Origin of the sequence: Gilliamella sp. B2717 (assembly GCF_026536675.1) — a bacterium.
GTDB lineage: Bacteria > Pseudomonadota > Gammaproteobacteria > Enterobacterales > Orbaceae > Gilliamella > Gilliamella apicola_I.
Genome location: NZ_JAFNNQ010000002.1, coordinates 120,235 through 176,741, shown reverse-complemented (window position 1 = coordinate 176,741; position 56,507 = coordinate 120,235). Strand labels below are relative to the sequence as shown.

The window sequence follows — 56,507 nt, the reverse complement described above, 5'->3', positions numbered from 1 at the left end:
CTTACTAATCAATATAATCGATTAGATAGAAAGTTATTGGGTGTTTCGCCAGAATATCACATCACGTTTTATGGTCAGACATTATATCAAAAGCAACAGCAACTGATTAATATGATTAAACAAAAATTAGCAATGTCGCAACATCAATTTGTTTTACAAACATCACAACTTAATAACTTAAGTCCGCTGGCAACGTTAGAGCGGGGTTATTCAATTACCACTAACCAACATGATGATGTGATTTGTAATAGTCAACAAGTGAAAGTGGGTGAATGTATCACAACAAAGTTAAAAGAAGGGATTTTAGTCAGTCAAATTACTGAGGTGAAATAAAATAATTAATTATTACGATAAAAATCATATTACTAAACTTCAATTTTATACAATAAAGTATACTGATTATTTTAATCAAATAAAATTGTCATTAAAATAGTAATACAGTATATAATACTGCGTTTAAAATTTTTTTAATAACTAATAACTAATAACTAATAACTAATAACTAATAACTAATAACTAATAACTAATAATATTTAAGTACATAAGAGAATAGACGATTTATGCATCCCCCAATAGGTATTGATTTAGGTACAACAAACAGCTTAATTTGTGTTTGGCAAGATAGTAAACCGACGCTGATTCCCAACGCAATTGGAGAAGTGGTAACACCATCAGCAATAAGTATTGATGAAGATGGATCCATTTTAGTTGGTCGAGCAGCGTTATCACGATTAACAACTCATCCCAATCAAAGTGCATCAGCATTTAAACGTTTTTTAGGATCGAATAAAGTTTTTGAATTAGGCGATAAGAAGTTTACGCCAACAGAACTTTCTGCAATTGTCCTAAAATCTTTAAAAGCTGATGCTGAAGCTTTTCTAAAACAAAACATTCATGATGTGGTGATTTCTGTCCCTGCTTATTTTAATGATGAGCAGCGCAAACAAACCCGTTTTGCAGCTGAACTTGCTGGATTAAACGCGGTACGTTTAATTAATGAACCAACTGCAGCGTCCATGGCATATGGCTTGCATGATGAACAATCCGGTAATACATTAGTTTTTGATTTGGGTGGGGGGACATTTGATGTCACCGTACTTGAATACTCTATGCCAATTATCGAAGTCCATGCTTCGGCGGGCGATAATTATTTAGGTGGAGAAGATTTTACTCATGATATTGTTAAAGCTTGCTTAAGTGAATGGAATATTAAACAGCAAGATGTTTCAGCCGATGATTATGCCAGATTACTTGATTTAGCTGAACAGTTAAAATGCAAGTTAAACGGCGAACAGATGCAACATTTAACTTGGTTCTGGCAGGATAAAGAGTGGCAATTTGAGCTTAACGAAAATCGAGCTAAAATGATTTGGTTGCCATTATTAAATCGCCTTCGAGCACCGATCGAGCAAGCGTTAAGTGATGCTCGGTTGAAGCCGAATCAACTAGAACATATTGTGTTAGTGGGTGGTTCGTCTCAATTGGGCGTTGTGCGTGAATTGGTCACCAAATTATTTGGCAAATTACCTTATCGCCATATTAATCCGACTACTATTGTGGCACAAGGTGCTGCAGTTCAAGCAGCTTGTCGATTGCGTAATAAAGATGTGGAAGAAGTTATTTTGACCGATGTTTGTCCCTACACATTAGGTATTGAAAGTGCGTCGGATAATGTTCATGGTTTATTTTCACCTATTATTGAACGCAATACAATTGTACCGACTTCAAAAGTGAAGACTTTTTATACTAGTCGTCCACAACAAAAATTGATTTCTATAGCCGTTTATCAAGGCGAAAATCCACGTGTTGAAAACAATGTGTTAATTGATGAGTTTGAAGTTCCTTTAACGCCTATGGAAAAAATACAAGGGATTGATATTCGTTTCAGTTATGATTTAAATGGATTATTAGAGGTCGATGTTGTGGTACTTGAAACAGGTAAGCAACACGGCAAGGTAATCGATCATAGCCCGATAGGGTTAACAGAACAACAAAAACAGGAAAGTCATGAACGTTTAAAATCACTGAAAATTCATCCCCGAGATCAAATGCAAAATCGTACATTATTAGCTAGATTGGAACGTGCATGGGCGCAATCACTTGGTGATGAACGTCATTTAATTGGATCTTATCTTGAAGCATTTCTTGATGTATTAAATCGTCAAAATCCAGATGAAATTAATGAGTTTCGTTGTGATATTGAGTCTGAACTTAAAGATCTTGATAGATAATTATTCAAAGTAGTATTTATAAACTTCTCCCCTTTTATTATTGATATAAAAGGGGAAGTTTATACACTAGTTTATCTATTCCTTCACAGGCGGTCCATATCGGTTATTTTTTTTATAACTAGGTTTCCAGAAAGGTAATAATATCAGTAAAAATAGGGTATAAATAATGAAGTAACTTGGTTCACCTAAATAACTATCATTTGCACGTCGTTTTAATGCGAAAATAATATTTATTCCCGAAATCATATAAGCAAATTTTGAAACTTCGTTATATATTGATGAGTCGGACAAATATCTATCAAGAAATAAGGCAGAAAAACCAATAATTAACAGACTATAAAAAATTTGTTTACAAAATCCTTTACGATTTGTTCGTCCATTTAAACGCCAAAATTGCCACCATTTATTTTCAGGTAGAGATAATGCATCAACTTGTTTTTGATTTTCACGATTTCTAGCTAAAAGTAAGGCGGCACATAAGCGTAATATCATATTATTGTCTGAATGATTTTTTAGCCCTTCTAACATCTCGATATCATCTTCTTCAATTAGACCACAGTAGTTGGCTAAACATTCTTTAAGATATATTATTCTAGCCGTTAGATCATTATGTTGATATTTATCTTTATTTACTGAAGATGGAAATAACCACTGTTTTTCGAGCGAATTTGCGATTTTTTGTAAATCATCATTATCACCTGCAATTTTATTTAACGTTTGTTGTAATTTCAGATTTTGTTCAGGTTTATATAACAAAATGGCATTTAATATCATTAAATAATAAGGGTTTTGATTGGCAAATTTGGTTTGCCACAATTGTTCGATTTTATTTTCGATATCTTTTAAATCAATTTTTTCAGGATAGTCTATATCAGATTCGATTGAATCTGGGTAATTGATTAAAATACTATTGATTAACCCACTATTATTATCCATTAAATTATAGAGCTCAGTTTTATTTTGCCAGTTTCCATATTTGAAAATATTAATCACTGGAAGCATTTGATCATCATCGGTTAATTTAAACGTATTATTTTCTTTTCGAAGATATTTTGCTGTTTCGTAGGGTTGATTAATTATAGCCATCGTTAAAATAAATTGACGATACCACTCCCAATAAACGTTTTTATCACACGATGAATCAGGTGGAGTTGGAAACTGGTAATAGTGTTCAGATTCTAAGAAAATAAACCAGTCAAACATCTCTATATTTGCATAACGCGAAAAATTATCAAGATGTTTTTTGGCACGCTCCGGAATGGCATCGAATCTATCCAACCATAAACGACCATAGTATTGTTCGTACCCATTCAAGTTAGGATCAAATTTATCTGGAATGGGCGTATTTTCATCACTATCATACAGCCAAGCTTTAAATTCTTTGACGGGTGGAATTTGTTCAAGCCATGTTAAATGTTGCCGAGCTTGGCGTTGTAAATTTTGTAGAATAAAATGCTCAAAGTCATCTTTACTCTGTTCATCAATAATTTGTTGTAATAAAGTTTGATTACCATGTCGTAACATAATGGCATGACGATATAAGCGATATAAACGATTAGTACCGTCATCAAGTAACAACAGTGCAAGAATTTGACGATAATTCCAACTCACATTTAACGACCATTTGATAAAACTTGCAATTTCAGGGGAATACTCATCAGGATCAATTTGTGCTAGTCGTGCAACCGTTGTTGCTGTTAACTGAGGAACTGCGTAAAGGTAAGTTTCTGATGTTTCTGCAGCAATACAATAAGAGTTATTCAATGCGATAATTAACAATGGAAAATAATCACTAGCATAATGTGAGCACCAGCCCGCTATCCAACTGGCTGCTTTTTCTTGATAATGACCTGAGTTATAAAGATCAAGCCAAGCCTGTAAAGACTCATGTTTTTTATCAAGCATAGTATATTGAATTGCTGCAATATATCTCCATTCGATATTGATATGTTCATCTTGATCATCTTGAGTGATGCATTTCAACGCATAATCTAATAAGGTTTGATTAGGGATTCTTGCAACACAGTGCCAATTAGCTAATTGAAGCATTAAGCTTTTATCGTTGGGTAAATAGATGACAGTATCTTGTGATAAAAAGTCATAAAGATCACTACTTCTACGTTCGTAAAATAACCATTTGGTATAATCGATATAATTTATCGTTGCATCTTGCAGAGCTCTGTTTGTGGTGGGTAACAGGGTATAGTCAAATAAATCTTCACTCTCAATATGATTTAAAAAGATATCATACCTTTCAGATTGATTGGGAGATTGTATTTTCAGTTGTTGGCACCAACGCAAATTATCCGCTAACAGTTTGATACAAGCGTTTGATACATTGCTTGCTTCATAACTTATTTCTAATAGACGCCATTTTACCGAATCAATGATTGCCATTGGGTAATCGTAAAATGAACTAATAAATTTTTGCCATTCATCGGCGTTAAAACACCGTTGTGGATCATTCAAAAGTGCTTGATAAGCAGTACAAATTTCATTTTCTTTGATTTGTTTTTCTGTAAGGGGGTGAGTGACTGCTTGCTCTTGTGATTCTTGTTGTGATTGCCCATCCATTTGTTCGGTTGACTGTGCATACTGTATTGCAAACTCATAAGCTTCACGTAAAGCTTTAAATCCAATCGGGTCTGTTTCGGGATGATAAAAAGGTAACTTGGCTCGATAGGCTTGACGTATTGCGACGGTATCATTCGTTTTTTCTATTTCGAGTAGTTGCCAAATATGTTCATTCATAACCAATCATACTCCGTCAATGATTCTGGTTTTTCAAATTTTTCAATATCAATAAACCATGGTAACCGGTTAAAGGGTGCTTGTTTGTCTTCATATAAATTTGCCATGGATGTGACGTTAGATGGACGGGATAATTCACAGCGTAATTTTTCTAAATCGTCTTTAATCTGTAAATTATTCCAATATTGTAAACCAATAAACCAACTAACAAGGTAGTGTTGCCAAGAATGATAAAAGTATGTTGAACGTAACCCAATTCTATGCAAAATCCACAAACATTCCTCTTCAGTTACATATTTATTCGTCGTGCCAAGTCGTAAAAGATAAGCCATTCGGGCATAATCCCAACTACGAATTCCCGCAGTATTACAGATAGGAAATGTTTGCTCAACAAATGTAAGTATCACTTTATGATAGTCAGTTTGACGTTCATAAAAGCTGAGCCAATCAAATTCAGACAATTGAGAATATTTAGAATAGAATTCAGATAATAATGGTGCATGTCCATCATCAATCATGGTGAAAACGCAATCAAGTAAAGTTTCCCGAGAATCTATTTCCCAACTCTCTTTCAAATCTATAAAATCATCGTTAGGATAAAAAAAAGGTGAGGTATAGCTTGCTCCATATCTTTTATTTAATATTACCATTGGCGCTGACAAACCATATAGCCAATCAATATAATCCTGTTCCATATTAGCCTATAAAATATCAATATATAGTTTAGTGTATAAAGATAACAGATTTTTTAAATAGACGTCAGTCTGTTTTACTGTTTTTCGTTTATTATTTTTAAAAAAATAAACAATAATTATTATGAATAACAGTAAAATTGTTTTGCAAATTACTGTGTGCAAGGCATAATAAAATCAATTTATTTTGTCATAAGTTACACATTACTAAGCCATAAATGAAGGAGTTATAATGAGAAAAATTGCCTTAACGGTAATATTAATGTCTGGCTCATTGATGTTACAAGGCTGTGTTGCTGCGGTAATTGGAGCCGGTGCAACGGCTACAGCCAAAGTTGCTTCAGATCCGCGTACAACCGGGACTCAAGTTGATGATACAACGCTGAATTCACGAATGGGTATGAAATTAAAAGAAAATACATCAGCTTTTATTGGTTCACGTATTTCAACGAGTGCTTATGACGGTAATATTCTTTTAACCGGACAAGCAAATAATGAACAGAGTATGAAAGCCGAAAATCTTGCTCATGAAGTTGAAGGTGTCAAAAAAGTATTTAATCAAATTCGTATCGGTGAGTCTGTTGGTGCAGGAACCATTACCAATGACGCATGGATTACAACCAAAGTTAAATCACAATTAGTCTTAAATTCGGCAACAAAAGCCAGAAATATTAAAGTCGTTACCGAAAATGGCGAAGTCTTTTTAATTGGTATTGTCAAACCTGAAGAGGGTAAAGCTGCTGCAGTTGTTGCCAGTAAAGTAGCTGGTGTTAAAAAAGTTATCACACTTTTTACTTATTTAGATAAGTAAAAAGTGAAATCGATGAAAGGGCGGAAAGATATTTCGCCCTTTTATTATTCTAATTAACTGATTGAATTCGCTCTATTAATTTATCTAATCCTTTTAGGCGAGATTGACTAAGCTCGTCGGTAATTTTAAGTTTACTTAATTCAAACTGAAAATCGATAGCCTGAATTTGCTTCGCTGTTTTATGATTTGCAATGATAAGTAAAATTGCGAGTAACCCTTTAACAATTCGACCCTCACTATCACCTTGAAAAACAAAAGTATCATCAGCTTGTTTTTGAAAAGTAAGCCAAACTCGATTTTCACAACCATTGACTTGGTTATTATCCGTTTTTAAATCGGCTGGAAAATCAGGCAATTGTTTTGATAACGCAATGATTTGCCGATAACGATCTTGCCAGTTTTGTTGCTTCAATAATAATTCCGTTAATGTTTGCTGTGATAGCATAATATAGACCTATTTGTCGTTTACATAATGATAAATATTTAAAGTTAACAAAAGCTGGTGATAATACAATTAATCCAAGATTTGTATTGCATGTTGTAATGCATTTATAAAACGATCGATATCGAGTTTGTTATTATAAGGCATCAAAGAAAGACGAATGACACCTTGGCAACCTAGCTTTTGCATTAATGGTTGAGCACAAAGTTCACCAGTGCGTATTGCAATGTTTTGTTCACTTAATAAGATAGCAATATCATTATGATGAATATTGTGGATATTAAATGTGATGATTGAACTATTATTTACACTGTAAAATTGAATATTGGTTAGTTTACTAAGTTGTGATTTTGCATAATCGGCTAATTGTTCGGTATATATTTGTGCTTGATTAAAATCCCAACGTTTTAGCCATTCAAACGTTGCATTAAAGCCTAGCATTCCGGCGATATTGGGTGTGCCTGCTTCAAATTTATACGGATGTTGCTCAGGTATAAAGTGATCGAAAGAGACACTTTTTAGCATTTTACCTCCACCATGCCAAACGGGCATAGTCTCAAGCAAAATTTGTTTACCATATAATACACCGAGTCCTGTTGGACCATATAATTTATGCGCTGAAAATGCATAAAAATCAATATTAAGTTTATCAACATCAATGGGATGATGAACAATACCTTGAGCACCATCCACCACTAAAATGGCATTATATTGGTGAACGATTTGGCTAATCGCTGCTAAATCCGGACAAGATCCTGTCACATTGGACATTTGTGTAATGGCGACAATTTTTGTGCGTTCGGATAGAAGTGAAGTCAGATCATCAATGACCGATGACCATTTTATTACTTTGGCACCCGTTTGCTCTGCAACAATTAGCCATGGCAATAAATTGCTATGGTGCTCTAATTCACTGACAATAATCTCATCACCAGCTTTTAGCAAAGGTCGAGCGTAGCTTTGCGCAATAAGATTAATGGATTCGGTCGTACCACTTGTCCAAATAATTTCACTGCTGGTTGAAGCGTTAATCCAATCTGCGACATTTTGCCGAGCTTGATTTATTATTTCAGTCACTTGTAAGGCATTAGGGTGCAAACTGCGTTTAACAGTTGCAGTATTGTGTGCATAATATTCCAGTGTCGCATCGATCATCGCTTGGGGCTTGAGTGAGGTTGCGGCTGAATCAAGATACACGTTTTCATTGTTCAGAGCAGGAAATTCTGCTCTAAACTTTTGATGAGAAAACTTTTTACTGGTTAAGTTCAAGTCCTGCAATCCCATTCCAATACCCATTACAGTCTCGTTTATGCTCTATATGTAGCGGATTTAATCCTTCTTCGTTCGCTCTAAACTGTTTCACAATATCCAATGTTTCCAACCCAAGTGGTGAAATACGAACAATATCAACTAATCCTTTCATCTCTTTGAGTTGATTACCTAAATTATAGCAATAACCGCTTTGTGTTTGGATCCCATTTAGAACAAACACTTTTTGTTGTTCTTGTGAAAACACTTCACGCCCAACAGGGTATTTGATACAACATGTTTCGCATTTATCTTTGGGTTTATCTTCTGAACGTGCCGTAAAACAACGAGCTGAATAGGCTAACGGCAGGTAACCGTAACTGAAAACTTCAACGTCAAAATTTCGCTCGATATTGAGACTATCAAATTGATTTAGTACATTTGCTAACCAATCCCGAGAAAGCTCAACGGGCATGCACCAACGTACCATACCTTGTTTTTGTAATAATTTTAATGTGTAAGCGTTATAGCAATTAATCGCAGGGCCGGCAACAAAAGGCAATTTATTTTCTTGAGCGATATTAATTGCAGCTAAATCATTGGCTTCAATTAAAAAATCGCCATTATTAACGAGTAATCTTAATTCATTTAATTCAGATGGAGCTTCAAGCAAAGCCAACGTTGAAAGCACAACTTGTTTACCTGATTTAGCGACTTCTTTAGCTAATTCAAGCCAGTTAGGGACTTTCATTTCACGGCGTTTAGTACAAACTGTTTCGCCCATATAAATAATATCGGCTTCACTTTCTTTTGCCGCATGATAAAAAGTTTCTGTTTCGGTTTTAGGCCAATAATAAAGCACTGGGCCTAATGCATATTTCATAGTTTTGCTCACTATATTGATTTATGTTAGATCATTTATCAAATCATTTAAAATGATATTTTATTAAATAAATTCAACAATATAAATTAAAGTAATGCCACTTTATTTTTAATAAGTGTCTTTTCCAATAATATGAATTTAAAGTCTAAAATACTCATTATTGCCATTTACGGTGATAAGCACCCAATGTCGTTTGTGTTCCTTCCGACACAGAGCCTAATGTATCCATCCAATGTTGTTCAGCTTGAAATGATTGTGGGTTTGCTTTATAACGGTCAATTGCTTGTCGCCATACTTTGGTTACTTGCTCAACATAAGCTGGACTGCGTTGACGTCCTTCAATTTTGACCGATGCAATATTGGCAGCAAATAACTCGGGTAATAGCTCAATGGTATTTAAACTGGTTGGTTCTTCAATTGGATGATAAAGCTGTTCTCCAACAAAATAACGTCCTTTACATAGGGTTGGATAACCGGCATTTTCACCTTTTTTATGACAATCAATCAATACGTTATTCAAACGAGATTCAAGACCTTTGTCGGTCTCTTCCCATCGCACAAATTTAGCCGGAGAACATGCCCCAACGGTATTAGGTGATTCACCTGTTAAATAAGACGATAAATAGCAACGACCTTCAGCCATTATACATAAACTACCAAAGGCAAAAACTTCTAAAGGGACGGGAGAAACTTTTGATAACTGTTTAACTTGATGCATCGACAGAACACGTGGCAATACAATACGATGAACCTGAAAATTATTATAATAAAACTTAATTGACTCTTCATTGGTTGAAGAGGCTTGAACGGAAACATGGCGTTCAAGATTAGGGTACTTTTCGGCAGCATAATCAAGCATAGCAAGATCAGCAATAATTAACGCATCAGCACCAATGTTAGCCGCGGTATCAACTGCATGTTGCCAACGCTGAAAATTTTCAGGATGTGCAAAAGTATTTATCGCAATATGCAATTTTTTACCACGTTTATGTACATAATCAGCGGCTTCAATTAATCGCTTCTCATTGAAATTTAAACCAGCAAAATGACGCGCATTAGTATCATCTTTTAAACCAATATAAACGGCATCAGCACCATTATCGATGGCTATTTTTAGTGATGGCAATGAACCTGCTGGACAAAGAAGTTCCATAATAATTCCTAAGTTAAGTTCGGTAATTTATACGTCGTGTATTATGCAATAATTCCCAATTTAAAGCGACTAGAAAGCCAAGTATGCGATGAAAAAAGTAACAATAGTGAGGATTAAATAGATTAACTAACTGTCATGGAAAATTGCCAGAATATTAATTCTATTGCTCACAAATTGCTGTTGGTCAATCATGATAAATATTCTTTTATTTTGTACTTAAAGTAGGACAAAATCACCTTAACGATAACGACTGATGAAGAGAAAAATCAAGGTGATTTTATCGACTCAATGACAATACAACGTGTGATTATTGTAATTGGCAGGCGTCTTCATCGCCAGTATTTTGACAAGACAGCTTAAAATAATGTTTAGCTGTGTTAATGTCTTTTTCTCGTCCCAGTCCTTGTTGATAAATAAGACCTAAATAGTATTGTGATTCACCATGATTTTGCTCAGCAGCCAGTTCAAACCATTTTTTGGCTTGCCGATAATCTTGTTTAACGCCGTTTCCGTTAAAATATAGCCAACCTAATTTGAATTGTGACTCAACGTAACCTTTTTTCGCTGCTTTTTCATCTAATTTTCTACCTTTTACGTAATCTTGTTTCAATCCACCTTTTCCAAGATAATAAAAGTTAGCCAAATTATTATTTGAAACAATGGCATTTCCTTTTACGGCTTGTTCATAATACTTTCTTGCTTTGACGTCATCTTGTTTGACACCTCTTCCAGCTTCATACAAAACACCAAGATTTCCGGCAGCAGCTGGTTCTCCATGCTTTAATGCTTTATCATACCACTTTCTAGCCATGATATAATTTTGATTGATTGCGTCATTTTTTAAATTGGATTCGATTCCTTTTGCTCTTGGCTTTTGAGCAATTAAATCATAAAAAAGCCCCATATAAAACTCGCCACTACTGTTACCGTTCAATGCGCCTTTTTCAATCAGTTTTTTTGCTTTATCTAAATTTTGAGTGACGCCTAAACCATTCAAATATAAGGAACCTAAATAAACTGAGGCATTTTCATTATTTTGTTTTACGGCTTTTTCATACCATTGAGCTGCTTTGGTATAACTTTGCTCAACTTCAATGCCTTTTTCATACATATAACCTACATGAAATTGTGCTTCTGCATCATTTTGGATAGTGGCTTTTCTGTACTCATCCTTATAATTAAGTTCTTGATTTTCATCAGCGAAAATGGGGGTGTTCACTGAAAAAAATAAACATAGAATCAATATTAATTTCTTCATCCATTTTTTCCTATTTATAACAATTTATAGCAAATATATTGTATCAAATTACATCGATAATGGTTTATAAGTATCGTCTTTTAATAAAGTTTTATTAAATAAGTTTGTAATATGTGAAAATTATTTAGCAATGCATACGGTGAAAAATCAAAAATAATGTTAGTGATAAGTGAATAATGTGTTGATAGGAATTATTTATGTAGCAGCTAGTCTCTTTGATAAATTATTAACGTATCAAAACATTATTTAATGCGGTGAATTTGGGATGTTGCGTTATTTTTCTCAAAATCAATAATATCGCTGACATTCCCAACATAATCTGGCAATAAGCTTATAAAACCTTTATACTATGCCGTAAATTTTGGTATCACTTTTAAAGTTTGCCAAAACAACCCGTTCTTTAACATCATCAATTGGAAGAAAATTATGCATCCGATGCTTAATATTGCTATTCGTGCTGCTCGCAAAGCAGGTAATGTTGCCATTAAGGCTTATGAAAATCCTAGTTCAATCGAAATTGATACTAAAGGTGCTAACGATTTTGCAACCAATGCAGATCGTGCTGCTGAAGCTTTAATTATTGAAACAATTAAAAAAGCGTATCCAGATCATACTATTATCGCTGAAGAAAGTGGTCTTGCTAAAGGTAGCGATGCCGATACGCAGTGGATAATCGACCCAATTGATGGTACCACCAATTTTATTAAGAATATCCCACATTTTGCTGTGTCTATTGCTGCTCGAGTCAAAGGTAAAACCGAAGTGGCAGTGGTTTATAATCCAATGAGCAATGAATTGTATACTGCTGCACGTGGTAAGGGTGCTCAGCTAAATGGCTATCGTATTCGTGTCAGTAATGCTAAAGATTTAAATGGAAGTATACTGGCAACCGCATTTCCATTTAAAGCGAAACAATATAGCGATAGCTATTTTGCAGTTTTACAAAAATTATTTACTAAATGCGGTGATTTTCGTCGCACTGGTTCAGCAGCATTAGATTTGGCTTATGTGGCAGCAGGTCGTTTAGATGGATTTTTCGAAATCGGTTTAAAACCTTGGGATATTGCGGCAGGTGAACTCATCTTACGTGAAGCTGGTGGTGTCATTACCGATTTTGCCGGTGGTAATAATTATATGGTATCTGGTAATGTTGTGGCTGGTAATCCACGAGTTGTGAAAGATTTATTAGTGTCTACTCAAAACGATTGGCCAGAAAAATTACGTAATTAATTTCTATTATGAACAGCGTTGTAATAACGCTGTTTCCTCTTATTTATTGTTTGTCTTTTTGATCACTAAGGAAAAGTAATTGATGCAAAGCATCTTGTATTAAAATAATTATTGTTTAGTTTGGTCAGCTATTGCTGCCATTGTACAATTGATCTTTAGTCCTTGGCGATTTAAACAATGGCTTCCCCATTGATACATTGCTTCTAGTACAGGTTTAATACTTTTGCCAAAATCTGTTAAGGAATATTCTACTTTTGGTGGGACGACAGGAAACACTTTTCGGTTGATTAATTGATTGGATTCGAGTTCACGTAACTGCTGAGTTAACATTTTTGGTGTGGCGCAAGGAATTTCTTTTTGTAACTGAGAAAATCTTAATGTTTTGTTTGTCATCAGTTTCCATAAAATTAATGATTTATATTTACCTCCAATCATATTGATTGTTGTTTCAACCGGACAGTGAATAACAGATTCCAAGCTTTGCTCGTTGTTATAGGTTTTAACTAAATGATTTTTCACTTAATGCCTCAATAGTATCTTTTTGGATAGTATATATCAAAAAAGTGCATTCTTGTTATTCGAATAATTAGTATTAAAATATTTGTTAAGTAATCAAAAAAATTTGTTGAGAACGTTTTTTAATCTTAACAACCCTCTCACCAAAGGATGCGTCAAATGAAAACAGTTGAATATAATTTTTATGTTGAAGATATGAGCTGCGCATCATGCGTTAGTCGTGTTGAAAAGGCGATTAAAAAGGTTGATGGAGTAATTGATGTTAGCGTGAATCTAGCAACTGAAAAAGCAACCGTTAAAGCAAATTCAAATGTTAATTTAGCAACACTGATGTCAGCGGTAGATAAAGCAGGTTATCATGCGGTGAAAATGACGGATCAGCAAACACATGCAAAAGATACTGAAAAACAAGCATCACTTTGGCCGATTGTGGTGTCCATTTTATTCGCTATTCCTTTTGTTTTACCAATGTTATTAGAGCCATTTGGTTTCCATTTAATGATGCCTGCATGGTTACAATTTATTCTGGCTTCGATTGTTCAATTCGGTCTTGGTGCTAAATTTTACCGAAGTGGTTTTAGTGCTTTAAAAGCTTTCACTGGTAATATGGATTTATTAGTGGCTATAGGTACCAGTGCAGCTTATGGTTTATCGTTATATCAATTAATTACAGGGCATTATGATCATCTCTATTTCGAATCATCTGTTGTAATTATAACTTTAATCTTAGTGGGTAAATGGTTAGAGTCAAGAGCGAAACATCAAACCACACAAGCGATCGAAGCACTTTCAGCATTAAGACCTGAAGTCGCATTAGTCAGACAAGGGGATCACGAAATTAGTTTACCGATTAGCCAAGTTAAAGTGAACGATATTGTCGTGATTAAACCCGGTGAACGTATTCCAGTTGACGGTATTATTATGGAAGGCACATCCAGTAGTGATGAATCGATGTTAACCGGAGAAAGTTTTCCAGTTAATAAAACTGTTAATGATGTGGTCACGGGTGGCACCATTAATGGTGAAGGACTGATAATCGTCAAAACTACCGCTATCCAATCTGATTCAAAACTGTCTAAAATTATTGAAATGGTCGAATCTGCACAGGCTAAAAAAGCACCTATTCAGCGAATTGTCGATCGTATCAGCGCAATTTTTGTCCCAGTCATTTTGATCATTGCTTTGATTACCTTATTGGCTTGGGGAATTATTTATCATGATTGGCAACAAGCATTACTTCATGCCGTTGCTGTATTGGTGATTGCTTGCCCATGTGCTTTAGGATTGGCAACACCCACAGCGATTATGGTTGGCACGGGTGTGGCTGCACGTCAAGGTATTTTGATTAAAGATGCTGAAGCTTTAGAAACCTTGCATAATGTTAACACTGTCGCATTTGATAAAACAGGCACCTTAACAGAAGGTAAACCTGACTTGGTGGAAATCGATGTCGTTGGAACTGAAACACCCGATCAGATTTTGTCACTTGCTGCATCGATGCAAGCTGGTAGTGAACATCCATTAGCAAAAGCTATGTTATCTAAAGCTAAAAAGTATGATTATGCGAAAAATATCACATCAGTAACAGGATCGGGCGTCATGGCAACGATTGATAATACCGAATACTATTTAGGAAGTTTGCGTTGGATGAAATCGTTAAACGCCTATTTTGTAAACATGGATGATAAAATAGATGAGCTAACCAGTAAAGGGTACACTATTTCATTTTTGGCTAAACAACAAGCTGAAGATAGTGTCGTGATACTTGCTTTATTTGGCTTTGCTGATGTGATTAAACCTGAAGCGAGAAATGCAATTGATGCATTACATCAATTGCATGTTAACACTGTCATGCTAACTGGTGATAATCAACAAGCGGCAAATTATGTGGGTCAACAATTAAATTTAGATAAAGTGATAGCCGAAGTGTTACCCCAAGATAAAGCCAACTATATTTATCAATTGCAAAAAGAGAGCCATACCAATACGAATAATCAAGTAGCAATGGTAGGGGATGGCATTAATGATGCGCCAGCGTTGGCGGCCGCTGATATCGGCATTGCCATGGGAACAGGTACTGATGTGGCAATGCATACGGCAAGTATTACCTTAATGCGAGGTAATTTATACCTTATCGCTGATGCTATTGATATTTCTCGTCGAACATATAATAAGATCAAACAAAACTTATTTTGGGCGTTTTTCTATAATTTAATTGGTATTCCATTAGCGGCATTTGGTTTTTTAAACCCAATGATTGCTGGCGCTGCTATGGCTTTAAGTAGTGTTAGTGTGGTGACTAATGCATTATTACTAAAACGCTGGAAGCCAAGAGCAGAAGCAAAATAAAATTAGCTTGTTAACCTTTAACTTAAGGGGCAATGGATGGTGTCCCTTAATGATTTGATAGCTGATTGATAATGAGCAAGTGGCTTATTTCCTAAGTGACACGAAAATCAATTTGTGATCCTTTTCCTTGCTCAGTCACAAACACACCGACAGCGCAAATAAGTTGTTCATTATAATATATCAAAGGGATGCGTGTTCGCATCCAAGGTGGAATATGGTGTTCTTGCCATAGTTTTTTGATTGCTCTTGAGCCTTGACGATTAACGATTTGAAGTTGTCCTTGAGCATGAAAGCGTACGGTAACATGTTCGTCTCTGTTCGGTAGACGACACGTTAAATCATCTTGATAAAGAGCATGTAACTCACCGATATGATCAGGTAAAACTAAAGGCGAAGTCAGATCCCAATTTATGACTTGTTGTTCAGTATCTTTATAAAGTGGCAATAGATAAAGTAAATTTTGATAACGGCGAATTTGCTTATGGTGTAAAACGAATTGCGGATTAGCATCGTTCTTTGCTTGAACAACGGTTTGCCAAATAAGTGCTAGTTGTTTTTGGCTAGGCATCATAACGTGTTGATGTCGTAGCCACATGCGTAAAATGGCATTGCGTTTATATTCTGAATAATCGCGTAATGGCAACAAGCGTAGCTGACCTTGCTGGGTTAATACTTGATGAAAATCGTTAATTAACAGCTCGTTAATTAAAGCTTCTTGTTGTTGGCAAAGCGATGCACTTCGGGCAACCATTTGTGAAAACTGAGGCCAACGTTGATCAATAATTGGCAAAACATTTAATCTAAGAAAATTGCGATCATAATGGTCATCTTGATTACTTTCATCTTCTATCCAAGTTAATTGATGCCAATTGGCATACGCTTCTATTTGTTTACGTGAAATAGTGAGTAACGGTCGAAGGTGTTGATGGCTTTCAACGGGCATAGCTGATAATCCAGACGGGCCACTTCCTCTTTTTAAAGCTAACAAAAACGTTTCGCATTGGTCATCAAGATGTTGTGCTGTGCATAGCATTTCATCGCTTTTCAAATGACGATAAATTGCTTGATAACGAGCATTTCGAGCTTGTTCTTCAATATTGCCTGCCGAGATATCAAGCTTAACCTTTTCAATAATAAAAGGGATTTCCCATTGTTGGCATTGTTGTTGGCAATGGCTTGCCCAATTATCTGCATTTTGACTTAAACCATGATGAATATAAATGGCTCGTACTGCTAAATCAGCTTGTTGCTGTTTCAATTTGACTAGTGCATGTATCAATACACTTGAATCAACCCCGCCACTATAAGCTACCAATAGCTTACGGTGTTTTTTTAAACATGTTGAAATGGTCTGTGTGATGGTTTGATCAATCATTACTTGACTTTGATTATCCATGTTTTTCCTGATTATACTAAGCTTTGTAGTGCATTTGCTTTATGATTATGCTGATTGATTCTTTCTAAACCAGCAGCAAGATCCGCAATTAAATCTTCAGGATCTTCAAGACCGATATGTAATCGGATGAGTGTGCCTGTAAAACTAATACCCGAAACAGGTCTAATTTTAGCTAGTTCTTCCGGTTGATTGGCTAAAATTAATGACTCAAATCCGCCCCATGAATAAGCCATAGAGAAATGGGTTAAATTATCCAGAAAATCGGAAAGTTGAACATCACTTAGGCGATCATGAAGTATAAAAGAAAATAGTCCACTTGCTCCCGTAAAATCACGCTTAAAAAATTCATGTCCTTTACAACTTTCTAATGCTGGGTGATTCACTGTTGCAACTTGCGGGTGATTAGCCAACCATTTTGCTATTTTTAATCCACTTTCATGATGTTGTTTTAATCTGATAGCTAAGGTGCGTAACCCTCGTGCTGCCATATAAGCTGTATCGGCATCGCACATTTGTCCCATTAAATAAGAACGTTCTCGTAGTCTATCCCAGCATCTTTCATTAGCAACCGCGGTACCTAACATTGCATCAGAATGACCAATTAAATATTTTGTGCCTGCCTGAATTGAGATATCAATATCATGATCTAAGGCTTTAAATAATACACCAGCAGCCCAAGTCGTATCCATCATAATGATAATATCAGGATTTACATGGCGAATCGCTTTAACGATGGCCGGTACATCATGCACTTCCATGGTAATGGAGCTTGGCGATTCTAAAAATACGACTTTGGTATTCGGTTTAATATGGTTAGTGATATAGCGACCAACTAAAGGTGAAAAGTAATCGGTTTCGACGCCAAGATCCTTTAAAATATGATTACAAAATTCTTGAGTTGGTTCGTAGCTGGCTTCGGATACAAGGATATGATCCCCGGTTTTTACAAAAGCTAAAATGGCATTAGCAATTGCAGCTGCACCACATGGATAAAGATAACATCCGGCTCCGTCTTCAATTTCAATCATGGCATCTTGAAGTGAAAAGTGGGTTAATGTGCCTCGGCGCCCATAGAATAGTGCCCCTTTGGCTCGATTTTCTGTTGCTTCTTTTTTGGCAGCGACAGTATCGAAGACTAATGAAGAAGCACGCTGAATTACCGAATTTACAGCGCCTTGGGTATAGCGTTTTTTGCGACCAGCATTCACTAATTTGGTTTGTAATGACATGATGTATCCTTAGCTATCTGAGAAATTTTAATAACAGTTAGCATAGCATGCTGTTAAAATAGTAAAAAATAATTTTTATGAATACTGGCTTTTCAATTATGCTAATCGTCCAACTTGCCAATTTAAATACGGCGACAATTAATTATGCGTTGTTATCAGAGAAAATTATCAACGATGCCAATCAGATGAATGGGCAACGTAAAAAACAGTTTTTAATCTGTCGTTCGATATTAGCAGATTTGCTTAATCATTATTGCCATTGCTCTACCTTGCCAACAATCGTAATCGGTGAAAATAGTCGCCCATGTTTTTTAGATCAAACTCTTCCCGATTTTAATATCAGCCATAGCCAAGATAGGGTAGCTGTCGCGATATCTTTAAACGGTAAAGTAGGTTTAGATATTGAACTGGCTCGCCAGCGTAAACACTATTTAAAAGTAGCAGAAAACTTTTTTGATGATGATGAATATCAATGGATGATAGCGCAAACCGATACATTATCGGCTTTTTGGCAATTATGGACGTTAAAAGAGTCTGCTTTAAAGCTGTATGCGAAAGGTGTTTGGCAAATGAAATCTGTGAAAATTGACCTTAATCACCAATTGATTCATGCTCCTTTTGCAAGTCATTTTTATTATCAATATCAGCAGATTGATGATGTCCATTTGGCGGTCAATAGTAGTGTGCCGATAACAAGGTTTATCTTACAACGTTAAAGACGCTAATCTGCCACATCAAAAAATGAAGCAGATTAACATGTTGTATTAATTATTCGTTGGTCGTTAATAAACCTGATTCACTTAACGTTTTGTTAAAATCTTTATCCATAAAGAATAGGTCACGCTTATTTTCACCGACTAATTCTAGTTTATCGACAATGCTTTTGAAGAGTTTTTCTTCTTCATGTTGTTCAGAAACATACCATTGTAAAAAGTTAAATGTCGAAAAATCTTTCTGTGTTAACGCATAATCAACCAGCGCATTAATTGCTTTGGTAATTTTAAGCTCGTGCTGATAAGCCACTTTAAATAATTCAAGTAAAGAAGGATATTGTGATTCAGGGGCTTCAATTTTGCCAATTAAAGCTAAGGAGCCACAATCTAAAACATAATCAAATAAACGCTCCATATGTTGGCGTTCTTCACCCGCATGATCTCTTAAAAACTTTCCGAAAGATGGAAAATTTTGGTCATCACACCAAGCACTCATTTGTAGGTACAGATTTGAAGAGTAAAACTCTAAATTTAATTGCTCATTAAGCTTTTTGACCATTTGATCGGTTAACATTTTTATTTCCTCACATTGCTATTTTATGACTTCACATTTCAATCGATAACATCGTTGATGTGATTATTATTTATGTATAGATTAACTATCTATATCGTTGATATTGTCTAAATTAGATAAAGGTCTTGAAGTACCTTTCTTTTGTTATTATCTAATTGATATTCCTGAGTTAACCAATTATCAATAGTCTGATAACGCTGTTTAATTGCCGTTATTGCGGCGGTTAGGTATGCTTCTTTAGCAGCAAAAATCACTTTTTGATTTTCAAGTTCGGTTGCCGTTAATTGGTTTTTATTCTGGTTAAGAATAGTGTCACGAAAATCTTTTAATAATTGTTCGGTAAGTAGATAGTCTTGCATGACAACGTCTTCACTCACGCCTAATGAAAACAGTGTTAAAGCGACACCAATGCCCGTTCTATCCTTGCCGACAGCACAATGCTGAACTAAGGGCTGCCCATTACCATTTAATAAAATGTCAGTGAGTTTTTGATAAGCAGGATTATTGAAAGGTAATAATTGATAAAGTTTGATCATAAAATCAAAGGGTGACGTTTTTTTAATGGTAAAAATATCATCTTCAATTTCTGAGGTTAAACTGGCTGTCACTTCATCACTTAATGGATTTGCCGGTACATTAATATAGTTGGCATGACGCCATAAATTGTCGGGATAGCGATTGATTTCGTTCGGATCTCGATAGTCTAAAATGTAGTGTAATTTTAATTCATTCGCTAAGAAGTCTTTTTCTTGTTCGCTAATACGTGAAAATTCACCTGCACGATATAATTTTCCTTTACGTATTTGACGTCCATCTTGTGTTTTAATTCCACCTAAATCACGAAAATTAATTCCATTTTTTATTGGTACAGCAGATGTCATAACGAATCCTTATTTATTCTTAACCTGCTTGCTATATTAGCATGTTTCTGATTAGAATTAAGCCATTGTTTTATTTTTATCAATAATTGGAGTTCTGCTTATGTCGATGTTATCTATTTTACTTTCTGAAAAACCTGCACCCTCGCAATGGGGTAAAGATGCACTACTGAGTTTTTCAGATGAATCAATTACCATTCATTATAAAACTGAGCATCGTTTAGGGGCAATTCAACGTGCAGGGCGTAAACTCGATAATCAAGGTATTAAATCGGTTAAACTTAGTGGTCAAGGATGGGATTTAGAAGCTTGTTGGCATTTTTGGTTGGGTTATCGTAATGCAAAAAACAACAATAAAGTCACTTGGGCAAAGCTGGATAGCAAAGATAAGGCAGAATTAACACATCGTCTGGCCATTATTGATTGGTGTCGAGATATTGTTAACCAGCAAGCGGAAACATTGAGCCCACTTGAATTAGCTACGCAAAGTGCCAAACTCATCAGTCAATATTCGACAGACGTAACATACAAAATTATTTCAGGCGAAGCATTAAAAGAGCATGATTATATGGGGATCTATACTGTTGGCAAAGGTTCAGATAGACCGGCAGCGCTACTTGAACTTGATTATAATCCGGGTAAAAATCCAACAACACCGATTACTGCTTGTTTAGTGGGTAAAGGGATCACATTTGATTCTGGTGGTTATAGTTTAAAACCAAGTAGTTTTATGGAGTCGATGCGCTCAGATATGGGAGGAGCAGCGCTAGTCGCTGGTGCATTAGCGCTTGCTATTGCACGAGGCATAAATCACCGTATTAAACTTTATCTATGTTGTGCAGATAACTTAGTGAGTGGTAGCGCTTTTAAACTAGGGGATATTATTTGTTATCGTAATGGTAAAACAGTTGAAATTGATAATACCGATGCTGAAGGTCGTTTAGTGTTAGCCGATGGGTTAATTTGTGCCGATAATGATAAACCACATTATATTATCGATTGTGCAACATTGACGGGTGCAGCAAAAATTGCGGTGGGTAATGATTATCAATCACTACTTTCATTTGATGATAAATTTGCTCAATTGTTATTGGCAAGTAGCGATATTGAGCATGAAGCATTTTGGCGTTTACCGTTAGCCGAATTTCATCGCTCTCAATTTCCTTCATCCTTTGCAGACATGTCCAATTCTGGATTACCTAACACAGCAGGGGCAAGTACTGCAGCGGCATTTTTATCACATTTTATCAAAAATTATCATCAAAACTGGTTACATATCGATTGCTCAGCCACTTTCCGTAAAAGTGCAACTGCATTATGGGCAACGGGAGCAACAGGTGTTGGGGTCAGAACTATTGCTCACTTATTGAGTAAATTAAAAAAAGCATGATTCATTGTTAAGGGATGTAATATCTATTTATTAAAACCGATTAGTTTAATAATTCTTAATAATTTTTGTTATTGCTAATTTGAGTTTTTTTCCTACAATAGGCAGAGTTTAAAATTTGTCAAATGTTTATAATTTAGAGATATAAGGAAAGATATGAAAAAAGTATTTTTTATTTTGTTAACAGTATTGTTTTCAAATGCAACCTACGCTGGCGAGTGTGAGAAATATTGGAATTCAGAAGAGTATGATAAAGCTTTTGATGCTTGCCAAAAAGAAGCCGAACAAGGTGATAAAAAAGCTCAATTTTATTTGGCTCAAGCTTATGAGGAAGGTTTGGGCGTTGAGGGAGATTTCGATAAGGTATTACATTGGGTAACTAAATCAGCAGAACAAGGATATGATCAGGCACAATATTATTTAGCACTAATGTATGATGAAGGTGAAGGTGTTGAAGAAGATGATCAAAAGGCTGTTTATTGGTATAAAAAAGCTGCCGAACAAGGTTTAGTTGATGCTCAATATAATTTAGCGATAATGTATGATGAAGGGGAAGGTGTCGAAAAAAATAAAGAAACAGCTGTGTTCTGGTATAAGAAAGCAGCGGAGCAAGATTCGCCAGAAGCGTTAAATAATTTAGGTGTCATGTATTACAATGGTGAAGGAGTAGAAAAAAATAGACTGTTAGCCATTAAGTACTTTAAGAAAGCCTGTAGTCTTGGCATAGATGAAGCTTGTGATAATAAAAGCTTGCGATAATATAAAACAAATAGAACTAATTAAAATATGTTAAAACTGAACTGTCTTAGATCATTAAGACAGTTCTTTTGAATAAATGAAGTAGAATAAATAAAATCATTTATTCTGTTATGATAATTGCTTTTTTAATATAAATTGGCTCAATCGGTACATTTTGATGTGGGCCCATCCGTTTAGTTGGCACATTGACAATTTTATCAACAACATCCATTCCTTTTATCACTTTTCCAAATACTGCGTAACCATAATCTTTGGATGGATCGTGGTTGAGAAAATGATTATCGACAACATTAATAAAAAATTGGCTCGTTGCACTATCGATGACTCCGGTTCTGGCCATTGCGATCGTACCACGCACATTTTTTAATCCATTATCTGCTTCGTTTTTAATTGGGGCATTTGTTTCTTTAAATTTTAATTCACCGTCTGCTCCACCACCTTGAATCATAAAATTAGGGATCACACGATGAAAAGTGGTGTTTTCATAGAAACCACTTTTAACATAATCAAGAAAGTTTTTGGTCGTAATTGGTGCATGCTCATTGTCTAATTCAATTTCAATATCCCCCATACTGGTTTGCAACAATACTTTTGTATCTGCTAATGCAATGGGTGAAAGTAAAATTAAGCACAATGCGATGATTAATGATCTGATTTTATTCATTATATTTGTTCCTTAGTCCATTTGTTTGTTGATTATACCGAATATAAAATTTATTTAAATAACAATTGTGCAAAATACAAAAAAATTTTGTGAAATAGTTCGAGTTATTGTTTATTTAATATTTTTCAACATGTTAAACAAGATATTATAAGTAAGTTTTTGCATTTGAGTACTATTTTTATGGCTGAAAAAAGTATTTTTTGAACGATATGCGATGGTCTGAAAACAAACTCTTAGTATTGACGTTTTATCCTTTATTAAATGATTGTTTTAAATTTTTGGATGACATTATTTTTAAAGTTGGAGAATTATGCGTTGCTTCTTATGCAATATGCCATTATATTTGGCACATCATGGAATTTGTTATCAATGTTCAAAAAACATACCGAAATTAAACAAGGTATGTCCGCAATGTTGTTTACCGCATTCTTTATCCACTCAGATTTGTTATCGTTGTCTTGAAAATAAACCCTACTGGGATACATTAATTGCGACTAGCGAATACATTAATCCGTTAAAAAAATTAATTCAGCAATTAAAGTTTTATCATAAAACGGAACTGACATTGGCACTGGCAAGATTAATGTTTTTAACATGGTATAAAAAACGACTTGCAAATGAAATCATAAAACCGGATTTAGTCACTTGCGTTCCATTACATCATATACGTTATTGGTCAAGAGGATTTAATCAAGCAGAATTGTTGGCAAAAGTGATAGCGAAATGGTTAAATTGTGATTTTTATCCTCATTTACTCTATCGACATCAACGAGCAATAGATCAGAAAAAGCTTTCATTAAAAGAACGTAAACAAAATGTAGAAACACTTTATGAATGTCGAAAAAATCTTTCTCAAAAATCGGTGATGCTTATTGATGATATTGTCACTACGGGAAATACAATAAATGCTGTTAGTCAGCAGCTAAAAAAATGCGGGGCAATGAATATTCAAGTGATTTGTTTATGTCGCACAGTATTGTAAAATTGTAAACAGTCCCTATAATAACCAACATAGTTAGTCAACTATTACAACAAATCAATTAGCTAGTTTATTACCTAATTGCATCAAAAGTGAGGGGTTATGTCTATTATTACCATTTCTGAATCAGCTCAGCAACATTTCAAAAAACTACTAGCCAATCAACCACAAGATACACAAATTCGTGTCTTTGTCATGAATCCTGGTACGCCAAGTGCAGAGTGTGGTGTTTCTTATTGTCCTGCTGATACTGTAGAAGATAGTGATATAGAAGAAAAGTTTGCAGATTTTTCGGTATACATTGATGAAATGAGTGCACCATTTTTAGAAGAAACCGTTATCGATTATGTTACTGATGAATTGGGTTCGCAATTGACGTTAAAAGCGCCAAATTCCAAAATGAGAAAAGTCAGCGATGATGCACCTTTAATTGAACGCGTCAATTATACGATTCAAACTCAAATTAATCCTCAACTTGCTAGTCATGGCGGTATGGTAAGTTTAATTGAACTAACGGAAGACAATTATGTTGTCCTTCAATTTGGGGGGGGCTGTAACGGTTGTTCAATGGTTGATTATACGTTGAAAGAAGGAATTGAAAAACAATTATTAATGGAATTTCCTGAACTTGCAGGCGTAAAAGATGTGACTGAGCATCAAGCAGGAACACACTCTTTTTGTTAAGAAAAACTAAATAATTTGGATTTAAATCTTGCTTATTGCTAAGATTAAGTCATAATCGCATGATGTCTGCCAGTTCACTTTATGATGGGGTTTTATGAATCAAGTCAGCATTATTTCAGATCTTATCGTTTGGATTGAAAAAAATCTGGAGCAGCCTTTGTCTATTGATCATGTTGCTCAAAAATCAGGTTATTCAAAGTGGCATTTACAACGTATGTTTAAAGAAGTAACCGGTCAGGTACTTGGTACTTACATTCGTCATCGTAGGTTAACTTATGCTGCACTTTCTTTACGAATGACGAGTAAGCCGATTTTAGATATTGCCATGCAATATCGTTTTGATTCTCAGCAAACATTTACCCGTTCTTTTAAAAAACAGTTCAATGAAACCCCAGCAAGTTATCGACGCGCTGAATTTTGGGATCCGACAGGATTAACGCCAGCAATTGAACTTAATAAAACTCAGCTTACATTACCCGAACCCAAATTCGTTAATATGCCAAAACAGACATTTTGGGGTATTACTTATAAAAATAACTGTAATTTAAGTAAATTATTAGAGGAAGAAAATAAGTTGCGAGGGCAATTTTTTCACAATTATCTTTCTCGTTATACCCATAAAAATGAAATTCTGCCGGATAAAATTTATGCTTTTAACCGTATCTTGAAAAGTAAAGAAAATGCTAATGAACAAGAGTTACTTTATACTATAGCGTTAGAACACAATAATCATCTTGAGTATATTGAACAGTTTGTTAGCGAAGGTGGTCTGTATCTTTGTTTCAAATATATTGGCACACCAGAAAACTTTAAAGATTTTATTTCTCAGGTGCATTTAGCTGCGATGCCAGCTTTAAAAGTTCATTTACGTTCTGGATGTTTAATCGAAATTCACCATAACCGTGATAAAAATACGGTTGAAACGGCAAAAGATATCCAACGTATGGAATGCGATTATTGTGTGCCAGTTGCAACAGAAAATGAAGTTCTTCTAAAGAAAAATTCGCAGTAATTCTAAGTTGTTATCTGTATTCAATCTTGTGACTAATTGTAATAACCTAGCATTATAATCAATTTAACAATGTTTTTTCTAACCATTGTCTAAATTCTGGTGATGCTTCTTTCAAACTGTTTGATCCACGTGTGACAGTGGCAATACCAATACCTAATTGTTCTTTAAGCTGTCTTTGATTTATTGAACCATCAAGTAAAGAGTGAATTATTTTCACTCGGGTAATTAAAGCATCACGTTCATCTGCGGTTAGCAGCAGTTTAAATATATCCAGTGAATAACCATCATTAAATGCTTGGTGTAGTATTTCAACTGTTTGTTTCCATTCTTGAGTTTTCATAATGCCCACCATTAATAGGTTCTGTTAAATTCGTTTGCGGTAAAAATATTATGCCTTTTTTGACCTAACAAATTTTGATAAATATAATCATAAACTAAAACATTTTTAACATAATTACGTGTTTCAGTAAAAGGAATACTTTCAATAAAAGCTACTGCATCAAGTTTACCATCACTATTATTCAACCATCGTTTAACTCGACTTGGTCCAGCATTATAGGCTGCTGACGCCAAAATACGATTTTTAGCATTTTGTTGATAAACATTATTAAGAAAATATGTCCCTAATTCTATGTTTGTCATGGGATCAGATAGCTGAGATGTTGATGTATAACTAATTGAGCTAACTTTTTTTGCTGTTTCTTTTGCTGTCGCAGGCATTAATTGCATTAAACCTTTTGCCCCAGCTGGTGATTGTATCGTGGCATCAAAAGCGCTCTCTTGACGAGATATAGCCAGCGCATAAGAAAGAGATATCTCTTTACCTTTTAATGCCTGTTTATATATATCTTCATACATAATAGGTAAGCGCTCTGTCCAATTATTCCAAAGTTTTCCAGATATTGTTGCTTGGATACTAAGATCTCCCCAACCTTTATGATAAGCATATTGAGCTAAATCTAAATATTCATTATTTTCAACGTGATTATTCAACATAAAGCGCCATTCGCGTGTTGATTCTGTTAACTTCTTCCAGAAACGTAATTCTTTAATTCGTTTTATAACAGTTTGATTATCATACTTAGATTTTAAATTTGCTATCTCGGCTTGCGTAATTTTTCTGGATTGGTTGTTAAGAGAATATTTTTGCTTAAGCAATTGAGCGCTGACCATGCCATAAAATCCACGATTAGCCGATAATTTTTTCAAAATGGTATTGGCTTCATTTTTTTTGTTTTGGTCTAAATAGACGCGAGCTTGCCAATATTGCCATTCTTCTTTTAATTTATCTTCGGGTGTTAATTGTGATAACCAATAAGCAATATCTTTATAATTATTTTCATCAATCGCAACACGAATGCGTTTTTCAACTAACGTTGTATCATGATACTTGGAAATGTAATCATCACGCCATTTAATTTGCTCATTTGTCGCAGAATCACTGAAAAATCTGTTTGCTAAATTTTTTTGTAATGCAATGAGTTCGGTTTCGCTTAGATGTTGCTGCTGTACCAGTTTTTGCAATAGTATTTGCGCAAAATTCATATCCGCTTTAACTACTCGAGGAAAAGAAGCCAATACAATTTTTTTAGTAAAATTGCTGGTTTTAATATTTTTAGAGAAATCCTCTAATTTTTTCGGATTATCTAATAAAGCATATAAATTACTTTTGGTTGTTTTATAGTCATTATCTAATAGGTTGATTAAATATCGTGCTAATTTTAAATTATTCGCTTCTATGGCAAGTTCAATTCGTAACAAAATGATATTGTTTGTTTGTTTTCCTGCATCTTTCCATGCATTAAGAAGAGGATCACAGGCAGAAGGTAATTCTTTTCCTGTTAGCCACAATGATTCTACTGTCTCTATAACAGATTGATTACCCTGTTGTAACAAAGCGTATTGATAACGGCAGTTAGATTGAATTGAGTTATCTTTAGGAAAGTCAACAATAGCAGCCCAATCTTGACGATTGGTCAATTCTGATAAGAAAGATTGACTTAATGATGCTGTTAACGGAAATTTACTATACTGAGTGACAAAATTGCTCACCATGTCTGGGGAAACCGTTTTGATATTTTTTTGAAAATATTGTACTGCAGCATAAGGATACAGTGGGTAATCTTTTAGCTCTTTTAAAAGAGCGGTTTGTTCATTAAGATTGAGTGATTGATATGAGTTAAGCCATTTTTTGTAATTAGCTCGTAAATCTTGCTGCGTATTAACCGCGATTGCACTTTTAGTAAAGAGTAATCCTATTATTAAAATACACTTTAATAGTGATTTCATTGCTCAACTCCTATATCAAATTAGTTTACTAGATTAGCATATTTCACCATTGTTCGTCGATGAAAGAACTTAAGGTTTAATTCCCACTAAAATAGTCAACTAAATACTTGACTAAAATTGAAGGATATATAAAATACCTTCCATATATAAAGGGGAATAAATAATGAAATTGACATCAAAAGGGAGATATGCAGTAACTGCAATGTTGGATATTGCATTACATTCTGGTTTAGGGCCCGTATCACTTGCAGATATCTCAGAACGTCAACAAATCTCACTTTCCTATCTTGAACAACTATTTGCCCGTTTACGTAAACATGGTTTGGTCTCTAGTGTTCGGGGGCCGGGTGGTGGCTATGTGCTTAGTCGAAGCATGGATCAAATTGCGATTAGTTCAATTGTTAAAGCCGTCGATGAAACGGTTCACGCAACAAAATGTTATGGTCATGATGGATGTCAAGGTGGCGTGAGATGTTTAACTCACACTTTGTGGAATGACCTAAGTGAACGTATCGATGAGTTTTTAACAAGTATCACTTTAAGCGAATTAGTCAATAATAAAGAAGTTAAAGAAGTGGCTAGTCGACAAAGCAATCTAATATCAATAAATTAAGCAATAAAATTTGTACACAGATTTTGTCATTGGGAGTATTTAATGAAACTACCTATTTATATGGATTATGCAGCAACAACGCCTGTCGATCCTAGAGTTGCTGAAAAAATGATGCAGTATCTAACCTTGGATGGTATTTTCGGTAACCCCGCCTCTCGTTCTCATAAATTTGGTTGGCAAGCTGAAGAAGCGGTTGATATTGCACGAAATCAAATAGCCGATCTTATTGGTGCCGATTCACGAGAAATCGTTTTTACTTCTGGCGCGACTGAAGCGGACAATTTAGCCATTAAAGGTGCAGCACACTTTAATCAAGCTAAAGGTAAACATATTATTACGTGTAAAACTGAACATAAAGCCGTGCTTGATACTTGTCGCCAACTAGAACGAGAAGGTTATGAAGTAACGTATTTAGCACCTGAATCTGATGGAATATTAGATTTAAACAAACTCGCAGCGGCAATGCGTAGTGATACGACAGTGGTATCAATCATGCACGTTAATAATGAAACAGGCGTCATACAAGATATCGAAAAAATTGGTGAAATGTGTCGTGAAAGAGGCATTGTTTTCCACGTGGATGCAACCCAAGCTGTTGGTAAATTACCGATTGATGTAACCAAATTGAAAGTAGACTTGATGTCTTTTTCAGGTCATAAAATCTATGGTCCAAAAGGTATCGGTGGGCTGTATGTAAGACGTAAACCACGTGTTCGTATCGAAGCCCAAATGCATGGTGGTGGTCATGAACGAGGCATGCGCTCTGGAACGCTACCTGTGCACCAAATTGTTGGTATGGGTGAAGCATATCGGATAGCAAAAGAAGAAATGGCTACTGAAATGCCACGTCTATTGGCACTCAAAAATCGGTTATGGAATGGTTTAAAAGATATAGAAGAAGTTTATCTAAATGGATCTTTAGAACACAGTGCACCAAATATTTTAAATGTCAGTTTTGCTTATATTGAAGGTGAATCGTTAATGATGGCATTAAAAGATTTGGCTGTATCTTCTGGCTCTGCCTGTACGTCAGCGAGTTTAGAACCTTCTTATGTATTGCGGGCACTAGGCCTCAATGATGAATTAGCACATAGCTCAATCCGTTTTTCACTAGGTCGATTTAGTACTGAAGAAGAAGTGGATTATGTTATTGAGTTAATCAAAAACTCTATTGATAAATTAAGAAACTTATCTCCGCTTTGGGAAATGTTTAAAGATGGTGTTGATTTATCAAAGATAAAATGGTCAGCCCATTAAAATTAGGAGTAAATTATGGCATACAGTGAAAAAGTAGTCGATCATTACGAAAACCCTCGCAATGTCGGGTCGTTCGATCAAAACGATCCGAATGTTGGTAGTGGTATGGTTGGTGCACCAGCTTGTGGCGATGTCATGCGACTTCAAATTAAAGTGAATGATGATGGCATTATTGAAGATGCGAAATTTAAAACTTATGGCTGTGGTAGCGCAATTGCTTCAAGTTCGTTAGTTACCGAATGGATTAAAGGTAAATCTTTAGATGAAGCACAAGCAATAAAAAATACGGATATTGCTAAAGAACTCGCTTTACCGCCAGTTAAAATTCACTGTTCAATTTTAGCTGAAGATGCAATCAAAGCGGCAATTGATGACTATAAGACTAAAAAAGGGCAAAGTTAATGGCTATTACATTAACCACTAGTGCAGCTGATCGTGTTCAAGCTTTTTTAACTAATCGTGGAAAAGGCATCGGTCTAAGATTAGGCGTTAAAACATCTGGTTGTTCGGGTATGGCTTATGTTTTAGAGTTTGCTGATACGATTAATGACGATGACAGTGTATTTGTAGACAAAAATGTTAAAGTTATCGTGGATAAAAAAAGCTTAGTCTATATTGATGGCACTGAACTTGATTTTGTTAAAGAAGGATTAAATGAAGGTTTTAAATTCAATAATCCTAATGCGCATAATGAGTGTGGTTGTGGCGAAAGCTTTAATGTTTAACTGAGGCATCAAGCGTGAATAATTATTTTGAGTTATTTCATCTACCTATTCAATTACCTGTCGATACGCAGCAGTTAACATTACAATATCAACAATTACAAAGACAGTATCACCCTGATAATTTTGCAACGGCATCGGATAGTGAAAAAATGGCGATTATTCAAAAATCAGCCATGATTAATGATGCTTATCAAGTATTAAAAAATCCTATAAAAGCAGCTGAATATTTCCTATCTTTGCAAGGCTTTGATGTGGCAACGGAACAACATATTATTCATGATGCAGATTTTTTAATGGAGCAATTTGTTTTGCGTGAAAAGCTAGATGATATTGAAAGTCAGTCAAACTTTGAACTATTAGATAGCTTTGGGGCTGAAATATCAGGCCGCAAAAAAGATATTTATAATCAATTGTTGAACAATATATCGCAACAAGATTGGCAATCCGCCCTAAATCAAATCTACAAGATTCGTTATCTTACTCGATTAATAGAACAGATCGAAAAGTTACAAGAAAAGCAATATGCTTTATAATTTAAGATAAATAACACATCAAGTAGAGATAAGTTAAATGGCATTATTACAAATTAGTGAACCAGGTCAAACACCAGAACCACATCAACGTCGGATTGCGGTTGGCATTGATTTGGGTACGACCAATTCACTAGTTGCAACTGTTCGAAGCGGTAAATCTGAAGTTCTGCCAGATTTAGAAGGCGATTTTTTATTGCCTTCAGTTGTACATTATGGTGTTGATCATGATGATAATACTATTATCACAATTGGTAAAAATGCTAAAAACAGCGCTACTTCTGATCCAAAAAATACAGTAAGTTCAGTTAAGCGATTAATGGGAAGACGTCTTTCTGATATAGACACATCTCATTTCCCTTATCCATTATCCATGACAGAAAATGGTGTGCCATTACTAAATTTACCGAATCAGCAAGTTAATCCTATACAAGTCTCTGCTGAAATCTTGATTGCTCTAGCAGATCGGGCTAAAGCGAGTTTAAATGGTGAAATCGATGGTGTCGTCATCACCGTTCCCGCCTATTTTGATGATGCTCAACGACAGGCAACAAAAGATGCTGCTAAATTAGCTGGTTTACACGTTTTACGTTTGTTGAATGAACCTACTGCTGCAGCTATCGCTTATGGCCTTGATTCTGGAAAAGAAGGCATCATTGCTGTATATGATTTAGGTGGTGGAACTTTTGATATCTCTATTCTGCGTTTACATAAAGGCGTTTTTGAAGTTCTATCAACAGGGGGAGATTCTGCTCTTGGTGGTGATGACTTCGATCGTTTACTTGCGGAGTATATTAAAAACGAATTAGGGTTGATTGATCATCATGATGCACAGTTGAATCAGAGAATGATTCATCAAGCGGTTGACATTAAAATTGCACTCAGCCATCAAGATTCTGTCACGATAACATTTGATAATCAGGTCTTAACTATAACCCGACATCAATTTGAACAACTTATTGAACCGCTAGTTAAACGAACCTTAGCTGTTTGTCGGCGTGCATTAAAAGATGCTGATATTGATATCGATGAAATTGTTGAAGTGGTCATGGTGGGGGGATCTACCCGAATTCCGTTTGTGCGTGAATCGGTCGGTAATTATTTCAAAACAAAACCTTTAACTTCTATCGATCCAGATAGAGTAGTCGCTATTGGGGCTGCCATTCAAGCGGATATTTTAGTGGGTAATAAACCCGATTCCGATATGTTGTTGCTTGATGTAATTCCCTTATCTTTAGGCATCGAAACAATGGGCGAATTGGTTGAAAAAATCATTCCTCGTAATAGTACGATTCCTTGTGCAAGGGCGCAAGAATTTACAACGTTTAAAGATGGTCAGACCGCTATGATGATTCATGTTTTACAAGGTGAACGTGAAAATGTAGCCGATTGTCGATCGTTGGCGCAATTTATCTTGCGTGGCATTCCGCCAATGCCTGCTGGTGGCGCACATATTCGTGTCACTTTCCAAGTGGATGCTGATGGATTGCTGAGCGTAACGGCAATGGAAAAATCAACAGGCGTTGAAGCTGCAATACAAGTTAAGCCATCTTATGGGCTAACTGATAAAGAAATTGCAACTATGATTCAAGATTCCATCAATTACGCTCAACAAGATAAGCAAACTAGAATGCTTGCTGAACAAAAAGTTGAAGCAGCAAGAGTCCTTGAAAGCTTACAAAATGCATTAGATAAAGATGCTGACTTATTGAATGAGCATCAGCTTAATCAAATTTTAAATGCTAAACATCGTTTACAAGCGGTAAGCGAATCCAATGATATATACGAAATTGAAAAGCAAATTAAAATTGTTGATAACGTGACGCAGGATTTTGCGGCTAAGCGTATGGATAGATCCATTCGTCAAGCTTTAACCGGTCATAAAGTTGATGATATTTAACTAACGAGATTATTATGCCAAAAATTACATTTTTACCAAATGCTGAACTTTGCCCTGAAGGGAAAACGGTTGAAGCGCAAGAAGGTGAATCTATTTTAGAAGTCGCTTTACGTAACGATATTGAAATTGAGCATGCTTGTGAAATGTCATGTGCTTGTTCAACTTGCCATTGTATTGTCCGTAAAGGTTTTGACTCACTTGAAGAGAGTGATGAACAAGAAGATGATATGTTAGATAAAGCGTGGGGCGTTGAACCACATAGTCGACTAAGTTGTCAGGCTCGTGTTGCCGATGAAGATCTTGAAGTTGAAATTCCAAGATATAGTCTTAATCATGCCAAAGAAGATCATTAGCCTTGTCGCCATCACTTCATGGCGACAGATTCCTCATTATCATAATTTTCTTAAGTAATCACTACAACTTGTTTGATTAGCTTGAAATTTAATCAATAAAAAGGGTTTATCATTATTTTTAAGCTGATCAATAAAGCATCTATTATTAATTATTTCTTGCATTAGTTAATAATTTACGTATAATCATCGCCACTTTGTTTGTTGAATTTTTGATAAGCAAATGCGTATGAAGATATAATCCTTATTTAATAATATTGAATTATATCAACAATACTCCCGATCTGGGGGTTACGAAAAGAACGGATTACACTCTCCTGTCAATCGAAACAGGGTAAGAGGAGTAGTCTTTTGTTATAACTTTTAAATAGTGGAGCTCTGGTCTCATGTCGAACCAAAGAATCCGTATCCGGTTAAAAGCGTTTGATCATCGTTTGATTGATCAATCAACTGCTGAAATTGTAGAAACTGCGAAGCGCACTGGTGCGCAAGTTCGTGGTCCTATTCCATTACCGACACGCAAAGAGCGTTTCACCGTATTGATTTCTCCGCACGTTAATAAAGACGCGCGTGATCAATATGAGATTCGTACTCATAAACGTCTAGTTGATATTGTTGAGCCAACTGAAAAAACAGTTGATGCTTTAATGCGCCTAGATCTTGCTGCCGGTGTTGATGTGCAGATCAGTTTAGGTTAATCCTAAGCTGAATGATTGAGAGGTCTAAACAATGATTGGTTTAATCGGTCGTAAAGTAGGAATGACACGAATCTTCACCGAAGAAGGTGTTTCTATTCCTGTCACCGTAGTTGAAGTTCAAAGCAACCGCGTTACTCAAGTTAAAACTTTAGAGAACGATGGTTATCAAGCTATTCAGGTTACTACTGGCAGCAAAAAAGCAAGCCGTGTAAATAAACCTGAAGCAGGTCATTTTGCTAAGGCTGGCGTTGAAGCTGGTCGTGGTCTATGGGAATTCCGTTTTGAAGAAGGCGAATTTACTGTAGGGCAAAGTATTAACGTTGATATTTTCACAGACGTTAAAAAAGTTGATGTTACTGGAACATCTAAAGGTAAAGGTTTTGCTGGCGTAACTAAACGTTGGAACTTCCGTACTCAAGATGCAACTCATGGTAACTCTTTGGCACACCGTGGTCATGGCTCTATCGGTCAAAACCAAACTCCAGGTAAAGTGTTCAAAGGTCGTAAAATGGCAGGTCACCTAGGTAATGAACGTGTAACTGTTCAAAACTTAGATATTGTACGTGTTGATGCTGAACGCAACCTTTTATTAATTAAAGGTGCAGTTCCAGGCGCAATCAATAGTGACGTAATTGTTAAACCGGCAATCAAGGCTTAACGTCGAGGAGATAGAGATGGAATTAGTAGTAAAAGACGCGAAAGCGCTTTCTGTTTCCGAAACTACCTTCGGACGTGAGTTTAATGAAGCGTTAGTTCACCAAGTAGTTGTTGCTTATGCATCTGCTGCTCGTCAAGGCTCACGCGCACAAAAAACTCGTGCAGAAATCGCTGGTTCAGGCAAAAAACCATGGCGTCAAAAAGGCACAGGTCGTGCTCGTTCAGGTTCTATTAAGAGCCCAATCTGGCGTAGTGGTGGTGTAACATTTGCAGCAAAACCACAAGATCATAGCCAAAAAGTTAACCGTAAAATGTATCGTGGTGCATTAAAGAGTATTTTCTCTGAATTAGTGCGTCAAGAGCGTTTAGTTGTGGTTGAAACATTTACTGTTGAAGCACCTAAGACTAAATTATTAACTCAGAAATTAAATGATATGAATCTTAATGATGTCCTTATCATTACAACTGAAGTTGATGAGAATCTTTTCTTAGCAGCACGTAACTTGCATAAAGTTGATGTGCGTGATGTGGCAGGTATTGATCCAGTTAGTTTGATTGCATTTGACAAAGTGGTTATCACTGTTGATGCCGTTAAACAAGTAGAGGAGATGTTAGCATGATTCGTGAAGAGCGTCTGCTTAAAGTCCTGCGAGCACCACATGTTTCTGAAAAAGCATCTATTTCAATGGAAAAAACAAATACATTAGTATTGAAAGTTGCTAAAGATGCTACTAAGAGAGAGATTAAAGCCGCAGTTGAACAACTATTTGAAGTTAAAGTAGATGACGTTAATACACTTGTTGTTAAAGGCAAAGTAAAACGTCGTGGTCAACAACTTGGTCGCCGTAGCGACTGGAAAAAAGCTTACGTAACTTTAGCAGAAGGTCAAAACTTAGACCTTGCTGGCGTCGCTGAGTAATTCGGAGGAGTAAGAACAATGGCAGTTGTTAAGTGTAAACCTACATCTCCGGGTCGTCGCCACGTTGTTAAAGTGGTTAACCCAGAGTTGCATAAAGGTAAGCCTTATGCACCGTTGCTTGATTCAAAAAGCAAAACTGGTGGTCGCAATAATAATGGTCGTATCACTACCCGTCATATCGGTGGTGGTCATAAACAACATTATCGTATTGTTGACTTTAAGCGTAATAAAGATGGTATTCCAGCAGTTGTTGAACGTTTGGAATATGATCCAAACCGTAGTGCAAATATTGCATTGGTTTTATATAAAGACGGTGAACGTCGTTATATTTTAGCGCCTAAAGGCTTAAAAGCAGGTGATCAGATCCAATCTGGTGTTGATGCATCGATTAAAACAGGTAACTGTTTACCAATGCGCAATATTCCAGTCGGTTCTACCGTGCATAACATTGAAATGAAACCAGGTAAAGGCGGACAACTTGCTCGCTCAGCTGGTAGCTATGTTCAAATCGTTGCGCGTGATGGTGCATATGTAACATTACGTCTACGTTCAGGTGAAATGCGTAAAGTATTGTCTGATTGTCGTGCCACTATTGGTGAAGTCGGCAATTCAGAACATATGCTTCGCGTACTAGGTAAAGCGGGTGCAACGCGTTGGCGTGGTGTTCGTCCTACTGTTCGTGGTACAGCAATGAACCCGGTAGACCATCCACATGGTGGTGGTGAAGGTCGTAACTTTGGTAAACATCCTGTGTCTCCATGGGGTCAAAAAGCCAAAGGATTGAAAACGCGTAGCAACAAACGTACTGATAAGTATATTGTTCGCCGTCGCAATAAGAAATAATTAATATAGAGGATTAGCTATGCCACGTTCTCTCAAGAAGGGTCCTTTTATTGACCTACACTTGCTGAAGAAGGTAGAGAAAGCGGTGGAAAGCGGGGACAAGAAACCAATTCGTACTTGGTCCCGTCGTTCAACGATCTTTCCTAACATGATCGGTTTGACCATCGCTGTCCATAATGGTCGTCAGCACGTTCCAGTTTATGTTACCGACGAAATGGTTGGTCATAAATTGGGTGAATTCGCGCCGACTCGTACTTATCGCGGTCACGCTGCGGATAAGAAAGCTAAGAAGAAATAAGTAGGAGAAAGAGATGGAAACAATTGCAAAGTACCGCCACGCTCGTTCTTCTGCACAAAAAGTTCGCTTAGTTGCAGATCTTGTTCGCGGTAAAAAAGTGTCTCAGGCACTTGATATTTTAACGTACACCAATAAAAAAGCGGCTGTACTTGTTAAAAAAGTATTAGAGTCTGCTATTGCTAATGCAGAGCATAACGATGGTGCTGATATTGATGATCTAAAAGTTGCGAAAATTTTCGTAGACGAAGGCCCAACCATGAAGCGTATTATGCCTCGTGCGAAAGGTCGTGCAGATCGAATTTTGAAGCGTACGAGTCACATCACCGTGATCGTCTCAGATCGCTAGGCTGGAGAATAGCAATGGGTCAAAAAGTAAATCCAAATGGTATCCGATTAGGCATTGTCAAGCCTTGGACATCTACATGGTATTCGGGTACAAAGACATTCGCTGATAATTTAGAAAGTGATTTTAGAGTGCGTGAATTCTTAAATAAAGAATTAGCACAAGCGTCAATCTCTAAAATTGTAATCGACCGTTCAGCAGAAACTAACGTTCGCATTACTATTCACACTGCTCGTCCAGGTATCGTGATTGGTAAAAAAGGTGAGGACGTTGAAAAATTACGTAATGCCGTAGCTTCTATTGTCAATAAGTATAAAGACAAAAGAGAAAAACGTGATGTTGCAGTACAAATTAATATTGCTGAAGTTCGTAAACCTGAACTTGATGCAAAATTAGTTGCTGACAGCATTACTTCTCAGTTAGAACGCCGTGTTATGTTCCGTCGTGCAATGAAACGTGCGGTACAAAACGCAATGAAAGCGGGTGCTAAAGGTATCAAAGTTGAAGTAAGTGGTCGTTTAGGCGGCGCTGAAATTGCTCGCTCAGAGTGGTATCGTGAAGGTCGTGTACCTCTACATACACTACGAGCTGACATCGACTACGGAGTGTCTGAAGCATTAACTACCTATGGTATTATTGGTGTTAAAGTGTGGATCTTCAAAGGTGAGATCCTTGGTGGTATGGCTGCCGTTGAACAAGCAGAAAAACAACCTGCTGCTCAACCGAAAAAGCAGCGCAAAGGCCGAAAACAATAAGGAGCGTCGCTGATGTTACAACCAAAGCGTACAAAATTCCGTAAAGTGCACAAGGGCCGCAATCGTGGTCTAGCTGTGAGTACTGACGTAAGTTTCGGTACATTCGGTCTTAAGGCTGTGGGTCGTGGTCGTTTGACTGCGCGCCAGATCGAAGCAGCACGTCGTGCAATGACTCGTGCAGTTAAGCGTCAAGGTAAAATCTGGATTCGAGTTTTCCCTGATAAACCAATTACTGAAAAACCACTTGAAGTGCGTATGGGTAAAGGTAAGGGTAACGTTGAATACTGGGTTGCTCAGATTCAACCAGGTAAAGTCCTTTATGAAATGGACGGAGTACCGGAAGAAGTTGCTCGTGAAGCATTTGCGTTGGCAGCTGCAAAACTGCCAATTAAAACCACCTTTGTGATTAAGACGGTGATGTAAATGAAAGCAAAAGAGCTACGCGAAAAAAGCGTTGAAGAGTTAAATACTGAACTTCTTAATTTATTACGTGAGCAATTTAACTTACGTATGCAATTAGCTGGAGGTCAGTTGACACAGACTCATATGTTAAAACAAGTGCGTCGTAATATTGCACGAGTTAAAACGTTATTAACTGAAAAGGCGGGTGCGTAATATGACTACTGAAGTAAAAATTCGTACTCAGCAAGGTCGTGTTATTAGCGACAAAATGGATAAATCTATTACTGTAGCTATTGAACGTAAAGTGAAGCATCCGTTATATGGTAAGTTCATTAAACGTACGACTAAATTGCATGTACATGATGAAAACAACGAGTGTGGTATTGGTGATACTGTAGAAATTAAAGAGTGTCGTCCATTATCAAAAACCAAATCTTGGACTCTTGTTCGAATCGTAGAAAAAGCAGTTAGTTAATCTAATCGATTAAAAACTGTACATAATATAATAAACGGCTAAATGCAGCCGTTTATTTTATGCTATCCATTTTATTTGAGTGGTGTTATACTATGCGCCCTCACATATGTGGGTTTTTGGTTGTCTATTCTTATCCATGGTAGTTGAGGTGGATGAAGGTAGATTAGACAATAATTTATTTATACGGAGCATTAAAATGATCCAAGAACAGACTAGGCTAGATGTTGCCGATAACTCTGGCGCACGTAGTGTAATGTGTATCAAGGTTCTCGGTGGATCGCACCGTCGTTATGCAGCGGTTGGTGATATCATCAAGGTTACCATTAAAGAAGCAATTCCACGTGGTAAAGTAAAAAAAGGTGATGTACTTAAAGCTGTTGTCGTGCGCACTAGAAAAGGTGTTCGTCGTCCTGATGGATCTGTCATTCGTTTCGATCGCAATGCTTGTGTTATTTTAAACAATAACAGTGAGCAACCGATTGGTACGCGTATTTTTGGACCGGTCACTCGTGAACTTCGTTCTGAGAAGTTTATGAAGATCATTTCATTAGCACCAGAAGTACTGTAAGGAGCGGGTAATGGCAGCGAAAATCCGTCGAGAAGATGAAGTTATCGTGTTAACCGGTAAAGATAAAGGTAAACGCGGTAAAGTAAAAAGTGTTTTGTCTACAGGCAAAGTGATTGTTGAAGGTATTAATTTGGTGAAAAAACACCAAAAACCAGTACCTGCATTAAATCAAGAAGGTGGAATTGTTGAAAAAGAAGCAGCTATTAATGTTTCTAATGTGGCAATTTTTAACCCAGCTACAGGCAAAGCAGATCGCGTAGGCTTTAGAATTGAAAATGGTAAAAAAGTCCGTTTTTATAAGTCTACTAATGAATTAATTAATTAAGTAATTTGGAGTGTACGATGGCGAAACTGCATGATTACTACAAAGCACAGGTAGTAAATAAACTGCAAGAACAGTTTGGCTACAAATCTGTCATGCAAGTCCCTCGGATCGAAAAGATCACCTTGAATATGGGTGTGGGTGAAGCAATTACTGATAAGAAATTATTAGATAATGCGGTTGCAGATTTAGCAGCAATCAGTGGTCAAAAACCACTTGTCACAAAAGCACGCAAATCAGTTGCTGGTTTTAAAATCCGTCAAGGGTACCCTATTGGTTGTAAAGTCACTTTACGTGGCGAACGTATGTGGGAATTTTTTGAACGTCTAGTTTATATTGCGCTTCCTCGTACTCGAGATTTCCGCGGTTTAAGCGCAAAATCTTTCGATGGTCGTGGTAACTATAGCATGGGTGTTCGTGAACAAATCGTTTTCCCTGAAATCGATTATGATAAAGTTGATCGTGTTCGTGGTTTAGATATTACTATCACAACAAGTGCACAATCAGATGAAGAAGGCCGAGCTTTATTATCTGCCTTTAACTTCCCATTTCGTAAGTAAGGTAGGGCATAATGGCTAAACAATCAATGATTGAACGCGATAAGAAACGCGTAAAGCTAGCAGAAAAATATTTTGCAAAGCGTCAAGAATTAAAAGCGATTATCTCTGATCTTAATGCATCAGATGAAGATCGTTGGAATGCAGTGCTTAAATTGCAAACGCTTCCTCGTGATTCTAGTCCATCACGTCAACGTCGTCGTTGTCGTCAAACAGGTCGTCCTCATGGCGTCCTTCGTAAGTTTGGTTTAAGCCGTATTAAGGTTCGTGAATCAGCCATGCGTGGTGAGATTCCTGGTCTTAAAAAGGCAAGTTGGTAATCAGGGGAGTGTTATAGATGAGCATGCAAGATCCTATAGCAGATATGTTGACCCGTATTCGTAACGGTCAAGCTGCGAATAAAGTTGCAGTCACCATGCCTTCCTCTAAGCTAAAAGTGGCAATTGCCAATGTGCTAAAAGAAGAAGGTTACATCGGAGACTATAAAGTTGTTGGTGACACTAAGCCAGAATTGGAAATTTCATTAAAATATTTCCAAGGTAAGGCTGTAGTAGAAAGTATTAAACGTGTTAGCCGTCCAGGTTTACGTATTTATAAACGTAAAGACGAATTGCCAAAAGTTATGGCTGGATTAGGTATCGCAGTTGTTTCTACTTCTAAAGGTGTTATGACTGATCGAGCAGCACGCCAAGCAGGTCTTGGTGGTGAAATTATCTGCTACGTAGCGTAAGGGAGAAAAAAATGTCTCGTGTTGCAAAAGCACCTGTCGTTGTTCCTGCTGGCGTAGAGGTAAAACTCAATGGTCAGGTAATTACGATTAAAGGTAAAAATGGCGAGTTAACTCGTACAATTAATAATGCTGTTGTTATTAATCAAGAAGAAGGTCAAATTAAATTTGCTCCTCGTGACGGCTTTGCGAATGCTTGGGCTCAAGCTGGTACTGCACGTGCGTTGATTAATGCAATGGTTATTGGTGTTACTGAAGGTTTTACTAAAAAACTTCAGCTAGTTGGTGTCGGTTATCGTGCACAAGTTAAAGGTAATGCTATTGGTCTATCTCTTGGATATTCACATCCAATTGAGCATCAATTACCTGCTGGTGTGACCGCAGAATGTCCATCACAAACTGAAATCATACTGAAAAGTGCTGATAAGCAGTTAATTGGACAAGTGGCAGCAGATATCCGTGCTTATCGTCGTCCTGAACCTTATAAAGGTAAAGGTGTTCGTTACGCAGATGAAGTTGTGCGTACTAAAGAAGCTAAGAAAAAGTAAGGTAACACTATGGATAAGAAATCAGCTCGTATCCGTCGTGCAACTAAAGCGCGTCGCAAGATGCATGAACTACTTGCAACTCGCTTAGTGGTTCACCGTACTCCGCGTCATATTTATGCGCAGATTATCGCACCAAACGGATCAGAAGTACTGGCAGCTGCTTCTACATTAGAAAAAGCTATCAGTGAAAGTTTAAAATACACCGGAAACAAAGATGCAGCAGCTGCAGTTGGTAAAGCAATCGCAGAGCGCGCATTAGCGAAAGATATCAAAGAAGTTTCTTTTGATCGTTCGGGTTTCCAATATCATGGTCGAGTTCAGGCGCTAGCAGATGCTGCTCGCGAAGCTGGCCTACAGTTCTAAGGTAGGAGTTAAAGATGTCAAACATCGAAAAACAAGCTGGTGAACTGCAGGAAAAACTAATCGCAGTTAACCGAGTTTCTAAAACCGTAAAAGGTGGTCGTATTTTTAGTTTTTCTGCACTAACAGTTGTTGGTGACGGTAATGGCCGCGTAGGTTTTGGATATGGTAAAGCACGTGAAGTGCCAGCAGCAATCCAAAAAGCAATGGAAAAAGCACGTCGTAATATGATTAATGTTGCTTTAAATAACGATACTTTACAGCATCCTGTTAAAGGTGCTCATACAGGTTCTCGTGTTTATATGCAACCAGCATCAGAAGGTACTGGTATTATCGCCGGTGGTGCAATGCGTGCTGTATTAGAAGTTGCTGGTGTTCGTAACGTTCTAGCTAAAGCATATGGTTCAACAAACCCAATTAATGTGGTTCGTGCAACGATTGATGGCTTAGAAAATATGAAATCACCAGAAATGGTTGCTGCTAAGCGTGGTAAAACCGTCGAAGAAATTTTGGGGTAATTAACCATGGCAAAGACAATTAAAATTACACAAACTCGTAGTTCTATTGGACGCATACCGAAGCATAAAGCAACGTTAGTCGGACTTGGATTACGTCATATTGGTCATACTGTTGAGCGCGAGGATACTCCTGCTATTCGTGGTATGGTAAACCAAGTTTATTACATGGTCAAAGTTGAGGAGTAATAGTAATGCGTTTAAATACTTTATCTCCTGCTGAAGGTTCAAAGCATGCACCAAAACGTCTAGGCCGAGGTATCGGTTCTGGATTAGGTAAAACAGGTACCCGTGGTATCAAAGGTCAAAAATCACGTTCAGGTGGCGGCGTTCGTCGTGGCTTTGAAGGTGGTCAAATGCCTTTATATCGTCGATTACCAAAATTTGGTTTTACTTCTCGTAAAGCTCTAGTTACAGCACAAGTTCGCCTTTCAGATTTAATGAAAGTTGAAGGTGATGTTGTTGACCTAAATAGCTTAAAAGTTGCAAATGTGATTAATTCACAAATCGAATACGCAAAAATCATGTTATCTGGTGAAGTTACAAAACCAGTAACAGTTCGTGGTATTCGTGTAACGAAAGGTGCTAAAGCTGCAATTGAAGCTGCTGGCGGAAAAATTGAGGAATAATTAGAAAGATGGCAAAGCAACCAGGATTAGATTTTCAAAGTGCCCGTGGTGGTGGGGGTGAACTTAAGAAGCGTTTACTATTTGTGCTTTTAGCACTGATTGTTTTTCGTTTAGGTTCTTATATTCCAGTTCCTGGCATTGATACTAAAGCGTTATCGGACATACTTTCACAAGCATCATCTAATGGTATTGTGGATATGTTCAATATGTTCTCTGGTGGTGCTTTAAGCCGTGCTTCAATTTTTGCATTAGGGATAATGCCTTATATTTCTGCATCGATTATTGTGCAGTTATTAACGGCCATTAACCCTAAATTGGCAGAATTGAAGAAAGAAGGTGAATCAGGTCGTAAGAAAATTAGCCAGTACACTCGTTATGGCACATTGGCTTTAGCTATTGTACAAGCAGTTGGTATTGCGACTGGTTTACCAAATATTCCTGGTTATGAGCGTGTTGTGACTAATCCAGGATTTTCTTTCTATTTCATTGCATCGGTTAGTTTAGTTACTGGCACTATGTTTCTTATGTGGCTTGGTGAGCAGATCACGGAACGTGGAGTAGGTAATGGTATTTCAATCATTATTTTCTCTGGAATTGTGGCGGGTCTTCCTCATGCAATATATGAAACAATTGAACAAGCTCGTTCTGGTGAATTGAATCCGATTCTATTATTAGTTGTCGCAGCTTTAGTGATAGGTGTGACTTATTTTGTTGTTTTTGTTGAGCGTGGTCAACGTCGAATCGTAGTTAACTATGCCCAACGTCAACAAGGGCGTCGCGTTTATGCAGCGCAAACATCACATTTACCATTAAAAATTAATATGGCTGGCGTTATTCCAGCGATATTTGCCTCAACAATTATTATGTTACCATCTATGATGGCATCTTGGTTTCAAGGAAATGGTGAAGGCTGGAGATATGTATTTGTACTTATTGGTCAATATTTCTCTCATGACCAACCGTTATACATAATCTTTTTTGCGGCAGCGATAATCTTCTTTTGTTTCTTCTATACAGCGTTGGTTTTCAACCCTAGAGAGACAGCAGATCAGCTTAAAAAATCTGGTGCATTTATTCCAGGTATCCGCCCAGGTGAGCAAACATCTAAATATATTGACAAAGTAATGACACGTTTAACATTAATAGGCGCAATCTACATTACTTTTGTATGTTTGGTACCAATGTTTATGACAAGTGCAATGAAGGTTCCAGTTCAATTTGGTGGAACATCTTTATTAATTGTGGTTGTTGTAATCATGGATTTTATGGCACAAGTACAGACTTTAATGATGCCAAATCGTTATGAGTCAGTGTTAAAGAAAGCGAACCTTAAAGGCTACGGCCGATAAGTTAGCCAGAAGTTACGGAGAAAAAAATGAAAGTTCGTGCTTCAGTCAAGAAATTATGCAGAAATTGTAAAATCATTAAACGCAATGGCATCGTTCGTGTTATTTGTGTTGAAGGTAAACATAAGCAACGTCAAGGTTAATTTATTTAGCCTAAAAGTTGAACTTTTGCATATTTTACTTGCCAAAGTATAGTAAAGCTGGCTAGAATAGCCAGCCTAAATTTTATTTGCAGACTTACTGTTTGAGTATCCTGAAAACGGGCTTTTCAGTATGGTGAGTTTGTTAAACATTAACAATAAAGGAGTGCATAGTGGCCCGTATAGCAGGCATTAACATTCCTGATCAGCAACATGCTGTAATTGCGTTACAAGCAATTTATGGTATCGGTAATACTCGCGCTAAGACAATTTGTGCTGAAGCAGGTATTCCTGAACATGTTAAGATCAGAGAACTATCTGAAGATCAGATTGAGAAGTTACGTGAACAAGTCGCTAAATTTACTGTTGAAGGTGATTTACGTCGTGAAGTAACTATGAGTATCAAGCGTTTATTAGACCTTGGTTGTTATCGTGGCATCCGTCATCGTCGTGGACTTCCAGTTCGTGGTCAACGCACTAAGACTAACGCTCGTACCCGCAAGGGACCGCGTAAGCCAATCAAGAAATAATTGAGGTGATAATAAATGGCAAAGACACCTGTTCGTACACGTAAACGTGTAAAAAAACAAGTTTCTGATGGTGTAGCTCATATTCATGCATCATTTAACAATACAATCGTAACTATTACCGATCGTCAAGGTAATGCGTTGGGTTGGGCAACCGCTGGTGGTTCTGGTTTCCGTGGCTCTCGTAAGTCCACTCCGTTTGCTGCTCAAGTAGCTGCTGAACGTTGTGCAGAAGCCGTAAAAGATTACGGAATTAAGAATCTGGAAGTTATGGTAAAAGGACCTGGTCCTGGTCGTGAGTCAACAATTCGTGCATTAAATGCAGCGGGTTATCGCATCACTAATATTACTGATGTTACTCCGATTCCTCATAACGGTTGTCGTCCACCAAAGAAACGTCGTGTTTAATGTTTATTAAACATTGAATGTTTAGGATTATTGGAGAAATAAAATGGCAAGATATTTGGGACCAAAGCTCAAATTAAGTCGTCGTGAAGGTACTGATTTATTCCTTAAATCTGGTGTTCGAGCGGTTGACAGTAAATGTAAGTTAGAACAAGCTCCTGGACAACATGGTGCGCGTAAACCGCGTTTATCAGATTATGGTGTTCAGTTACGCGAAAAACAAAAAGTTAGACGTATTTATGGAATTTTAGAACGTCAATTCCGTAATTACTACAAAAATGCAGCACGTATTAAAGGTAATACAGGTGAAAACCTATTAGGTCTTTTAGAACGTCGCTTAGATAACGTTGTTTATCGTATGGGATTTGGTGCAACTCGCGCTGAAGCTCGTCAATTAGTTAGTCATAAAGCTGTTCTTGTTAATGGTCATGTTGTGAACATTGCATCTTATCAAGTTTCGCCTGAAGATGTGATCAGCGTTCGCGAAAAATCAAAAAAACAAGCACGTATTAAAGCTGCTTTAGAGTTAGCTGAGCAACGTGAAAAACCTACATGGTTAGAAGTTGATGCTAGCAAAATGGAAGGTGTATTTAAACGCTTACCAGAACGTTCAGATTTATCTGCTGACATCAACGAACATTTGATCGTCGAACTTTACTCTAAGTAAAGTTTAGCACTTAAGAGAGGACATAATGCAGGGTTCTGTAACAGAGTTTTTAAAACCTCACCTAGTTGATGTTGTTCAATACACTCAAACTCATGCGAAAGTGACTTTAGAGCCACTTGAGCGTGGTTTTGGTCATACTTTAGGTAATGCACTACGCCGCATTTTATTATCATCAATGCCTGGATATGCAGTAACCGAAGTTGAAATTGACGGTGTTCTGCATGAGTACAGTACTAAAGAAGGCGTTCAAGAAGATGTACTTGATATTTTGCTTAATTTGAAAAAATTAGCAGTACGTGTACATACCAAAGATGATGTTATGCTGACTTTAAACAAATCAGGCATTGGTGCGGTAACTGCATCTGATATCACTCATGATGGTGATGTTGAAATTGTTAATCCTGATTTAGTGATTTGTCATCTTACTGATGCAAATGCTTCAATTAGTATGCGTATTCGTGTACAACGAGGACGTGGTTATGTCCCTGCTTCTGCTCGCGTTAAGTCAGAAGATGAAGAGCGACCAATTGGTCGTTTATTAGTTGATGCATGTTATAGTCCTGTCGAGCGTATCGCTTATTCTGTCGATGCAGCTCGTGTGGAACAACGCACCGATTTAGATAAACTGGTTATTGATATGGAAACTAATGGTACTATCGATCCAGAAGAAGCTATTCGTCGTGCGTCAACTATTTTGGCTGAACAACTTGAAGCTTTCGTTGATTTACGTGATGTACGTCAACCTGAAGTTAAAGAAGATAAACCGGAATTTGATCCGATTCTTCTACGTCCAGTAGATGATCTCGAATTAACTGTTCGGTCTGCTAATTGCTTAAAAGCAGAAGCAGTTCATTATATTGGTGATTTAGTACAACGTACAGAAGTTGAGCTACTTAAAACCCCTAATCTTGGTAAGAAATCACTTACTGAAATTAAGGATGTGCTCGCATCTCGTGGTTTGTCTTTAGGCATGCGTCTTGAGAACTGGCCACCAGCAAGTATTGTTGAAGACTAAAATAAAATTTATATAAGAAGGATAAAGTTATGCGCCATCGTAAAAGTGGTCGTCAACTGAACCGAAATAGCAGCCATCGTCAAGCAATGTTTCGTAACATGACTAGTTCACTTGTTGAACATGAAATCATCAAAACTACATTGCCTAAAGCAAAAGAGTTGCGTCGTGTTGTTGAACCGTTAATTACGCTAGCCAAAAGCGATAGCGTAGCTAATCGCCGTTTGGCTTTTGCTCGTATCCGTGATAAAGATACAGTGAAAAAATTATTTTCAGATCTAGGTCCACGTTTTGCTACCCGTCCAGGTGGTTATGTACGTATTTTGAAATGTGGTTTCCGTGACGGAGATAATGCTCCAATGGCTTATATTGAATTAGTTGATCGCCCTGCAGTAGAAGCAGAAGCAACAGCTGAATAAGATTTTAAATCATTGTATACAAAAGCCGGCTATACGCCGGTTTTTTATTGATGATATCTATCACAGATCCTTTAACTTTGGTTTCCTTATCCTTAAGTTCATCGTATCTAAATCTACTATATTCCTATTCTTTAATTGATTAAAAATTAAGCTTATGTTGTTTTTAATAAACATATGGCATGAAAATCTATTGAGAGGGATTAGTTTAATTGAAATTTCAATGTTAATTTATTTTTAAGTAGATTTAGATATCGATGTTTTTATAACTCTTCTGGATATTTCTAATGTTAATTTAAGAGCATCTAATAAATAAGTATTAATAGTTTTTTAAAAATAGGCTACATTATTATTTCATCATTGAGATATCTGACTATAAACATAATTAATAGTGTGGTGGTGGGGTTTCCTCAGATAAATTAGCAATATTCGATGTTTGAGTGGCTTGTAGTTTTTGTGATAATAACATTAATTGCTCTTTTAGTTTACTAACATCGGCTTGAAGGTTGGTTACTGCTTGGTTTAATTCTTCAATGGTGATTTCTTGAAACGCAACTTTGGTTTCTAATAATTCAATTTGTTGTCTCATATTATTTTCACAATTAGACTTTTTAAATATTGACCTCTATTGTAAGTAAAAATAACAATTAAATCCATCCACGTTCAGCAAATGAGACATATTCACCTTTACCAATTACAATATGATCAATAATACGGATATCGATTAATTCACAAACTTGATCCAACTTGCGCGTTAAATTCCGATCTGCTTGGCTTGGTTCTGCTAAACCAGAAGGGTGATTGTGGGCTAAAATTAAAGAGGCAGCATTATATTGTAATGCTTTTCTGGCTACTTCTCTGGGATGAACTTCTACACAGTTATAAGTACCAATAAACATTTCTTCAGATGTAATGACGTGATTTTGATTGTCCAGAAAAATAACCATGAAGATTTCACGATCTTTGTTAGCTAAGCGACTAGCTAAATAATGGTGAGTTAACGAAGGTGAAGTGAGATAATTTTCATTTGTCATTTTTACTTTCAAATATCGGTGCGATAATTCAACGACAGCTTTGAGCTGAGTATATTTAACGGTACCTAATCCATGTTTTTTACAAAACTGCTCATGAGTAGCGTTCATTAAATGATAAAATGAGCCAAATTCATTTAATAAATTTTGAGCTAGTTCTAAAACAGGTAATTTTCGTGTACCTGTCCGTAAAAATAGCGCAAGCAGTTCTGCATCACTTAGCATTTCAACACCAAATTGTAAAAGTTTTTCTCTCGGCATCAGTTTTGGACATGAAGGATGCATAGTATTTGTATTCCACTCATAAAAAAACTAATTATTCTTAGAAAATTGGCTTAAAAGAATTGAAAATTGAGAAAACTGTGAACTGTTTCTCAAAAAAATGAATAATATTTCACATGATGACAAAAAAGCGCTATCAAGCGCTTTTTTGTAAATTAATATGATGACTTAATGGCAACCGCAGCTTCCATGACCGCCACCACAACAACCACTATCTTCTTCATCTTCATGATCGTGTCCGCCACAGCCACAACCACCATGCCCATGTTCGTGACCATGTTCACTATGGATATGTCCATGCGCAATTTCTTCTTCTGTTGCTTCACGAATAGCTAATACTTCAACATTAAATTTTAAATCTTGTCCCGCTAACATGTGATTTCCGTCAATTGTCACAGTATCCCCATCAATTGCGGTAATTTCAACGGGTAAAGCGCCATGGTCGGTATCTGCAAAAAAGCGCATGCCAACTTCAAGTTCATCAACCCCGACAAATACATCACGTGGCACATTTTGCACCAGTGCATCATTAAAATCACCGTAAGCATTGATAAGTTCAACATCAAATTTATCACCAACTTGATGGCCTTCTAGTGCATTTTCAAGCTCTTGTAATAAATTACCCGCACCTTGTAAATATTCTAGAGGTGCAACAGTTGTTGCTTCGTCAACCAAAACCCCGTCTTTAGTGCGAACTTGGTATGCCAAACTGACTACTGTATTTTTTGCTATTTTCATTTTTTCTCCAACAAACTTGTATTGAGCAAACATCTTAAGATTTTAACGGAAAATGAAGGATAAGTATTCATAATTTTTATTTTTGACTAAAACTGACCAATGAAATGATAAAAGATCATGAAATGAATAATGATTAACATCGTGTTAGTGTTAACACGATAAAAACAGTCGATAAAGAATTCTTACAAGAAAGGTGTGGAACTTACGATATATCTGAATAGATTCAAAAATTAAAGGATGAAATCAAATGAATGTATGGACTGCCCTTTTTAATCCTAAAAAATTAGAAAATAGACGAATAAAAAAGGCATCAATATTGATGCCCTTTTTTTATTTTTTAAATAATACCCATTATTTAAGTTCTAACTCGTTCATTGCAGCAATGCTAAATCCACCGTCAACATGCACAACTTCACCCGTAATACCCGATGCTAAGTTTGAACATAAAAATGCCGCAGAATTACCCACGTCTTCAATTGTAACTGTACGACGAATTGGCGTAACCGATTCACAATGTGATAGCATTTTTTTGAAATCTTTAATGCCTGATGCAGCAAGAGTACGAATTGGACCTGCAGAGATAGCATTCACACGAATTCCTTCTGGACCCATAGCATTTGCCATATAACGTACGTTTGCTTCTAAAGATGCTTTAGCAAGACCCATTACATTATAGTTAGGGATCGCTCGTTCAGCACCTAGATAAGAAAGGGTCACTAACGCTGAATTTGGATTCAACATCGAACGACATGCTTTAGCCATTGCAACAAAGCTATAAGAACTAATGTCGTGAGCGATAGCAAAACCTTCACGCGTGACGGCATTAACATAGTCACCATCTAATTGATCGCCAGGCGCAAAAGCAATAGCATGGACAAAACCGTCAAATTTATCCCATGTTTTTGCCAGTTCTGTAAATAGGTTAGTAATACTATCATCGTGAGCAACATCACAAGGTAACACGATTTTAGAACCAAAGTCAGCCGCAAATTCTTCAACGCGTGCTTTTAATTTATCACTTTGATAAGTGAATGCTAATTCTGCACCCTCACGATGCATTGCTTGTGCAATACCATAAGCAATAGAACGATTACTTGCAACACCGGTAACGAGTATGCGTTTACCTGTTAAAAATCCCATAAAGTTTTCCTCTATTATTTTACTATACAGTCTAGGATGATGAAGATTATATGTTGATAAAGTCAACTTCGCTACTATAAATTTACTTTTAATGATTTTGTTTTGGTTGCTGAGTTACCAACAAAACGTTGTTTATCTCATCAATAATTGACTATAATAGTCAACTATTAATTTAGTTAACTCGTGATAAAATTTTGAAAAACCTAATTTGTTATAAAACATTACCTGTTTGGAATGCTAAATCATTACCTCAATCATTTTGTGAAAAACATAATACGCAAGTTGGCACTTGGGCTAAGCTCAATATCCTAGTGGGCAGTATCGATTTTGAGATATTAACTGAACAAGGGGAAATCATATCGCAACATCATTATGATGTTTCTCACCAGCCACCCTTTATTTTGCCTCAGCAATGGCATCGTATCGCTCAGGTATCTGAAAATTTACAATGCCAACTATCATTTTACTGTTTACCAGAAGACTATACTTTTAAAAAGTATCAAATGACCAAAACACATTCTGAAGTGCTAGCGGCAAGCAAAATTATCCCGTTAGGAAAGGTATTGGATTTAGGCTGTGGTTCGGGACGCAATTCGCTCTATTTACAGCTACTTGGTTTTGATGTGAATGCAGTTGATAAATCCGAATTAAGTATTGGTAATTTAAATCAAATCATCAATGATGAAAACCTAAAGCACATTAATGCAAAAGTATATGATATCAATCAAGCAAATTTAGAGGGTGAGTATGATTTTGTTCTTTCAACGGTTGTCATGATGTTTTTACAACCTGAAAAAATCCCTAAAATTATTGATAATATGCAAAAATTGACTAAATCGGGTGGTTATAATCTTATTGTAAGCGCTATGTCTACTTCTGATTATCCTTGTTCTGTGGGTTTTTCATTTACGTTTAAAGAAAATGAATTGCGGGAATATTATCAGGATTGGGAAATACTGAAATATAACGAAAATGTTGGAGAATTACATAAAACCGATAGTCATGGTAATCGAATTAAATTGAGATTTGCGACTTTGCTGGCTAAAAAAAGATAATCATTACAGGATGATTCATCCTGTAATTTTTTACATTGATTAATTAGTTGGTACTTAGTTTTTCACCAACAACAAACCAAGCTTTGCGAGAGTTTAATAAATCTTGAGCTGACATCGGTTTTTTTCCGGCAGGTTGTAGCAGTGTCATATTTAATGCACCATCGCTTGTTGCAATGCATATCCCTTTTTTGTCTGCTTGTAAAATAGTACCGACTGGTTGATTGTGGTGAGTGGATACCACTTCTGCTTGCCATACTTTCACTGGTTCGCCATTAACTTCAAAATAACTAACAGGCCAAGGATTAAAGGCGCGAACACAACGTTCAAGTTGCTGTGCCGATAAATTCCAATCAAGTTTAGCTTCTTGTTTAGATAATTTTTCAGCGTAAGTGACCTGTGATGGATCCTGTTTTTCAGGTTGGATTTTCCCTTCAGCAATGAGTGTTAAAGTATCAAGTAGTCCTTGTGGACCTAATTGCGCCAGTTTGTTATATAACGTTGTACTTGTATCAGAAGGTTCAATTGGACAGGTGAGTTTATATAACATATCACCCGTATCAAGCCCAGCATCCATTTGCATAATTGTGATACCGGTTAAAGTATCTCCAGCCCAACAAGCGCGTTGAATAGGAGCTGCGCCTCGCCATCTTGGTAATAATGAACCATGCACATTTAAACAACCTAGTTTAGGCATATCAAGCACAGCTTGCGGTAAAATAAGACCATATGCCACCACAATCATAATGTCGGCATTTAGCTCCGCAATGATTTTTTGATTTTCTTCCGTTTTGAGTGTTGCCGGTTGATAAACAGGAAGATGATTTTCAATTGCTAATTGTTTAACCGGACTTGCGGTTAATTTATTACCACGTCCGGCAGGGCGATCGGGCTGAGTAAAAACCGCAATGACATTATGTTTAGCATCAATTAATGCTTTTAAATGGGTTGCGGCAAAGTCAGGAGTACCAGCAAAAATAATATTTAATGGCTTGGCTGTTTGTGGCATATGTCTATAATCCATCATCAAAAACTCGGATAATTATAACTTAATTTTCATTAAGAATCTTTAATCAAAAAGAATCGATATGTCAGTTTTATCAAACTGATGATGAATTAATAATTAAAAAGGGAAAAATATTGGTACTAATGCAATATTTACCGCCATAACAAGAAACGTTAAAGGTACACCGACTTTTACAAAGTCACTAAAGCTGTAACCACCTGGCGCAACGACCATAGTTTTTACCGGCGAAGAGACCGGCGTGATAAAGGAAGCAGAGGTCGCAATAGCCACAGTCATTGCAAACGGATAAGGTGAATAACCAAATTTTATTGCCAGATCAATTGCTATAGGGGCTATTAGTATTGCTGTAGCCGTATTAGAAATAAAGAGACCAACAGTTGAACATAATAAGAAAATGAAGGTCAGCACCATATACGGACTGAAAGAACGTAAATGAATTTCTAACCATGCCGATATGAGCGAAATGCCGCCGGTTTTATTCAGTGCTAAAGCAAACGGCATCATACCGATGATCAAAATGAGTGTTGGCCAGTGTATCGATTTATAAGCACTATTCATGTCGATGCAGCGTGTTGCTCCCATTAAAAGACAAGCTATTAGGGCAGCTACGACATTAGGAACAAGCCCTGTTACCATCAATATAATCATAATGGCCAAATTAATTAATGCTGCAAATGCTTGAGAACTTGCCGGTGCGACATCATCAATATCCGACGGATAATCTAAAACAACAAAATCATTGGTACGAGTTTGTAATTTTTGAATCGATCCCCAATCCCCACATACCAGTAAAGTATCACTCATTTCTAAACGTTCTTGGAATAAGTTATTGGTATCAACAGGGGCATGATTACGCCAAATTCCAATTACGGTTAAAAAGTATTTTTCTCTAAAATCGATTTCATTGAGTGTTTTGCCACAAAGTGACGATTCAGGTAATAGCGCCACTTCTGCCATGCCAACTTCTTTCACTTGTTCCGAAAAATATTCACCTCGTAAAACTTTAGGTTCAAGATTATTGGTCGATAAAAATGTTCGATAATCGGCTTCGGAGTGGGACATATCTAATAATAAAATATCGTTTTCCCGAAATTCTGTTGCCCCATTAACGGGGATTAACACTTTTTGAAATTTTCGCCAACGTTCAATACCAATAACATTGACACCGTGTTCACTTCGTAAATGTAGACCATCAATCGTACGACCAACAAAAGGCGAGCCTGGTAATATTTGTGCACGATGAGCTCGACCAATTAATTTATAGTCTCTGATTAAATCTGTGATTTTTCTTCTTTGTGGCTGGGTATTTGTCGGAGAAACTTGTTGAGCTGTTAATAACCAATTGCGCGTTAATATACAATAAATGACGCCAACAACAAGCACGCCTAACCCAATAGGGGTGATAGAGAAAAAACCGAATTCGGTTAAATTTGCTCGATTTAACTCACTATTAACCACCAGATTAGGTGCGGTTGCAACCAATGTCATCATGCCACTAATTAAAGCGGCAATACACAGTGGCATCATTAATTTTTTAACATGAATACCTGTATGATTGGCAATACTGATGGCAACAGGAATAAAGATAGCGACAACGCCTGTGGAACTCATTATTGAACCCAGTAACGCCACACCGAGCATAATACAGGTAATAATTCGAACATCATTTTTTCCGGATACCTTAAGAATATATTCGCTCATTTTGAACGAAATGCCAGTACGGACTAAACTTTCACCAATGATAAACAATAATGCAATTAAAATGATATTAGGATCGCTAAACCCCGAAAACGCTTCAGCAGGCGTTAAAATACCCGTGACTGAAATAGCTGTAATGGTTAGCAATGCAATAATATCCATTCTTAATTTGCTGAATGAAAACATTAAAATTGCAATCAATAGCAATAAACAAACAGTAATAAGCGGATAATATTCGATAAAGTAATGAGGCAAAAATGCAGTTAAAGAGGTTAATAAATTTTGCCCGGATGACAAATTTTCCACAAAAAGTCACTCTATGAGAACGATTGGATTTTAACCATAATACCTTGATTTATTGTAATAGGGAATATTTTCCAAAAAAGTTTATTCTCAAAAAAATTAACGAACATTACATTTTTAACATTTTTTGCTTTTTTTTTCATAACCTATTCGCTTTATTAAAACTTAGGTGTAATTTAGTTAACTTAGATTATTTAATCTGTTAATTGTGTCTAGGAGACAGTATGTCATTAAAAAAATCAGTTGCACAAATTATTATCGAAGTCTTAGAGGAAGCTGGTGTTAAACACTGTTATGGTATTGTGGGTGATACACTCAATTACATTACCAGTGCCATTAAAAAAAGTGACATTGAGTGGGTGCATGTTCGACACGAAGAAGTCGGAGCTTTTGCAGCAGGAGCCGAGGCTTATCTGACTAATCAGCTAACTGCATGTGCAGGTTCTTGTGGGCCGGGAAGCTTACATTTTATCAATGGTATTTATGAAGCTCAGCGCAATAAAGCACCTGTTATTCTCTTAGCCAGTCAACTGGTTACCTCACAACAGGGAACAGATTTTCCGCAAGAAGTTGATTTTGAATCTGTTTATAAAAATTGTTCTGTCTTTTGTCGTCAAATTAACGATCCTACTCAAGCAAGACAGATTACGACGGCTGCCGTTCAAGCTGCAATAAATCAACGTGGCGTTGCTGTTCTGGTTATTCCTTATAATATTAGTTTAGAAAAAGTGGAAGATAAAAGTGGGCATAAAATTTATCATCCTAATCCGATCATTCGCCCATCAGATACAGAGCTTGCCCAAATTGCAGAAATCTTAAATAAAAATCAAAAAGTGGCTATTTTTGCCGGACAAGGCGCAAATGGCGCTCATGATGAATTAATCGCACTTGCCGAAAAATTGAAATCGCCCATTGTGCATACATCAAGAGGTAAGGATTTTGTTGAATACAATAACCCTTACAATGTCGGTATGACGGGTATGTTTGGCGTTGAATCAGGATTAACCGCCATTAAAGAGTGTGATGTGCTGCTAATGTTAGGCGCTGATTTTGCATGGTCTCAATTTTACCCAAATGATGCCACCATTATTCAAGTTGATATCGATGCAACTCACCTTGGTCGACGTCATCCAGTGAGTGTAGGTGTTGTCGGAAGTAGTCAACCTACTTTGGCGGCTTTAATCCCTTTAGTTGAAGAAAAACAAGATGCTGCATTTTTAGAAAAATGCCGCCAATTATATATGAAAGCAATGGATAAATTGAACAAAAAAGCCATGCCTTCAAAATCAACGATTCATCCGCAATATTTAACGGAATTAGTTGATAAATATGCTAATGATGATGCTGTTCTATGTGCTGATGTGGGTTCAGCAATGGTTTGGGCTTGTCGACACTTTAATACTAATGGAAAAAGACGCACGGTCATCAGTTTAAAACATGGCACCATGGCTAATGCTATGCCACAAGCTTTAGGCGTACAAAAAGCATTTCCTAACCGACAAGTGATAACGCTATCGGGTGATGGTGGCATTAGTATGCTATTAGGGGACTTACTGACGACTATTCAAGAACAGTTACCGATAAAAATTATTGTATTAAATAAC

At 36.5% G+C, this 56,507-nt stretch carries 69 protein-coding genes (2 of these 69 only partly in view); 48 read left to right on the top strand and 21 right to left on the bottom strand.

Annotation, left to right across the window (positions count from 1 at the left end; genetic code table 11):
- Both xseA and J3U35_RS00865 read left to right on the top strand, forming a co-directional pair.
- Positions 1-333, top strand: partial view of an exodeoxyribonuclease VII large subunit gene (xseA, locus tag J3U35_RS00870; RefSeq protein WP_267350264.1) — the 3' portion only. Its footprint begins 999 nt before the window's first position; only the last 333 of its 1,332 coding nucleotides appear in the window; its start codon lies beyond the left edge, outside the window; its stop codon occupies positions 331-333.
- Positions 334-560: 227 nt separating this feature from the next.
- Positions 561-2,231 (top strand): molecular chaperone HscC, encoded by a 1,671-nt coding sequence (locus tag J3U35_RS00865; protein ID WP_267358938.1) that lies wholly within the window; start codon positions 561-563, stop codon positions 2,229-2,231.
- A 75-nt stretch (positions 2,232-2,306) separates the two neighbouring features.
- Here the strand turns inward: J3U35_RS00865 and J3U35_RS00860 are convergent, their stop codons facing one another.
- The gene (locus J3U35_RS00860; RefSeq protein WP_267358936.1) at positions 2,307-4,982 is read right to left on the bottom strand and encodes a hypothetical protein; all 2,676 of its coding nucleotides are present in this window, start codon (positions 4,980-4,982) and stop codon (positions 2,307-2,309) included.
- Positions 4,979-5,677, bottom strand: a complete 699-nt coding sequence (locus tag J3U35_RS00855) for a DUF1266 domain-containing protein (protein WP_267358934.1) — start codon at positions 5,675-5,677, stop codon at positions 4,979-4,981. The genes J3U35_RS00860 and J3U35_RS00855 overlap by 4 nt, the downstream gene beginning before the upstream one ends.
- A gap of 229 nt (positions 5,678-5,906) precedes the next feature.
- Here J3U35_RS00855 and dolP point away from each other — a divergent pair, with 229 nt between their 5' ends.
- Positions 5,907-6,485, top strand: a complete 579-nt coding sequence (dolP, locus tag J3U35_RS00850) for a division/outer membrane stress-associated lipid-binding lipoprotein (protein ID WP_267358932.1) — start codon at positions 5,907-5,909, stop codon at positions 6,483-6,485.
- Positions 6,486-6,534: 49 nt separating this feature from the next.
- On the opposite strand, the gene csdE is transcribed toward dolP, so the two are convergent.
- The 5 genes from csdE to J3U35_RS00825 form a co-directional block, all read right to left on the bottom strand.
- Positions 6,535-6,930, bottom strand: coding sequence for a cysteine desulfurase sulfur acceptor subunit CsdE (csdE, locus tag J3U35_RS00845; RefSeq protein ID WP_267358930.1), 396 nt, complete (start codon positions 6,928-6,930; stop codon positions 6,535-6,537).
- A gap of 69 nt (positions 6,931-6,999) precedes the next feature.
- Entirely contained in the window at positions 7,000-8,211 is a 1,212-nt protein-coding gene (gene csdA, locus J3U35_RS00840) for a cysteine desulfurase CsdA (protein WP_267358928.1), read from the bottom strand.
- Positions 8,180-9,058, bottom strand: coding sequence for a U32 family peptidase (locus J3U35_RS00835; RefSeq protein WP_267358926.1), 879 nt, complete (start codon positions 9,056-9,058; stop codon positions 8,180-8,182). Before J3U35_RS00835 ends, csdA begins: the two co-directional genes overlap by 32 nt.
- Before the next feature lie 157 nt (positions 9,059-9,215).
- Positions 9,216-10,211, bottom strand: coding sequence for a ubiquinone anaerobic biosynthesis protein UbiU (gene ubiU, locus J3U35_RS00830; protein ID WP_255556881.1), 996 nt, complete (start codon positions 10,209-10,211; stop codon positions 9,216-9,218).
- A gap of 307 nt (positions 10,212-10,518) precedes the next feature.
- Positions 10,519-11,469, bottom strand: a complete 951-nt coding sequence (locus tag J3U35_RS00825) for a tetratricopeptide repeat protein (RefSeq protein WP_267358924.1) — start codon at positions 11,467-11,469, stop codon at positions 10,519-10,521.
- Positions 11,470-11,895: 426 nt separating this feature from the next.
- Here J3U35_RS00825 and suhB point away from each other — a divergent pair, with 426 nt between their 5' ends.
- Positions 11,896-12,699 (top strand): inositol-1-monophosphatase, encoded by an 804-nt coding sequence (gene suhB / locus J3U35_RS00820; protein WP_220216323.1) that lies wholly within the window; start codon positions 11,896-11,898, stop codon positions 12,697-12,699.
- A gap of 108 nt (positions 12,700-12,807) precedes the next feature.
- Here suhB and J3U35_RS00815 read toward each other — a convergent pair whose 3' ends face one another.
- Positions 12,808-13,134 carry a winged helix-turn-helix transcriptional regulator gene (locus tag J3U35_RS00815; RefSeq protein ID WP_267359024.1) on the bottom strand — a complete coding sequence of 109 codons (327 nt, stop codon included), beginning with the start codon at positions 13,132-13,134 and terminating at the stop codon, positions 12,808-12,810.
- A gap of 240 nt (positions 13,135-13,374) precedes the next feature.
- Here J3U35_RS00815 and J3U35_RS00810 point away from each other — a divergent pair, with 240 nt between their 5' ends.
- Positions 13,375-15,564, top strand: a complete 2,190-nt coding sequence (locus J3U35_RS00810) for a heavy metal translocating P-type ATPase (protein WP_267358921.1) — start codon at positions 13,375-13,377, stop codon at positions 15,562-15,564.
- Positions 15,565-15,655: 91 nt separating this feature from the next.
- On the opposite strand, the gene tilS is transcribed toward J3U35_RS00810, so the two are convergent.
- Together tilS and metC are read right to left on the bottom strand one after the other, a co-directional pair.
- Positions 15,656-16,939 carry a tRNA lysidine(34) synthetase TilS gene (gene tilS / locus J3U35_RS00805; RefSeq protein ID WP_416380666.1) on the bottom strand — a complete coding sequence of 428 codons (1,284 nt, stop codon included), beginning with the start codon at positions 16,937-16,939 and terminating at the stop codon, positions 15,656-15,658.
- Positions 16,940-16,971: 32 nt separating this feature from the next.
- Positions 16,972-18,189, bottom strand: coding sequence for a cystathionine beta-lyase (metC, locus tag J3U35_RS00800; RefSeq protein ID WP_267358917.1), 1,218 nt, complete (start codon positions 18,187-18,189; stop codon positions 16,972-16,974).
- A gap of 77 nt (positions 18,190-18,266) precedes the next feature.
- Here metC and J3U35_RS00795 point away from each other — a divergent pair, with 77 nt between their 5' ends.
- On the top strand, positions 18,267-18,905 hold the full coding sequence (locus J3U35_RS00795) for a 4'-phosphopantetheinyl transferase family protein (protein ID WP_267358915.1): 639 nt from the start codon (positions 18,267-18,269) through the stop codon (positions 18,903-18,905).
- A 52-nt stretch (positions 18,906-18,957) separates the two neighbouring features.
- Here J3U35_RS00795 and ftnA read toward each other — a convergent pair whose 3' ends face one another.
- Positions 18,958-19,476, bottom strand: coding sequence for a non-heme ferritin (gene ftnA / locus J3U35_RS00790; protein ID WP_267358913.1), 519 nt, complete (start codon positions 19,474-19,476; stop codon positions 18,958-18,960).
- A 107-nt stretch (positions 19,477-19,583) separates the two neighbouring features.
- Positions 19,584-20,357, bottom strand: a complete 774-nt coding sequence (locus J3U35_RS00785) for a tyrosine-protein phosphatase (RefSeq protein WP_267358911.1) — start codon at positions 20,355-20,357, stop codon at positions 19,584-19,586.
- A gap of 94 nt (positions 20,358-20,451) precedes the next feature.
- Between J3U35_RS00785 and pepB the strand changes: the two genes are divergently transcribed.
- Positions 20,452-21,744 carry an aminopeptidase PepB gene (gene pepB, locus J3U35_RS00780; RefSeq protein ID WP_416380665.1) on the top strand — a complete coding sequence of 431 codons (1,293 nt, stop codon included), beginning with the start codon at positions 20,452-20,454 and terminating at the stop codon, positions 21,742-21,744.
- 153 nt (positions 21,745-21,897) lie between these two features.
- Entirely contained in the window at positions 21,898-22,500 is a 603-nt protein-coding gene (locus J3U35_RS00775) for a tetratricopeptide repeat protein (RefSeq protein WP_267358907.1), read from the top strand.
- Positions 22,501-22,600: 100 nt separating this feature from the next.
- Here J3U35_RS00775 and J3U35_RS00770 read toward each other — a convergent pair whose 3' ends face one another.
- Positions 22,601-23,164, bottom strand: coding sequence for a peptidylprolyl isomerase (locus J3U35_RS00770; protein WP_065558565.1), 564 nt, complete (start codon positions 23,162-23,164; stop codon positions 22,601-22,603).
- 310 nt (positions 23,165-23,474) lie between these two features.
- Here J3U35_RS00770 and J3U35_RS00765 point away from each other — a divergent pair, with 310 nt between their 5' ends.
- From J3U35_RS00765 to robA, 3 genes are all read left to right on the top strand, one after another.
- Positions 23,475-24,146, top strand: a complete 672-nt coding sequence (locus J3U35_RS00765) for a phosphoribosyltransferase family protein (protein WP_267358904.1) — start codon at positions 23,475-23,477, stop codon at positions 24,144-24,146.
- 105 nt (positions 24,147-24,251) lie between these two features.
- Positions 24,252-24,827: a Fe-S biogenesis protein NfuA gene (gene nfuA, locus J3U35_RS00760; protein ID WP_065558691.1), complete on the top strand. Its 576-nt coding sequence runs from the start codon at positions 24,252-24,254 to the stop codon at positions 24,825-24,827.
- A gap of 94 nt (positions 24,828-24,921) precedes the next feature.
- A complete protein-coding gene (gene robA / locus J3U35_RS00755) occupies positions 24,922-25,839 on the top strand; it encodes an MDR efflux pump AcrAB transcriptional activator RobA (protein ID WP_267358902.1) in 918 nt (305 codons plus the stop codon).
- Positions 25,840-25,897: 58 nt separating this feature from the next.
- Here robA and trpR read toward each other — a convergent pair whose 3' ends face one another.
- Both trpR and sltY read right to left on the bottom strand, forming a co-directional pair.
- Positions 25,898-26,179, bottom strand: a complete 282-nt coding sequence (gene trpR / locus J3U35_RS00750) for a trp operon repressor (protein WP_218837341.1) — start codon at positions 26,177-26,179, stop codon at positions 25,898-25,900.
- Between the two features lie 11 nt (positions 26,180-26,190).
- Positions 26,191-28,128, bottom strand: a complete 1,938-nt coding sequence (gene sltY / locus J3U35_RS00745) for a murein transglycosylase (protein WP_267358900.1) — start codon at positions 28,126-28,128, stop codon at positions 26,191-26,193.
- Between the two features lie 163 nt (positions 28,129-28,291).
- Here sltY and iscR point away from each other — a divergent pair, with 163 nt between their 5' ends.
- The 35 genes from iscR to rplQ all read left to right on the top strand — a co-directional run bounded on the left by iscR (position 28,292) and on the right by rplQ (position 47,635).
- Positions 28,292-28,741 carry a Fe-S cluster assembly transcriptional regulator IscR gene (iscR, locus tag J3U35_RS00740; protein ID WP_065558570.1) on the top strand — a complete coding sequence of 150 codons (450 nt, stop codon included), beginning with the start codon at positions 28,292-28,294 and terminating at the stop codon, positions 28,739-28,741.
- A 42-nt stretch (positions 28,742-28,783) separates the two neighbouring features.
- Positions 28,784-29,998 (top strand): IscS subfamily cysteine desulfurase, encoded by a 1,215-nt coding sequence (locus J3U35_RS00735; protein WP_065558571.1) that lies wholly within the window; start codon positions 28,784-28,786, stop codon positions 29,996-29,998.
- Positions 29,999-30,013: 15 nt separating this feature from the next.
- Positions 30,014-30,400 (top strand): Fe-S cluster assembly scaffold IscU, encoded by a 387-nt coding sequence (gene iscU, locus J3U35_RS00730; protein WP_065558572.1) that lies wholly within the window; start codon positions 30,014-30,016, stop codon positions 30,398-30,400.
- On the top strand, positions 30,400-30,723 hold the full coding sequence (gene iscA / locus J3U35_RS00725) for an iron-sulfur cluster assembly protein IscA (protein WP_267350302.1): 324 nt from the start codon (positions 30,400-30,402) through the stop codon (positions 30,721-30,723). Before iscU ends, iscA begins: the two co-directional genes overlap by 1 nt.
- Before the next feature lie 14 nt (positions 30,724-30,737).
- Positions 30,738-31,256 (top strand): co-chaperone HscB, encoded by a 519-nt coding sequence (gene hscB, locus J3U35_RS00720; RefSeq protein ID WP_267358898.1) that lies wholly within the window; start codon positions 30,738-30,740, stop codon positions 31,254-31,256.
- 37 nt (positions 31,257-31,293) lie between these two features.
- Positions 31,294-33,153, top strand: a complete 1,860-nt coding sequence (gene hscA, locus J3U35_RS00715; RefSeq protein WP_267358896.1) for a Fe-S protein assembly chaperone HscA — start codon at positions 31,294-31,296, stop codon at positions 33,151-33,153.
- A gap of 14 nt (positions 33,154-33,167) precedes the next feature.
- On the top strand, positions 33,168-33,506 hold the full coding sequence (gene fdx / locus J3U35_RS00710; protein WP_065558576.1) for an ISC system 2Fe-2S type ferredoxin: 339 nt from the start codon (positions 33,168-33,170) through the stop codon (positions 33,504-33,506).
- Positions 33,507-33,889: 383 nt separating this feature from the next.
- Entirely contained in the window at positions 33,890-34,201 is a 312-nt protein-coding gene (gene rpsJ / locus J3U35_RS00705) for a 30S ribosomal protein S10 (RefSeq protein WP_006120582.1), read from the top strand.
- A gap of 31 nt (positions 34,202-34,232) precedes the next feature.
- On the top strand, positions 34,233-34,859 hold the full coding sequence (gene rplC, locus J3U35_RS00700) for a 50S ribosomal protein L3 (protein ID WP_065558577.1): 627 nt from the start codon (positions 34,233-34,235) through the stop codon (positions 34,857-34,859).
- 16 nt (positions 34,860-34,875) lie between these two features.
- On the top strand, positions 34,876-35,478 hold the full coding sequence (gene rplD / locus J3U35_RS00695) for a 50S ribosomal protein L4 (RefSeq protein WP_065558578.1): 603 nt from the start codon (positions 34,876-34,878) through the stop codon (positions 35,476-35,478).
- A complete protein-coding gene (rplW, locus tag J3U35_RS00690) occupies positions 35,475-35,777 on the top strand; it encodes a 50S ribosomal protein L23 (protein WP_065558579.1) in 303 nt (100 codons plus the stop codon). Before rplD ends, rplW begins: the two co-directional genes overlap by 4 nt.
- 18 nt (positions 35,778-35,795) lie before the next feature.
- Positions 35,796-36,620, top strand: a complete 825-nt coding sequence (rplB, locus tag J3U35_RS00685; RefSeq protein ID WP_065558580.1) for a 50S ribosomal protein L2 — start codon at positions 35,796-35,798, stop codon at positions 36,618-36,620.
- A 19-nt stretch (positions 36,621-36,639) separates the two neighbouring features.
- Positions 36,640-36,918: a 30S ribosomal protein S19 gene (gene rpsS, locus J3U35_RS00680; protein WP_065558581.1), complete on the top strand. Its 279-nt coding sequence runs from the start codon at positions 36,640-36,642 to the stop codon at positions 36,916-36,918.
- A gap of 13 nt (positions 36,919-36,931) precedes the next feature.
- Entirely contained in the window at positions 36,932-37,264 is a 333-nt protein-coding gene (gene rplV, locus J3U35_RS00675) for a 50S ribosomal protein L22 (RefSeq protein ID WP_034884235.1), read from the top strand.
- A 14-nt stretch (positions 37,265-37,278) separates the two neighbouring features.
- Positions 37,279-38,016 carry a 30S ribosomal protein S3 gene (rpsC, locus tag J3U35_RS00670; RefSeq protein ID WP_065558582.1) on the top strand — a complete coding sequence of 246 codons (738 nt, stop codon included), beginning with the start codon at positions 37,279-37,281 and terminating at the stop codon, positions 38,014-38,016.
- Positions 38,017-38,028: 12 nt separating this feature from the next.
- Complete coding sequence (gene rplP, locus J3U35_RS00665) at positions 38,029-38,439, top strand: 50S ribosomal protein L16 (protein WP_025314389.1); 411 nt, start codon at positions 38,029-38,031, stop codon at positions 38,437-38,439.
- The gene (gene rpmC, locus J3U35_RS00660; RefSeq protein WP_034902373.1) at positions 38,440-38,631 is read left to right on the top strand and encodes a 50S ribosomal protein L29; all 192 of its coding nucleotides are present in this window, start codon (positions 38,440-38,442) and stop codon (positions 38,629-38,631) included.
- A 1-nt stretch (position 38,632) separates the two neighbouring features.
- Entirely contained in the window at positions 38,633-38,893 is a 261-nt protein-coding gene (gene rpsQ / locus J3U35_RS00655; protein ID WP_025314391.1) for a 30S ribosomal protein S17, read from the top strand.
- 196 nt (positions 38,894-39,089) lie between these two features.
- Positions 39,090-39,461: a 50S ribosomal protein L14 gene (gene rplN, locus J3U35_RS00650; protein ID WP_025314392.1), complete on the top strand. Its 372-nt coding sequence runs from the start codon at positions 39,090-39,092 to the stop codon at positions 39,459-39,461.
- A 10-nt stretch (positions 39,462-39,471) separates the two neighbouring features.
- Positions 39,472-39,786: a 50S ribosomal protein L24 gene (gene rplX / locus J3U35_RS00645; protein WP_065558583.1), complete on the top strand. Its 315-nt coding sequence runs from the start codon at positions 39,472-39,474 to the stop codon at positions 39,784-39,786.
- Between the two features lie 17 nt (positions 39,787-39,803).
- Positions 39,804-40,343 carry a 50S ribosomal protein L5 gene (rplE, locus tag J3U35_RS00640; protein WP_065558584.1) on the top strand — a complete coding sequence of 180 codons (540 nt, stop codon included), beginning with the start codon at positions 39,804-39,806 and terminating at the stop codon, positions 40,341-40,343.
- Between the two features lie 11 nt (positions 40,344-40,354).
- Positions 40,355-40,660, top strand: coding sequence for a 30S ribosomal protein S14 (gene rpsN, locus J3U35_RS00635; protein ID WP_025314395.1), 306 nt, complete (start codon positions 40,355-40,357; stop codon positions 40,658-40,660).
- A gap of 17 nt (positions 40,661-40,677) precedes the next feature.
- Positions 40,678-41,070 carry a 30S ribosomal protein S8 gene (rpsH, locus tag J3U35_RS00630; protein WP_065558585.1) on the top strand — a complete coding sequence of 131 codons (393 nt, stop codon included), beginning with the start codon at positions 40,678-40,680 and terminating at the stop codon, positions 41,068-41,070.
- A gap of 11 nt (positions 41,071-41,081) precedes the next feature.
- Positions 41,082-41,615 carry a 50S ribosomal protein L6 gene (gene rplF / locus J3U35_RS00625; protein WP_065558586.1) on the top strand — a complete coding sequence of 178 codons (534 nt, stop codon included), beginning with the start codon at positions 41,082-41,084 and terminating at the stop codon, positions 41,613-41,615.
- A gap of 9 nt (positions 41,616-41,624) precedes the next feature.
- Positions 41,625-41,978 carry a 50S ribosomal protein L18 gene (rplR, locus tag J3U35_RS00620; protein WP_025314398.1) on the top strand — a complete coding sequence of 118 codons (354 nt, stop codon included), beginning with the start codon at positions 41,625-41,627 and terminating at the stop codon, positions 41,976-41,978.
- 14 nt (positions 41,979-41,992) lie between these two features.
- Positions 41,993-42,493 carry a 30S ribosomal protein S5 gene (gene rpsE, locus J3U35_RS00615; RefSeq protein ID WP_025314399.1) on the top strand — a complete coding sequence of 167 codons (501 nt, stop codon included), beginning with the start codon at positions 41,993-41,995 and terminating at the stop codon, positions 42,491-42,493.
- Positions 42,494-42,499: 6 nt separating this feature from the next.
- A complete protein-coding gene (gene rpmD / locus J3U35_RS00610) occupies positions 42,500-42,679 on the top strand; it encodes a 50S ribosomal protein L30 (RefSeq protein ID WP_267350311.1) in 180 nt (59 codons plus the stop codon).
- 5 nt (positions 42,680-42,684) lie between these two features.
- Positions 42,685-43,119 (top strand): 50S ribosomal protein L15, encoded by a 435-nt coding sequence (rplO, locus tag J3U35_RS00605; protein ID WP_065558588.1) that lies wholly within the window; start codon positions 42,685-42,687, stop codon positions 43,117-43,119.
- Between the two features lie 8 nt (positions 43,120-43,127).
- Positions 43,128-44,468: a preprotein translocase subunit SecY gene (secY, locus tag J3U35_RS00600; RefSeq protein WP_065558589.1), complete on the top strand. Its 1,341-nt coding sequence runs from the start codon at positions 43,128-43,130 to the stop codon at positions 44,466-44,468.
- Between the two features lie 26 nt (positions 44,469-44,494).
- Positions 44,495-44,608, top strand: a complete 114-nt coding sequence (rpmJ, locus tag J3U35_RS00595; protein WP_025314403.1) for a 50S ribosomal protein L36 — start codon at positions 44,495-44,497, stop codon at positions 44,606-44,608.
- A gap of 170 nt (positions 44,609-44,778) precedes the next feature.
- Positions 44,779-45,135: a 30S ribosomal protein S13 gene (gene rpsM / locus J3U35_RS00590; protein ID WP_065558590.1), complete on the top strand. Its 357-nt coding sequence runs from the start codon at positions 44,779-44,781 to the stop codon at positions 45,133-45,135.
- A gap of 15 nt (positions 45,136-45,150) precedes the next feature.
- Complete coding sequence (rpsK, locus tag J3U35_RS00585) at positions 45,151-45,540, top strand: 30S ribosomal protein S11 (RefSeq protein ID WP_034948028.1); 390 nt, start codon at positions 45,151-45,153, stop codon at positions 45,538-45,540.
- A gap of 43 nt (positions 45,541-45,583) precedes the next feature.
- Positions 45,584-46,204, top strand: a complete 621-nt coding sequence (gene rpsD, locus J3U35_RS00580; RefSeq protein WP_065558591.1) for a 30S ribosomal protein S4 — start codon at positions 45,584-45,586, stop codon at positions 46,202-46,204.
- A 25-nt stretch (positions 46,205-46,229) separates the two neighbouring features.
- Positions 46,230-47,219 carry a DNA-directed RNA polymerase subunit alpha gene (locus J3U35_RS00575; RefSeq protein ID WP_065558592.1) on the top strand — a complete coding sequence of 330 codons (990 nt, stop codon included), beginning with the start codon at positions 46,230-46,232 and terminating at the stop codon, positions 47,217-47,219.
- 29 nt (positions 47,220-47,248) lie between these two features.
- Complete coding sequence (gene rplQ, locus J3U35_RS00570) at positions 47,249-47,635, top strand: 50S ribosomal protein L17 (protein ID WP_065558593.1); 387 nt, start codon at positions 47,249-47,251, stop codon at positions 47,633-47,635.
- 382 nt (positions 47,636-48,017) lie between these two features.
- On the opposite strand, the gene J3U35_RS00565 is transcribed toward rplQ, so the two are convergent.
- From J3U35_RS00565 to fabI, 4 genes are all read right to left on the bottom strand, one after another.
- Positions 48,018-48,221 (bottom strand): SlyX family protein, encoded by a 204-nt coding sequence (locus tag J3U35_RS00565; protein ID WP_267350314.1) that lies wholly within the window; start codon positions 48,219-48,221, stop codon positions 48,018-48,020.
- Between the two features lie 58 nt (positions 48,222-48,279).
- Positions 48,280-48,948 carry a RadC family protein gene (gene radC, locus J3U35_RS00560; RefSeq protein ID WP_267350315.1) on the bottom strand — a complete coding sequence of 223 codons (669 nt, stop codon included), beginning with the start codon at positions 48,946-48,948 and terminating at the stop codon, positions 48,280-48,282.
- 165 nt (positions 48,949-49,113) lie between these two features.
- A complete protein-coding gene (gene slyD / locus J3U35_RS00555) occupies positions 49,114-49,683 on the bottom strand; it encodes a peptidylprolyl isomerase (protein ID WP_267350317.1) in 570 nt (189 codons plus the stop codon).
- 351 nt (positions 49,684-50,034) lie between these two features.
- The gene (gene fabI, locus J3U35_RS00550; RefSeq protein WP_065558597.1) at positions 50,035-50,823 is read right to left on the bottom strand and encodes an enoyl-ACP reductase FabI; all 789 of its coding nucleotides are present in this window, start codon (positions 50,821-50,823) and stop codon (positions 50,035-50,037) included.
- A gap of 194 nt (positions 50,824-51,017) precedes the next feature.
- On the opposite strand from fabI, the gene tehB reads away from it, so the two are divergent.
- Positions 51,018-51,878, top strand: a complete 861-nt coding sequence (gene tehB / locus J3U35_RS00545) for an SAM-dependent methyltransferase TehB (RefSeq protein WP_267358894.1) — start codon at positions 51,018-51,020, stop codon at positions 51,876-51,878.
- Positions 51,879-51,921: 43 nt separating this feature from the next.
- On the opposite strand, the gene fmt is transcribed toward tehB, so the two are convergent.
- Together fmt and J3U35_RS00535 are read right to left on the bottom strand one after the other, a co-directional pair.
- Positions 51,922-52,884, bottom strand: a complete 963-nt coding sequence (fmt, locus tag J3U35_RS00540; RefSeq protein WP_267358892.1) for a methionyl-tRNA formyltransferase — start codon at positions 52,882-52,884, stop codon at positions 51,922-51,924.
- 114 nt (positions 52,885-52,998) lie between these two features.
- Entirely contained in the window at positions 52,999-54,840 is a 1,842-nt protein-coding gene (locus J3U35_RS00535; protein ID WP_363317349.1) for an SLC13 family permease, read from the bottom strand.
- Between the two features lie 287 nt (positions 54,841-55,127).
- On the opposite strand from J3U35_RS00535, the gene J3U35_RS00530 reads away from it, so the two are divergent.
- Positions 55,128-56,507: the 5' portion of a thiamine pyrophosphate-dependent enzyme gene (locus J3U35_RS00530; protein WP_220216351.1), read on the top strand. 342 nt of this gene lie beyond the right edge of the window; only the first 1,380 of its 1,722 coding nucleotides appear in the window; the start codon lies at positions 55,128-55,130; the stop codon falls past the right edge of the window.

Coding starts and splice junctions, on each gene's coding strand:
- J3U35_RS00865 (WP_267358938.1), top strand. CDS start 561: ATGCATCCCCCAATAGGTATTGATTTAGGTACAACAAACAGCTTAATT.
- J3U35_RS00860 (WP_267358936.1), bottom strand. CDS start 4,982: ATGAATGAACATATTTGGCAACTACTCGAAATAGAAAAAACGAATGAT.
- J3U35_RS00855 (WP_267358934.1), bottom strand. CDS start 5,677: ATGGAACAGGATTATATTGATTGGCTATATGGTTTGTCAGCGCCAATG.
- dolP (WP_267358932.1), top strand. CDS start 5,907: ATGAGAAAAATTGCCTTAACGGTAATATTAATGTCTGGCTCATTGATG.
- csdE (WP_267358930.1), bottom strand. CDS start 6,930: ATGCTATCACAGCAAACATTAACGGAATTATTATTGAAGCAACAAAAC.
- csdA (WP_267358928.1), bottom strand. CDS start 8,211: ATGGGATTGCAGGACTTGAACTTAACCAGTAAAAAGTTTTCTCATCAA.
- J3U35_RS00835 (WP_267358926.1), bottom strand. CDS start 9,058: ATGAAATATGCATTAGGCCCAGTGCTTTATTATTGGCCTAAAACCGAA.
- ubiU (WP_255556881.1), bottom strand. CDS start 10,211: ATGGAACTTCTTTGTCCAGCAGGTTCATTGCCATCACTAAAAATAGCC.
- J3U35_RS00825 (WP_267358924.1), bottom strand. CDS start 11,469: ATGAAGAAATTAATATTGATTCTATGTTTATTTTTTTCAGTGAACACC.
- suhB (WP_220216323.1), top strand. CDS start 11,896: ATGCATCCGATGCTTAATATTGCTATTCGTGCTGCTCGCAAAGCAGGT.
- J3U35_RS00815 (WP_267359024.1), bottom strand. CDS start 13,134: ATGATTGGAGGTAAATATAAATCATTAATTTTATGGAAACTGATGACA.
- J3U35_RS00810 (WP_267358921.1), top strand. CDS start 13,375: ATGAAAACAGTTGAATATAATTTTTATGTTGAAGATATGAGCTGCGCA.
- tilS (WP_416380666.1), bottom strand. CDS start 16,939: ATGATTGATCAAACCATCACACAGACCATTTCAACATGTTTAAAAAAA.
- metC (WP_267358917.1), bottom strand. CDS start 18,189: ATGTCATTACAAACCAAATTAGTGAATGCTGGTCGCAAAAAACGCTAT.
- J3U35_RS00795 (WP_267358915.1), top strand. CDS start 18,267: ATGAATACTGGCTTTTCAATTATGCTAATCGTCCAACTTGCCAATTTA.
- ftnA (WP_267358913.1), bottom strand. CDS start 19,476: ATGTTAACCGATCAAATGGTCAAAAAGCTTAATGAGCAATTAAATTTA.
- J3U35_RS00785 (WP_267358911.1), bottom strand. CDS start 20,357: ATGACATCTGCTGTACCAATAAAAAATGGAATTAATTTTCGTGATTTA.
- J3U35_RS00775 (WP_267358907.1), top strand. CDS start 21,898: ATGAAAAAAGTATTTTTTATTTTGTTAACAGTATTGTTTTCAAATGCA.
- J3U35_RS00770 (WP_065558565.1), bottom strand. CDS start 23,164: ATGAATAAAATCAGATCATTAATCATCGCATTGTGCTTAATTTTACTT.
- J3U35_RS00765 (WP_267358904.1), top strand. CDS start 23,475: ATGCGTTGCTTCTTATGCAATATGCCATTATATTTGGCACATCATGGA.
- robA (WP_267358902.1), top strand. CDS start 24,922: ATGAATCAAGTCAGCATTATTTCAGATCTTATCGTTTGGATTGAAAAA.
- trpR (WP_218837341.1), bottom strand. CDS start 26,179: ATGAAAACTCAAGAATGGAAACAAACAGTTGAAATACTACACCAAGCA.
- sltY (WP_267358900.1), bottom strand. CDS start 28,128: ATGAAATCACTATTAAAGTGTATTTTAATAATAGGATTACTCTTTACT.
- iscR (WP_065558570.1), top strand. CDS start 28,292: ATGAAATTGACATCAAAAGGGAGATATGCAGTAACTGCAATGTTGGAT.
- J3U35_RS00735 (WP_065558571.1), top strand. CDS start 28,784: ATGAAACTACCTATTTATATGGATTATGCAGCAACAACGCCTGTCGAT.
- iscU (WP_065558572.1), top strand. CDS start 30,014: ATGGCATACAGTGAAAAAGTAGTCGATCATTACGAAAACCCTCGCAAT.
- iscA (WP_267350302.1), top strand. CDS start 30,400: ATGGCTATTACATTAACCACTAGTGCAGCTGATCGTGTTCAAGCTTTT.
- hscA (WP_267358896.1), top strand. CDS start 31,294: ATGGCATTATTACAAATTAGTGAACCAGGTCAAACACCAGAACCACAT.
- fdx (WP_065558576.1), top strand. CDS start 33,168: ATGCCAAAAATTACATTTTTACCAAATGCTGAACTTTGCCCTGAAGGG.
- rpsJ (WP_006120582.1), top strand. CDS start 33,890: ATGTCGAACCAAAGAATCCGTATCCGGTTAAAAGCGTTTGATCATCGT.
- rplC (WP_065558577.1), top strand. CDS start 34,233: ATGATTGGTTTAATCGGTCGTAAAGTAGGAATGACACGAATCTTCACC.
- rplD (WP_065558578.1), top strand. CDS start 34,876: ATGGAATTAGTAGTAAAAGACGCGAAAGCGCTTTCTGTTTCCGAAACT.
- rplW (WP_065558579.1), top strand. CDS start 35,475: ATGATTCGTGAAGAGCGTCTGCTTAAAGTCCTGCGAGCACCACATGTT.
- rplB (WP_065558580.1), top strand. CDS start 35,796: ATGGCAGTTGTTAAGTGTAAACCTACATCTCCGGGTCGTCGCCACGTT.
- rpsS (WP_065558581.1), top strand. CDS start 36,640: ATGCCACGTTCTCTCAAGAAGGGTCCTTTTATTGACCTACACTTGCTG.
- rplV (WP_034884235.1), top strand. CDS start 36,932: ATGGAAACAATTGCAAAGTACCGCCACGCTCGTTCTTCTGCACAAAAA.
- rpsC (WP_065558582.1), top strand. CDS start 37,279: ATGGGTCAAAAAGTAAATCCAAATGGTATCCGATTAGGCATTGTCAAG.
- rplP (WP_025314389.1), top strand. CDS start 38,029: ATGTTACAACCAAAGCGTACAAAATTCCGTAAAGTGCACAAGGGCCGC.
- rpmC (WP_034902373.1), top strand. CDS start 38,440: ATGAAAGCAAAAGAGCTACGCGAAAAAAGCGTTGAAGAGTTAAATACT.
- rpsQ (WP_025314391.1), top strand. CDS start 38,633: ATGACTACTGAAGTAAAAATTCGTACTCAGCAAGGTCGTGTTATTAGC.
- rplN (WP_025314392.1), top strand. CDS start 39,090: ATGATCCAAGAACAGACTAGGCTAGATGTTGCCGATAACTCTGGCGCA.
- rplX (WP_065558583.1), top strand. CDS start 39,472: ATGGCAGCGAAAATCCGTCGAGAAGATGAAGTTATCGTGTTAACCGGT.
- rplE (WP_065558584.1), top strand. CDS start 39,804: ATGGCGAAACTGCATGATTACTACAAAGCACAGGTAGTAAATAAACTG.
- rpsN (WP_025314395.1), top strand. CDS start 40,355: ATGGCTAAACAATCAATGATTGAACGCGATAAGAAACGCGTAAAGCTA.
- rpsH (WP_065558585.1), top strand. CDS start 40,678: ATGAGCATGCAAGATCCTATAGCAGATATGTTGACCCGTATTCGTAAC.
- rplF (WP_065558586.1), top strand. CDS start 41,082: ATGTCTCGTGTTGCAAAAGCACCTGTCGTTGTTCCTGCTGGCGTAGAG.
- rplR (WP_025314398.1), top strand. CDS start 41,625: ATGGATAAGAAATCAGCTCGTATCCGTCGTGCAACTAAAGCGCGTCGC.
- rpsE (WP_025314399.1), top strand. CDS start 41,993: ATGTCAAACATCGAAAAACAAGCTGGTGAACTGCAGGAAAAACTAATC.
- rpmD (WP_267350311.1), top strand. CDS start 42,500: ATGGCAAAGACAATTAAAATTACACAAACTCGTAGTTCTATTGGACGC.
- rplO (WP_065558588.1), top strand. CDS start 42,685: ATGCGTTTAAATACTTTATCTCCTGCTGAAGGTTCAAAGCATGCACCA.
- secY (WP_065558589.1), top strand. CDS start 43,128: ATGGCAAAGCAACCAGGATTAGATTTTCAAAGTGCCCGTGGTGGTGGG.
- rpmJ (WP_025314403.1), top strand. CDS start 44,495: ATGAAAGTTCGTGCTTCAGTCAAGAAATTATGCAGAAATTGTAAAATC.
- rpsK (WP_034948028.1), top strand. CDS start 45,151: ATGGCAAAGACACCTGTTCGTACACGTAAACGTGTAAAAAAACAAGTT.
- rpsD (WP_065558591.1), top strand. CDS start 45,584: ATGGCAAGATATTTGGGACCAAAGCTCAAATTAAGTCGTCGTGAAGGT.
- J3U35_RS00575 (WP_065558592.1), top strand. CDS start 46,230: ATGCAGGGTTCTGTAACAGAGTTTTTAAAACCTCACCTAGTTGATGTT.
- rplQ (WP_065558593.1), top strand. CDS start 47,249: ATGCGCCATCGTAAAAGTGGTCGTCAACTGAACCGAAATAGCAGCCAT.
- J3U35_RS00565 (WP_267350314.1), bottom strand. CDS start 48,221: ATGAGACAACAAATTGAATTATTAGAAACCAAAGTTGCGTTTCAAGAA.
- radC (WP_267350315.1), bottom strand. CDS start 48,948: ATGCATCCTTCATGTCCAAAACTGATGCCGAGAGAAAAACTTTTACAA.
- slyD (WP_267350317.1), bottom strand. CDS start 49,683: ATGAAAATAGCAAAAAATACAGTAGTCAGTTTGGCATACCAAGTTCGC.
- fabI (WP_065558597.1), bottom strand. CDS start 50,823: ATGGGATTTTTAACAGGTAAACGCATACTCGTTACCGGTGTTGCAAGT.
- fmt (WP_267358892.1), bottom strand. CDS start 52,884: ATGCCACAAACAGCCAAGCCATTAAATATTATTTTTGCTGGTACTCCT.